Genomic DNA, 55932 nt, shown 5'->3' on the forward strand with positions numbered 1-55932 from the left:
ACGGGCAATTGGGACATCGCCACGATCCCCGGCGGCTCGGGCAACTGGGGCGGCAGCTTCCTCGCCATCCCCAAGGGCGCCAAGAACCCGAAGGCCGCCTGGGACTACATCGCCGCCACACAGTCGCCGCAGGGCCAGCTCGACCACTTCTCGAAGGCCAGGTCGCTGCCCGCGACCCCGTCGGTCTACAAGGACCCGAAGCTCACCTCCGCCAAGGACGAGTTCTTCTCCGGCGCGCCGATCGGCACGATCTACACCGACTCTCTGCTTGGCCTGAAGCCGTTCCTCATCGGGCCCGACAGCACCACGATCGGTATTGAGTTCACGAACGCCATCACCAACGTCGAGCAGGGCAAGGGTGATCCCGCGAAGGCGTGGGACGCGGCGGTGACCAACATCAAGAACGCGATCGGCGGCTAGGACCCTTCACGAGCGCCGCCGGCGCGGGCCGTCCTCACGGCACGGCGCCGGCGGCGGGGAAGCGAGCAGACCGTGACGACGAGCATCACCCCCACCAAGGCGGGACTGCCCCCCGCCCCGCCGGTGGAGGCGGCGCGGCGCGGTTTCACCGAGATCATCGCCCCCTACGCCTACATCGCCCCGTTCTTCGTGCTCTTCGCGGTGTTCGGCCTCATCCCGCTGCTGTTCACCTTCTACGTGGCGCTGTTCGACTGGAACCCGATCGGCGAGCACGTGTTCGTCGGCATGGACAACTTCAGCCGGCTGGTCGGGGACGTGCGGTTCTGGAACGCGGCGCGCAACACCGTGAGCATCTGGCTGCTTTCCACCGTGCCGCAGTTGCTGATCGCGCTGGTGCTCGCGCACATGCTCAACCACGTACGGCTGCGCCTCGCTGTGTTCTTCCGCATGACGATGCTCGTGCCGTACATCACCTCGGTGGCCGCCACGGCCATCGTGTTCGCCCAGATGTTCGACCGTGACTACGGGTTGCTGAACTGGCTGCTCAGCCTGGTGGGCTTCGAGCACATCGACTTCATCCAGTCGGTGACGGGGAGCCATGTGCTGATCGCCGTCATGGTGACCTGGCGGTGGTTCGGTTACACGGCGCTGCTCTACCTGGCCTCCCTGCAGGCCGTCCCCCGGGCGATCTACGAGGCGGCCGCCGTCGACGGAGCGGGAGGTGTGCGGCAGTTCCTGCACATCTCCCTCCCCGCGTTACGCCCGGTCATCGTGTTCACGATCGTGACCTCGACGATCGGCGGGCTGCAGATCTTCACCGAGCCTCTGCTCATCAACCGCGGCGCGGCCAGCACCTGCGGGCCGATCCGCCAGTGCCAGACGCTCACGCTCTTCCTGTTCGAGCAGGGGTTCACCCAGTTCAAGTTCGGCTACGCCGCGGCGATCGGCGTGGCGCTGTTCGTGATGGTCGTCGCGCTCGCCGGCCTCAACTACTTCCTGTCCACCCGGATCCGCCCGGTCAAGGGCTGAGGGGGCGATCATGCGCACGACGAGGCCACGCTCCGGTGATCGGGTCCGATGGTGGGTCTACGCGCTGCTGGCGCTCGCCGCCTTCGCCTGCCTGTTCCCCCTGTACTGGATGTTCATCGTCGCCACCACCGACACCGCGACGGCGATCAAGCTGCCGCCCGAGATCGTGCCGGGCGGCAACTTCTTCCACCTCGCCGGCCTGGTGTTCTCGACCGTGCCGTTCGTCCGGTCGATCGTCAACAGCCTGATCGTGGCCGGGTCGATCGGCGTGGGCCAGGCGGTGCTGTGCGCGCTGGCAGGCTTCGCGTTCGCCAAGATGCGCTTCCGCGGCCGCAACGCGCTGTTCCTGTTCGTCGTCCTGACGATGACCGTGCCGACCCAGCTCGCCATCGTCCCCCAATACATGATCATCTCGTCGCTGGGCTGGGTGGACACGCTCCAGGCGCTGATCGTCCCCGGCCTGGCCAACGCCTTCGGCATCTTCTGGATGCGCCAGCACATCGCGTCCGCGATCAGCGACGAGATCCTCCAGGCGGCCCGCATCGACGGGGCGTCGACCTGGCAGATCTTCTGGCGCGTCGCGTTCCCGCTGGTACGTCCCGCCGCCTTCGTGCTCGGTCTGCTGGGCTTCGTCACCGCGTGGAACGACTTCCTGTGGCCGTTCGTGGTGCTGAAGTCGCCGGAGATGTACACCGTCCAGATCGCGATCAAGGCGTTGCAGAACAGCTTCAACATCGACCTCGGGCTCGCCATGTCCGGCTCCTTCCTCGCCACCCTCCCGTTGCTCGTCCTGTTCGTCTTCGTCGGGCGGCGCATGGTGGCCGGGATCATGAACGGCGCCTTCAAGGGCTGAGGCCGCCGTCAGGCCGGCCTTCGCGCTCTCCGGTGGCGGTTGCGTGCCGGAGTCCAGCGCCGGCTCCGGGCCCGGGCGGGTCACCTCGCCCACGACGTGGCTGCGGTGCGGGAACCGTCATCGTGGCCCTGCTGCCTGGCCGCATTCGCCCTGGGGATCGGAGCGCTCGGCTTCCCGGACCTGACGGATCAGGCCGATCGGCCCGTCCTGTGGCCGGCCGCCTCGCCGAGCGAGGCGGCCGGTCCGGTCAGAGTCAGGCCTGGATCTGCTTCTCGTGCCAGGTGTAGTAGAGGTAGGTGCTGCCGGGCCCGGTCATCGTGCCGTAGACCTGCCAGAAGCTGTTGGGGCCGAGCGAGTAGCGGAAGACCTTGTCTCCGGGCCGGTCGTCCACGAACTCGGACCAGGTCCCGTTGTTCCAGATCCGTACCTCGATGGTGAACGTCTCGGTGTCCGGGATGTCGAGGCAGATCTCATACGTGTACTCCAACGGACCGCCGATGTTGTAGGTACGACCGTCCACGGCCGGTCGCTCGACATTGGTGGGGACGTAACTGGTCAAAACCCGTGTGTACCCGCCCGTGGAGCAGTCGACCGCAGGTGTGGCTGCGGATGCGGGACCGATGCCGGTGATCGTGGCGGCGAGGACGCCGGTGGCGACGGCGAGAACGGAGATGGTGCGCTTCATGCCTCTCCTCATCCGTGCAGTGACCCTTCACCAAATAGTTGAAGGCTGAACTGATTCTGGCGTGATTGCCGTATCCGGACAAGTCCGGACAAGAATCCTGCACATTCGAGTCAAGCGGGTCGCGTCCAGTTACTGGGCCAGGCGCACTGGAACTATCGGTTCATATAGGAGCCTGCGACGTGACGAATCCACGGCACCATTCCGGCTCGGGCGTTCCTCATTGCGTCATCGACGCCTGAACCGCGTCGCAATTCCACATCCGGCCAATGTGGCGAGCAGGATCGATTATGCGTTTTTGTGCGGTCCTTTTCCCATCGCTCCATCGTCGCGACCTGAAGGAGAAGAAAGATGTCCGAGCCCCTCCTGTTCGTCATCGACCCCAACCGGTGCCGACCGGAACGCCGAATACCAGGCCCGGCGACCCCGTGGGCGTCCTCTGCTCTCCGTGCGCCTGTGCGCCGTCGGGCAGCACGGCCGGCCAGGCTCATCCGTTCACGTGGACGCCCAGGCCAGGGACCGGTTTGTCGGCCTGGGCCTCGATTGATGAGAGGCGCTAACGTCGCTCCATGGCCGGACATCTCGGGCGGTTGTCCGCAGCCCAACCTATTCGCACCGCGGGAGCGATGTATGTCCTCTTATGTTGCGCACCGTAATGGCCGGGCGGCGAGCGCCGAGGAGTTGGCGCCGCTCGCCTTCGGGGCCTATGCCCACTTCACCGCCATGCAGGTGCGTGGAGGCCAGGTCCGGGGCCTCGACCTCCATCTGGAACGGCTGCGATCCGCCTCCCTGGAACTGTTCGGCCGGGCATTGCCCGACGATCGCGTGCGGGCCTGCCTGCGGGCGGCGGTAGAGGCCGGTCCGGCCGACCTTTCGCTCACGGCCACCGTCTACCCCCCGGCGGCCGAGTTCACGGTGACGGGGACTCATGGGGGGCCCGAGTTGCTGGTGCGTACCGGACCGGCCGCGTCCGGCCCGCAGGGACCGCTCGCGCTGGCTGTGGTCGAGTACGAACGGGTCCTCCCGGCCGTGAAGCACGTCGGAGAGATAGCCAAGACGTACTTTCCGCGGCAGGCCGTTCGACAGGGCTTCGATGACGTCGCCTTCGTCGACCGGCGGGGCCGGCTCAGCGAGGGGTCGATCTGGAACCTGGCCTTCTGGGACGGCACCGCGGTGGTGTGGCCCGAGGCCGAGATGCTGAACGGCACCACGATGGGAATCGTCCGCAGGCAACTGGATCGCCTCGGTGTGCCCCAGCGCGTACAGGAGGTCACGCTCGCGGACCTGCCGGCTCTGGCGGGGGCTGTGGTGATGAACTCGTGGACCCCGGGAGTGCCGGTGCACCGGATCGGCTCTGTGCCCTTGCCTGAGGCGCTGTCATTCGTGCAGGTGCTGCATCGGGCCTACCAGGCCGAACGGCTCACCTCGCTGTAGGAGAGGCGGCCCGGTCGCGTCCCAGACCGCCTCCACGGAAGGGCCGGGCCGCCCCCACCTCTCCATCCGCCCCGTGCGTCCCTGATCCGGGCGTACGGCTCAGCCGTGGGCGCGCATGGCGGCGAGCAGCCAGGAGAGAGCGGGCATGGCCGGCGGGGCGGGCTCACGCCCGTTGAGCACGGCGATCAGCTCCCAGTAGCGCTCCACCCGGGCGTCGGCGACGGTCTCAAGCCAGCGACGCAGCTCGTCGCGTTCAACGCCCGGCAGGCCGGGCTCGACGATCTGGTCGAGAATCGACCGGCCTTCCGCCGAGTCAGGTGCGATCGACTCGGCCCTCGCCCGGTCGGCGTGCCGCAGAGCCAGCGACCGGAGCTCAAGGCCGTAGCGCGACGCCACGGATGAGGCGCCGGCCAGGGCGATCCGCCGGAGCCGTTGCCGGAAGTCCTCGTCGGTGACCAGGTCGGTCAACTCGATCCAGGCGTCCACCTGGCCTGGTGCCGGGTCGTCCGGCAGCTCGCCGGGCAGCTCCCGCATCCACTCGGCGACCACCTCGGCGTCGTCATCCAGCGCGATCCCCGAGAACGTGTTCTCGACGAACTCGTCGATGACCTGCTGCCGCTGGGCGGCGGACAGATGGGCGAGCCTGTGCGTCATCGTCGTCTCCTCGGTTGTGCCGCCGCGCCTGGCGATCGTACGGAGCACGGCGCGGCGAAGCTTCAGAGCCTTGATCTCCGCGTCCAGCGCCTGGGCGTGCACCTCGGCCACCTCGGCCACCGTGGCTTGCCGCGCCAGGATCCTCCGGACGGCCTCCAGCCCGATGCCGAGTTCGCGCAGGGCCCGGACCAGGTCGAACCGGGCCACGGCGGCGGCGTCGTAGAGGCGGTACCCACCGGCCGAGCGGTCGGTGGGCGTGATGAGGCCGCTGTCGGACCAGAAGCGGATGGTGTGCACCGAAAGACCGGTACGCCGAGCGATCTGGCCCACGGTGTACAGCTCTGTTCCGTCAGTCACACGACGAGCCTGCACCTTCGAGCTACTCGAGACTCAAGCCCGCCTGCCTGCCTTGGGCAACCTCCGGCGTCCTTGGCAGGCGGTCAGGGGCGAACGAACTCGATGATCGCGCGGGTGAACTCCTGAGGCTGCTCGAGATGGCCCATGTGCCCGCTGTTCTCGAGCACGGTCAGGCGGGAGCCCGTGATGCCCTCATGGGCCACGCGTGCCCAGCGCGTGCCGCCGAAGAAGTCGTGCACGCCGGAGATGATCAGTGTGGGCACATCGAGGGAACGAAGCTGGTCCCGCACGTCGAACGGTGCGGGCTCCTCGCCGTGCATCGGGTCGATCCACGCGTTCAGGGCGGCGCGCAACGGCGCCAGGTCCTGCTCGTGCGCCCAGTAGTCGGCGAAGTACGCCGGCAGGATCTCCCGCAGGGACGTGGTGTACGCCTCGTCGTCCTGGGCCGCCAGCGCTCGCTGGAACGCGTCCGGGATCTCGCGGGCCGCGGGCCGGTGCGGGAGGCGCTGCGGAAACCTGCCGATGTTCGCCATCGCGTCGGCCCAGAACTCCTCTCCTGTGACCGGCGAGGTGGAGTAGAGGATCGCTCCGGCGACGCGATCGGGGTGATCGAGCGCGTAGCGCTGGACGACGAATCCGCCGTGCGAATGGCCGAGCAGGAAGACGGTGGGTGCGCCCAGATGCTCGACCACGCCATGGACGAACCGGGCGTAGGTGTCGATCCGGTAGTCGCTGCGGTCGTCGAGGCGGCCGGAGGACCCGGTGCCGATCGGCTCCAGATAGACCATGGTCAGGTGCTCTTCCAGGGCCGGCATCCGCAGGTACTCCCAGGCGATGCCGGGACCTCCCGAATGCACCAGGCACACCGGACCGGTGCCCGCGATGTGGAAGACCTGCCGCGTGCCCTCGATGCTGACTTCATGCCTTCCCCGCGCGAGGGAACGGGAGGTGGTGGAACTCATGCGTCATCCCTTTGTGTGTCGGCCGACGACCGATCGGTGGATTCGGACGGGGGCGTTTCGCCGACTCGGGGGTCGTCAGGCGAGATCGGGACTCCTCGGAGGGGCTCCCCGTCGTGGGGCGTGCAGCCGCCTTTAGATTACACTCATGATCTTAGAAGGGTGTGCGTGTGACGGGGTTTCGTGATGCACCTCACGTTGGTCTGGGTGATTCCCTGGCCGGGCTGGCGAGTCTGCGGTCGCGCTCCCCGGATCTCCGGACCTGGACGGTGCGCATAGATTACGCTTGTAATCTGGTTGTCGCGTGGGTGCGCCGCCCCGGCCGCCTGGCATCAAGCTTCCGGCACGTTCTCGTGATCGATCGAAGCGACGAGGGATCGAAGATGAGCCGAGTATCACAGGCTGAGGCACGGGCCAATCGACAGCGTGTGGTGGAATCCGCCTCGCGGCTCTTTCGCGAGAATGGGGTGCGCCATGTGAGCGTCGCCGACGTCATGCAGTCGGTCGGCATGACGCAGGGCGGCTTCTACAAGCAGTTCGCCTCCAAGGCGGCGCTCGTCGACGAGGCGACGGCCGAGGCCTTTTCCGGCATGCTGCGGCATCTGGCGGCCTTGGACGGCGACCACGCGGGTCACGATGCCGCGTGGCCGGCGCTGATCGACTCCTACCTGTCACCCGAGGCGCGTGACGACCCCGGCAACGGATGCCCGGCAGCCGGGTTCGCCGGCGATTTCGCCCGCGATCCCGAGTGGCGCGACACCTACGCCGCCGGAATTCGCGACATGGCCGGCTGGATAGCGCCCGGGGACACCGGGCTGGCCGCCCTGTCCACCCTCGTGGGCGCTCTCCTGCTCGCGCGAGCGACGGCGGGCTCCCCTGTCTCCGAAGAGATCCTGCGAGCGGCGCGGAAGGCGGCGGCTCGGCTGACCGAGTGAACGCCCGCGGAGTGCGCGGCCCTCGTCGTGAGCTCGCCGCCCGCCCGCGGCAGGTCGGCTAGATCAGGTCCAGCACTCCGACTCTCTGGCCACCGCTTTCCTCGCCCGTGAGCTGGAACCCGAGCTTCAGGTAGAAGCCTTCGGGCCCGTCTTCCGCGGGCTCCCACGTGACGTACATCCGCGTGGCGCCGCGACGCTTGATTTCGGCGGCCACGGCCCTGACGGCGAATCGGCCGACCCCCTGTCCCTGGGCCTCGGCTGTCACATTGAGACGCCACAGGCCTGACCGGAAGTCGACCCCCTTGCCGTCCCAGTCGATGTCGATGAAGGCCATGAGGAATCCGACGGGACGATCGCCGTCGAGGATGAGGCGAGGCCAGGCCACCTGCCGCTGCACGTAGGCCTCGGCCAGGGACTTCGCCACCGGCGATACGAAGCGCTCCTGGCCGGGGCGGACTTTGACGGCGATGGCCGTCTCGACGTTGGCAGGAGTGATCGGCACCAGCCGTAGCGATTCATTCACGAAAAGACCATACGGGCGGTAACTGCCATGTCGGGGACATTTTCCGGCCGGCCCTCGCAGAGCCCGGCCGGCCTCGGATCGCGATTCAGCCCATGCTTCTGGCGCCGTCCAGGGACTCGCGGATGATGTCGGCGTGGCCGGCGTGCTGGGCGGTCTCGGAGACGATCTGCATCAGCACCCGGCGGGCCGACCACCGCGCGCCGGCCTCGAACCACGGGGCCTTCGGCAGCGGCTGGGTCGCGTCCAGGTCGGGCAGGGTGGCCACCAGCTCATCCGTACGGCGCGCCACCTCGGCGTAGGCGGCCAGCAGACCGGCGAGTGTCTCACCGGGCAGCATCCGGAACTGGTCGGCCCACCAGGCACGTTCGGCCTCGGTCATGGTCGTGGCGTCGCCCATCGCCGACGGACCGTTCAGGATGAAGTCCACCCAGTTGCGCTCGACCAGGGTGACGTGCTTGATCAGGCCGCCGAGGCAGAGCTCGCTGACCGTGGTGCGCTGCGCGGCCTGCTCGTCGGTCAGGTCGCGAGTGGTGAAGCGCAGGAAGTGCCGGTTCTTGGCCAGCGCCGCCAGCAGGTCGGCGCGCTCGCCGGTGACGGCCGGCGTGTCGGTGAGGCCGGGAGTGCCCAGCTCGTTGACGGTCACAGTTGTCTGCCTTCCGTTGGTCCGCCTTCGGTCGAGGACCACGCTAGGAGCCATAGCGGCCACTTTCTGACCTGAATCGGCGCGAGAATCGGGGACATGGCGAACACCAGCTCGCGGACGCTGCGGTTGCTCTCCCTGCTCCAGAACCACCGGTACTGGCAGGGCGGTGAACTGGCCGAACGGCTGGGAGTCTCCGTACGCACCCTGCGCAGGGACATCGACCGGCTGCGTGAGCTGGGCTATCCGGTCGAGGCGCAGCGCGGCGTCGACGGCGGTTACCAGCTCGCCGCGGGCGCCGCACTGCCGCCGCTGGTCATCGACGACGAGGAGGCCGTCGCGCTGGCCGTGGGACTGCAGACCGCCGTCCAGGGGGCGGTGGAGGGCATCGCCGAGTCGTCGGTGCGGGTGCTGGCCAAGGTGGTGCAGGTGATGCCCGCCCGGTTGCGGCGCCGGGTCGAGGCGCTGCGCACGATGACCGTGCCCGCCGGATGGGACGGCCAGGCCGGGACGAGCGTCGACCCGGGTGTGCTCACCGCGGTCGCGCTGGCCTGCCGCGACCGCGAACAGCTCCGCATGACCTACACCTCCGCGGACGGCAGGCGAACCGAGCGGCACGTCGAACCGCACCGGCTGGTCCGTCTCGGCCGCCGCTGGTATCTGGTCGCGTACGACCTCACCCGGCACGACTGGCGGAGTTTCCGGGTCGACCGGCTGGCCGAGCCCGAGAGCGCCGGCACCCGGTTCCGTCCCCGGGACCTGCCCGCCGCCGACGCCGCCGAGTTCGTCCGGGCCGCCATGGACAACCTGCCCCGTCCCTACCGGGTGGAGGCGCTCGTCGAGGCTCCGGCGGTCACCGTGCACCGACGGATCGGCCACTGGTGCACGGTCGAGGAGGTCGACGCCGGACGCTGCCGGATCCGGATGGTCACCCACTCCTTGCACTGGCCGGCCATGGCGCTGGGTATGGCCGGCGCGGAGTTCCGCGTCCTCGCGCCGCCCGAACTGCTCGACGAGGTCCACGAGTGGGGAGCCCGGTTCCAACGGGCCTGACACCCGGCCGGACGGCGTTCTACCAGTCGCGTACGGCGTCCACGCCGGCCGCGAGCATGTCCGCCACCGATTCGAGTCGTACGCCGAGAGCCGCTTCCGCGTCGCTCACCATGACGTCGAGGGCGGCGAAGAGTTCCTCGCGTTCCACGGTCTCGATGAACTCCGTCCGGCGATCGAGCAGGTTGAAACCCTCACCGTACTCGCGGCCGATTTCGTACAGCCGGGCCGGCCGGTCCTCCTGAGAGCCGTCGGAAAGCGCCGCGATCAGTGCCAGCCGCGTCTTCTTGTACTGCGCCACGGCCTTTCTGAAGCAGGTCCTGCTGATCTGCTCGCGACCGTCCCAGTGGCGCAACGGGTTACCGCGGTTCTCCGCGATCCATTCGGGTCTGCGGGCGGCGGTGATGTCGGCGTAGGTGCCGTACGCGACCTGAGGGCGCCATCTCGATCGCATCGCCACGGCGTACTCGTGCGGGATGCTGCGCAGATACAACAACTCCAGCGTGGGAACGCGTTCGGGGAGCAGGGCATCGGCTGCGCTCATGCCGAAGAGATCGGTGATCCACAACTGTCGAAGCGACGCCAGCCGGTTGAGAGCGGACGCGTGGACGAGCAGGCCGAGGTCGCCGGAGAGGGAGAGCGTCCTCAGCTCGGGAAAGCGCTCGGCGAGCCGCTCGCAGTCGAGCGACTCGACCTCCGTGACGCGCAGGTGGCGGATGTCCAGGCGGGGCTCGGCCGGTTCGCTCGTCATCCGGTCGACGTCCGCGCCTGTGATGCTCAGCTGCCGCGGATCCGACCAGGGGATGCGCTCACCCCGGTCCCAGCGCCTCTGCAGGGCGAGCTGCTCGCCGAGCCGCCACCCGATCGAGTAACTCTGTGCGGGCTCGGTGCACAACAGCGGCAACGAGCCGATGACCCGGTAGCTGCGTGGCAGAACCCAGTCGTAGTTGCAATGAGACAGGCCGCCGAACCAGTTCGCGTGCGTCAGCATCAGAGGCGACACCTCGCCGAGGTCCGCCACGGAGGCGGGCTCCGGCCCCGACCAGTCCAGCTCGAGCACTCCCGCCGTCTGCCAGTCCGGATTGAGGCCGGTGATCTGGGCGGCCGTCCACGCGTCGAGAGACTCGGAGAACGCAGCCACGACGTCCCCGGGTGCGATCGGTCGTGGCGGTGAACTCGGCTTCCGGCCGGCCATGCCCGAAGGGTAGTAGGTGAGCGGATCACCCGCGCAGGCGGGTGATCCGCTCGCGCGGGGGTCAGCCGTCGGCCGGTTGGATGGGGAAGTTCGCGCGGAACACGTTGTCCGGGTCGTAGGCGCGCTTGACCTGCCGCAGCCGGGCGAGATTGGCCTCGCCGAACGCGTCGAGCAGCCGTTCGGGCCGGGTGTCGGTGTCGAAGGACAGGTAGAGGCCGTCGGTGTACGGCGCCACCTCGGCGTCCCACGCGGCGTTCAGGGCCGACTGGGTCATGCCCATGGCGGTGAGCGCGAAGTTCTGGTGGCGGTGCGGATACGCGGTCGCGTCGGGAGCCAGGTCGTGCGCGGCCCCGCCGGTGGCGCGTATCTGCAGGAAGTAGGCCAGCCCGGAGTGCGCCATCCGCTCGAAGGCGCGGCTCGCGTCGCCGTCGAGATGGGTGACCAGGCCGGAGCGCACGGCCGGGTTCCCGCCGCCGGTGTGGTGCCTTTCGGCCGGCTGCACCACGCCCGAATAGGGCAGCACGTATCCCTGGTGCCCCAGCAGCGGGCCGGCCTCGGCGAGCCGTTCGAGCTCGCTCACCGCGGCCTCGGTGTCCGTGCCCGCGTACACGGTCATGAGCTGGGCGACCGGGTCCTGGCCGCGGCGCGGTGGGGCGAGGATGAGGAAGCTCGTGAGCTCACGCGGGGCCTTCTCCACCGCGGCGCCCCAGCGCTCCAGAAGCCCCGCCGTGTCACGGGCGTCCAGGGTCATCTGGGAGAAGACGACGTCGCCGAGCTCCATCGCCTCGATCTCGACCCAGGTGACCACGCCGAGGTTGCCCCCGGCGCCGCGCAGACCCCAGAACAGGTCGGGGTTCTCCTCGTGCGAGGCGTGCAGCACCCGCCCGTCGGCGGTCACGACCTCCGCGGCGACGACGTGGTCGATCGTCAGGCCGAACTTTCGCCCGAGCAGGCCGATGCCGCCCGTCGTCGCGAGGCCGCCCACGCCCACGCCGCCGAAGTCGCCCGAGCTGATCGCCCATCCGTGCGGCACCAGCGCCTCGGCGACCTGGCCCCAGGTCGCGCCCGCGCCCAGCCGCACCCGGCGGGTGGCCGGATCCACGACCTCGACGGCGTCGAGCGCGCCGACGTCGAGCACGATGCCGCCGTCGTTCGTGGAACGGCCGCTGATCCCGTGCCCGCCGGAGCGTACGCCCAGCGGGACGTCCTGGGACCGGGCGTACGCGAGCCCCTCGACGACCTGGCCCACCGTCCGGGGACGCAGCACCAGGCCGGGGGATCCGGCGCGCAGGTAGTTGTGCCGCACGGACTCGTAGGCGCGGTCGCCGGGCTCGACGGCCTCGGCCGCGAGGCTCACCGGGACCTTGTCGTAGTCGATCCCGTCGCGGCGCAGCGCGATCGCGGCGGCGCCGCGTCGGGCGGTCGCGGGGACGGTGCCGGTGGCCGCCCGCTCGCGCGCCACCGCGTCCCGCACGGCGGGGGCGATCTCCTCGCCGTACATCTGGATGAGCCGCGGGTCGTCCGAGCCCAGGATGAACGTGCCGACGCCGTCCTCCAGCGCCAGAGCGGTCAGCTCCTCCACCCACTGCTCGACCGGTCCCTGGAGGAAGCCCTGGTGGGTTTCGGCGACCGCGCCGCTGATGTTCAGCAGGCGGCGCACCTGCGCCGGGTCGCGCCCGGCCTCCTCGGCGGCCTCGTCGATGATCGTGTTGCCGCGCCGCAGGTCGCCGTCCTTGAGGTAGGCGAGCGAGGGCAGCCAGCCGTCGGCCTCGCGTGCCACCAGGCGCAGCATCCGCGGCTTGTAGGCGCCGAGCCAGATGGGGATGTCGTGCGCGGGAGCCGGTCCGCGCTTGGCGCCCGCGACGCGGTGGTGCTCGCCGTCGACGCGGAGGATGCGGCGCTCGCGTACGTTCCAGATGCCGCGGATGATCTCGATGGCCTCCTCCAGCGCGGTCACGGACTCGGCCGGCGTCAGGCGGGTGCCGCCCATCGACTCGATGGCGTCCCAGAAGCCGCCCGCGCCGATGCCGAGGGCGAACCGGCCGCCGGAGAGCAGGTCGAGCGACGCCGCGGCGCGGGCCAGCACGGCCGGCGGGCGCAGCGGCAGGTTGAGCACGTTGCCCGAGACCGTTATCCGCTCGGTCCGCGCGGCCACCCAGGACAGCAACGTCCAGGTGTCCAGGAACCCCGGCTGGTACGGGTGGTCCTGGAATGTGACGAGATCCAGCCCGGCGGCCTCGGAGACCTGGGCGAGCCGGACCGGCCCCTGCGGGTCCTGGTTCTGGGGGGTGAGGAACGTGCCGAAGGCCAGTTCGTGGCCGTAGTCCGTCATGCCGGGCCTCTCAGAAAACTAATCTGTCGAACAGACTATATGTGGCACAACTTATCGAGTGGTCATCGTATTCCGGGCTAGAGTGGAGGGCGTGACCGCACGCGCACCCCACTCCACGACGACCTCATCGCAGGCTTCAACGCAGGGCTCGTCGCAGGGTTCGTCGCACGGTTCTGTGCTCGGGTGGTCCCTCACCGTGCTGCTGCGCGAGTGGAGCGCACGCGTCGAGGACGCGTCACGCGACCTGCCGCACGGCGTGCGCGGCTACCAGGTGCTCTCGGCGGTCGTGCACGAGACCCCGCCCACGCAGGCCGCGCTCGCCGCCCGGCTCGGCATCGACCGAACGGTCATGACCTACCTGCTCGACAAGTTCGAGGGATGCGGGCTGCTGGAGCGCAGGCAGGACCCGGCCGACCGGCGGGCGCGGCGCATCGTGCCGACCGACCACGGCCGGCGGGTCCTCGCCGAGGTGGACGCGCGGGTGGCGCAGGCCGAGGACGAGCTGCTCTCCACCCTTCCGTCCGAGGACCGGCGGGTCCTCCTGGCGCTGCTGGAGCACGCCGCCAGCGGGGCGGCTCCCGGCGAGGACCGCTGCGCGGCCGTCGCGAGATCGGCCGCGCTGACGCAGGAGGCGTGACCCCCGCCGGCGCCTGGAAGTCCGGGGGCCTCGGCTACGCGCTCGACGGCACGGGGGCATGCGGCCCGCGGTAGGGGAGCGTCTCGCTGTAGACGATGTTGGTGGTGGTGCTGCCGAATTGGGCGAGCTCGTCCATCACCTTCTCCAGGTGGGCCATGGAGGTCGCGGCGACCTTCAGCGTGTAGCAGTCGTCGCCGGTGGTGCGCAGGCACTCCAGGATCTCCGTACGCTCGCCGAGCAGCCGGTGCAGCGGCTCGTGCCGGCTGCCCGGATACTTCAGCCGCACCACGGCGAGCACGGCGTAACCGACCTTTCCCAGGTCGACGACCGCTCGATAGCCGCTGATGACGCCGGTCGCCTCCAGCCGCCGTACCCGTTCGGTCGTCGCGGAGGGGCTGAGGCTGACCCGCCGGGCCAGCTCGGTGAGCGGCACGCGGCCGTCGCGCTGCAGCTCGGCCAGGATGGACCAGTCGGTCACGTCAAGACTCTCGGCCATCGGCCGAATATACCGGGGAATCCACGGCGGAACCGCCGATAACCAGGGAGTTCGTTCTTCCGGACGAAGTGATCGCCTTAATACGCTGGTGCGGTGAAACTAGGCGTCAACGTCCCGAACTTCGGGCCGGGCACTCGCCCGGACGTGCTGCGCGGCTGGGCCGAGACGGTGGAGGGGCTCGGGTTCGACCTGCTCATGGTCTCCGATCACGTCGTGGTGACCCCCGACGTGGCCGAGCAGTATCCCGCGCCGTTCTACGAGCCCTTCACCACGCTGTCGTGGCTCGCCGGGATCACCACCAGGATCAGGCTGGGCACCACCGTGCTGATCCTGCCCTACCGGCACCCGCTGCTGACCGCCCGGATGGCGGCCAACCTCCACGATCTGAGCGGGGGACGGCTGGTCCTCGGCGTGGGCGTGGGCTGGGCCAGGCAGGAGTTCGAGGCGCTGGGCGTGCCGTACGAGCGGCGCGGCGCGCTGACCGACGAGCACCTGCGGACGATGCGCCTGGCGTGGCAGAACGAAAAGGACTACAGAACCGGGCAGGTTCCGATCTGGGTCGGCGGCGGCAGCGACGCCGCTCTGCGCAGGGCGGTGCTCCTCGGCGACGCGTGGCATCCGCTGCGCTTCACCCTTCCGTGGCTGGACGAGCGGATGGACCGGCTGGGCGCCGTCGCGGAGAGCCTGGGGCGTCCCGCACCCGTGCTCGCCCCGCGCATCCTGCTGCGGCTCACCGGCGCTCCGGTGACGGGCGAGGGACGCCGGGCCGGCGAGGGCACCATCGACCAGGTGATGGCCGACCTGGAACGGCTGCGCCTCCTGGGCGCCGAGACCGTCCTGCTCGACCCCTTCCAGGGGGACCCCGGCGAGACGAACCATCCGGAGACGGCGTGGCACATGCTCGAGACAGTGGCCGCCGCGTACACGAAGGAGCACCCATGACACCCGGCGACGAGAAGTTCCTCCGCAGGGCGATCGAGCTGGCCGCCGAGGCGCGAGCGGGCGGCAACCCGCCGTTCGGTTCGCTGCTGGTGGGCCCGGACGGCGACGTGCTCGCCGAGGAGCGCAACACCTCGCTCACGGAGGCCGACATCACCGCGCATCCCGAGCTGAAGCTCGCGCGCTGGGCCGCCCGCGAGCTCGACCCGGCCGACGCGGCCGGCACCACCATGTACACGAGCTGCCAGCCGTGCGGCATGTGCGCGGGCGCCATCGAGCGCTCCGGGCTCGGCCGTGTCGTCTTCGCGCTGTCCACCGATCAGCTCGGCGGGCTCAAGCCGCCGGCCGGCCCGTCGTCCTTCCGGCAGGAGGGGCCGGCGCTCTTCGACGAGGCGCGCGTGCCGGTCGAGGGGTACTACCTCTGACGCGCGCCGTCAGCCGGCGTCCGGGACATAGCTCAGGTTGAGCACGCCGGTCTTGAACGTCTCGGACTTCACCAGCTTCAGCTTGTGGGTCGGGGTGTCCTCGAACAGCCGCTGCCCCCGGCCGACGACGATCGGGTGGACGAGCAGGTTCAGCTCGTCGAGCAGCCCGTGGGCGAGGAGCCACCGCACGGTCGTCGCGCTGCCGGACATCTGGAGGTCGCCGCCCTCGATCCGCTCCTTGAGCTCGCGCACCCGGGCCGCGACGTCGCCGTTGACGACGGTGGTGTTGTTCCAGTCCGCCTTCTCCAGGCTGTTCGACAGCACATACTTCGGGGCGTTGTTGAAGGCCTCGGCGATCTCCGGGTCCTGGTCCGTCGTCGTCCAGTAGGCGGACCACTCCTCGTACAGCGTGCGGCCCATCAGCATCCCGGCCGAGTTCTGCATGCCCGCCTGGATCACGGCGCCCATCTCGTCGTTCCAGTAGGGGAAGTGCCACTGGTCGGGGGACTCGACGACGCCGTCCAGCGAGATGAAGAAGTTGGCGACGATCCTGGCCATGTGTTCCGCTCCTTTAGCCGTATGCCGTTGGCTGCAGAGGGAGACTATGCGGGAACGCCGGCGCGGGTCTTGTACAAAACCGACAGGGCCGTACGGCCGGTAAGACGGACCACCGGGGTCACGCCCGGCGGAGCCGCCAGAGCAGGTAGGCGGCGACGGACGACGAGTCGCTGACGGCGCCGTCGAGGATCATCTGCTCGAACTCGGTGTGGTGCACCCACCGCTGGCGCATGTCCTGCTCGGTGTGCTCGCGCTGGGGTTCGCCCTTGGTGAGGCCGGTGGCCACGTAGACATGCAGCCCCTGGTCGGTCATCCCGTGGGCGCTGTCCATGTGCCCCAGGTAGCGCAGCCGCTCGGCCCGGAGCCCGGTCTCCTCCACCAGTTCGCGCCGGGCCTCGTCCTCATGGTTGTCCGCCTCGGCGCCGCCCTGCGGGAAACTCCAGGAACGGCGGCCGATCGGGTATCGGTACTCCTCCACGATGTGGAAGCCGTCGTCCTCCTCCGGCACGATCAGCACGAAGTCGGGCCTGACCACGTATCCGTACAGGCCGGGAGAGCCGTCGGGGCGCTCGATCGCGTCCTCGCGGACCGTCATCCACGGGTTGCTGTAGACGATTCGGGAGGACACCTGCCGGATCACGGGCTGCGCTTCGGTCACATGGCCGGATACTACCCATGCTCCGGCCGCACGTCCGGGTACGCGAGAGGCGCGCGGGACACACGACCGGGCGGCGCGTGTCCGGCCGCGGCGGTCACTCCCCCGTGTTCTGGTCGGCGGTGCTCTGGTCGGCGGTGCTCTGGTCGGCGGTGCTCTGGTCGGCGGTGCTCTGGTCGGCGGCGGGCCGGTAGGCGAGGGACAGCACGCCCGTCGGGAAGGTCTCCGAGGACGCGAGCGTCATCGGGATCTCCAGGCCCTCCTCGAACAGCCGCTGACCCTTCCCCACGACGATCGGGTGGACGAGCAGCCGGAGCTCGTCGAGCAGGTTGTGCCGCATCAGCGAGCGCACGAGCTCGGTGCTGCCGCTGATGCCGATCGTCTTGCCCGGCCGCCGCTTGAGCTTGGTGATCTCCTCGGCGAAGTCGCCGGTGACGAGGGTGGAGTTCTGCCATTCGACCGTGTCGAGGGTCGAGGAGACGACGTACTTGGGGATGTTGTTGATGAAGTCGGCGAAAGGGTCGTCCGTGCCGGCCTTGCCGGGCCAGTAGGCGGCCCAGCTCTCGTACATGACCCGGCCCATCAGCATCGCGTCCGACTCGGACATCAGCGCGCCGACGGCGGCACCCATCTCCTCGCTGAAGTAGGGGAAGTGCCACTGGTCGGGCGCCTCGACGACGCCGTCGAGGGACATGAAGAAGCTGGCGACGATCTTGCGCATCTGGATCTCCTCGGTCTCGCGCTTGCGTGACCCAAGGATCGCAGCCGACTGGTTTCTCTGTCAAGACAACTATTTTTGTCGGAAGCCCCCCGGCGGTCGAGTGGTGGGCGGACGGGCAGGTCGCGCGGACGAGTGCCAGGAGGGTTATGCCCCTGCCGATATCCCCCCTGGCGAATCGTCCGGTTGCCGTGACCGGCGTCGAGCCGGATCGGGTCGGATGGAGCATCGGACGGCCCGGTATACGAGGCGTATAGCCGCTGGTGGGGACGTGTCCGCCGTCCGGTGAAAGGGCTCGACCGGCCGCGGATCGCCGCCCTGACTGGATCATTGACAATTCGGGCGGTGATCCTGGATTCTTCACTCCGGTGTCCGGACAGAGGCGGATCTGAGTGGAATTTCACGTCCTAGGGCCGCTCAGCGCTTCCCGCGATGGTCACCCGATCCCTGTCGGCGGCGCGCCGAAACTCCGGCTCACCCTGGCCGCGCTGCTGTCGAAGGCGGGCCAGCCGGTGTCGGTCGACTGGCTGATCGCCGCGGTCTGGGGCGACCGGCCGCCCGCGTCCGCGCGGCGCAACATCCACCTTTACGTCCACCAGTTGCGGCGGGCGTACGGCGCCCACGTCCTGCCCGGACGGCCTGGCGGCTACGCGATCATCCCCGACGCGCTCGACGCGGCGCGGTTCCGCGGCCTCGCCGCGCAAGGGAGCGCGGCCCTGGACCGGGGAGATCTCGAATCCGCCCGTGACCGGCTGCGCGCGGCGCTGAACCTCTGGCGGGGGCCGGCGTTCGCGGAGTTCGCCGACTGCGTGCTCGTCGCCGACGAGGCCAGGCGACTCGAGGAGGCGCGGCTCGTGGCGCACGAACGGCTGGCGGAGGCCGAGCTCGCCCTGGGCCGGCACGTCGAGGTGGCGGCGGAACTCACCGGCCTGGTCAGGGAGCATCCCTACCGGGAGAGCCTGCACGAGCAACTCATGCTGGCGCTGTATCGGTCCGGGCGCCAGACCGAGGCGCTGGAGGTCTTCCGCGGGACCCGCGACGTCCTGAACGCCCAGCTCGGCATCGAGCCCGGCCCCGTGCTCCAGCGGCTGCACGAGGCCATGCTCCGGGGCGACGAGCACCTCCTTCCCGCCCTGGCCCCGCCCCGGGAGGCGGATCGGCGGAAGACGGACGACTGCCCCTACCGGGGTCTGACGGCGTTCCAGCCGGAGGACGCGGACTGGTTCTTCGGCCGGTCCCTCCTGGTCGACCGGCTGCGCGAACTGGCCGGGCGGCTTCCCGTGGTCGGCGTGTTCGGCGCGTCGGGAAGCGGCAAGTCGTCCCTGCTGCGCGCCGGTCTGCTGGGGTCCGTCTCGGGCGAGGACCGTACGGCCGCGCCGTGGCGGGGCCTGCTCATGACGCCGGGGGAACACCCGCTGGACGCGCTGGCCGACGTGGTGGCGAAGGCCTCGGGCGGCGACCCGGTGGCGCTGCGCGACGACATGGCCCGCGACCCGGACGCACCTGCCGTCGCACTGGCGGCCGCGCTGGCCGTCGCGCTCGGCGGTGCAGTCGGAGGTGCGGTCGGCGGCGGGCCGGAGAACCGCCTGCTGCTGGTGGTGGACCAGTTCGAGGAGATCTTCACGCTGTGCGCCGACGACGGGGAACGCCGCCGGTTCGTCGACGCGCTCCTCGGCGTCGCACTCGGCGGCGCGTCCGGCACCGGCCGCCGCGTCATCCTCGTGCTGGGCGTCCGCGCCGACTTCCTCGCCCACCTGACCCAGCATCCCGCCCTGGTCGAGGCGCTCGGCGGCGAGGCCCAGATGCTCGTCGGGCCGATGTCGTCGCCGGACCTTCAGGAGATCGTCGTACGGCCCGCGGCCCGGGCGGGGCTCACCGTGGACCCCGACCTGCTGGCCACGGTGCTGGCCGACGCCGCCGAGGAGCCGGGCAGCCTGCCGCTGGTCTCGCACGCGCTGCTGGAGACCTGGCGGAACGCGACCGGCGCGAGGCTCACGCTGCCGGCCTACCAGGCGGCCGGCGGCGTACGCGGCGCGATCGCGCAGAGCGCGGAACGGGTCTTCGGCGAGTTCGCCGCGGCGGAGCGGCAGGCCGCCCGCAGGATCTTCCTGCGGCTGACCGCGCTGGGAGACGGCACGGAGGACACCAGGCGGCCCATCTCCCGTACGGAGCTCGCCGGCGTGGCCGACCCCGGCGTGACCGCCCGCGTGCTCGACCGGCTCGCCGCCGCACGGCTCGTCGTCCTCGCGGAGGAGACGGTCGACGTGGCGCACGAGGCCCTGATCAGGGCGTGGCCGCGGCTCCACCGCTGGCTCACCGACGACCGCGAGAACCTGCTCGTCCACCGGCGGCTCACCGGCGCCGCCCAGACGTGGCGGGAGCTGGACCGCGACCCGGGCGCCCTGTATCGAGGCGCCCAGCTTCTCGTGGCCGGGACCTGGGCGGAGGACCACCCGCAGGAGCTCAACGACGTCGAAAGCGCCTTCCTGCGGGCCAGCCGCGCGCTGGAGGACGGCGAGCGCACCGCGGCGCGGCGCCGCACCCGGCTGCTGCAACGCCTGCTGGCCGGGATGGCCGCGCTCTTCCTGCTCGCCCTGTTCGGCGGCGGCGTCGCCGTACGGCAGGGCAGGGAGGCGGGCCACCAGCAGCTGGTCGCCCTGTCACGGCAGCAGTCCCTGCAGGCCCGATCGCTGCTCGCCACCGATCCCGACCTCGCCGGCCTGCTGGCGATCGCGGCGTACCGGCTCGACCCGGAACCCGAGACGCGGGGCGCCCTGCTGAGCGTGTCGGCCGCGGCGCGCCGCCGCATCGAGCTCAACGTGGAAGGACCCGCGGTCTTCGGGCTGGCGTTCAGCCCCGACGGGTCGCGGCTGGCCGCGGCCGGCACCGACGGAGCCGTCGCCCTCTGGGACCTGCGCACCCGCACCCGCGTCGCCGCCTTCCCCGGGCCCCTGGCCAGGACGGGACCGGGGGAGATCCACGCCAGGGCGGCGGCGTTCAGCCGCGACGGCAGGCTGCTCTCCTCCGTGGTGAGGGACGCCGCGCTCGAATCGAGCAGGGGCGTGGTCGTCGTGTGGGACGTGGCCTCCCGCCGGCCCGTGTTCCAGCGGCAGCGGGAGCGGCTCACCGACGCGATGGCGCTCAGCCCGGACGGGACGAGGATCGCCGTCGGGGTGGGCAAGGGCGCGGTCGAGCTGTGGGACCTGCGCGACGGGAGCATGCGCACGCTGAAGGGACACCGGGAGGAGGTCGTGGCGCTCGCCTTCAGCCCCGACCAGGCGTTCCTGGTGTCGACCACGGGCGGGACCGAGAAACCCCTCGTGTGGGACGCCGCCTCCGGCGCGAAGGTCGCGGCGCTCGACGCCGTGAACGTCCACAGGCTGGGCTTCGATCCCGCCGGCGGAATCCTCGCCACGGGATCGTCGCACTACGGCGTGCGGTTCTGGCGGATCGCCCACGACCACGTGACGCGGCTGCCGGGGCTGCCCAAGCGGTCGCCGTACACCTGGGACATGTCGGCCCCGGCCGCCGGCCGGATCGCGGTCGCCGACGAGGACGGCCTCATCACCGTCTGGGACGTGGCGCGACGGCAGCCGGTCGAGACCTACCAGGACAGGAGCCGCACGGAGACGCTGTCCCTCGCCCTGAGCGCCGACGGCTCGACGCTCGCCTCGGCCGGGCTGGGCCGGACCGTCGTGGTCCGGGAGCACGCCGTTCCTCCGTTCAGCGGACACAGTCAGGCCGTGAACGACATCGAGATCAGCCCGGACGGCCGGCTCGTGGCCTCGGCGAGCAGCGACAGGACCGCCCGGCTGTGGGACGTGACCGGGAATCCGGTCGCCACGTTCGGCGACCACCCCGATCACGTCAGGGCCGTCGCCTTCAGCCCGGACGGCCGCCGCCTCGCGACCGTCACCCGCAGCCACACGCTCACCCTCTGGGACGTCGGCAGCGGACGCAGGCTCGGCACGGCGGCGTACCGGGGGCTCGGCGCGTCCACCGACGTCGGCTTCGATCCGCGCGGGCGCTTCCTCGTCGCCACCGCGCTCGGCCGGTTCCGCTGGGACGTGAGCGATCCGGGCAGGCCGGTCGAGGTGCCGTTCGCGGGTGGATATCTCGTCTCGGCGCTGGCGTTCAGCCCCCGCGATCCGCTGCTCGCCACCACCGGTCCCGCCGGTGACCTGGTCGTCTGGGACCTCGCCCGCGACAGGGAGGTGCGCGCCCTCAGGACCGGGCAGGGCTCGGTGCTCGACGTCGCCTTCAGCCCGGACGGCGGGTCGATCGCCACGGCCGGCGCCGACCGCACCGTGAAGCTCTGGGACACGCTGACCTGGACGTCGTACGCCACGCTCACCGGCCACACCGCCCCGGTCCAGGCCCTCGCCTTCAGCCGGGACGGGCGGTCGCTCGCGTCCGCGGGGGACGACCGCACGATCATGGTCTGGGACCTCCGAACCGGAACGCCGGCGGCCACGCTGACCGGGCACACCGCGCCGATCCGGGGCCTGGCCTTCACCGCCGGCGGAGACCTGATCTCGGGCGGGGAGGACGGCCGGATCATCCGGTGGGAGCTGCGGCCCGGCCCGCTCGCAGGGAAGCTCTGCGAGGCGATCGGCCGCGACCTCACCCGCGCGGAGTGGGCCGCCCACTTCCCCACCGTGGACTACCGGTCCACCTGCTGAAGGCCGCCCGCCGCGGCCCTGGACCGGCTCCGCTCGCGTTTGTGAGACTGCCGGGCATGACAAGCCGGCCTTCCACCGCCGATCTCCGCCGCAGGCTCGCGCATGTCCGCTGGATAGCCGGCGGCGCCGGAGCCGGCAAGAGCACCGTCACCCGGGCACTGGCCGAACGGCACGACGTGCTCGTCTACGACGGCGACCGAGCCGAGCTCGGCTACGTCCACAGGTGCGACCCGCAGCGACAGCCCTATCTGTGGGCGTTGCTGCGAACACCCCGGGAGGACAGATGGGCGAGCCGCACCGCCGAGGAGATCTTCCACGCCATGCCCAGCCTGCACGGCGAGACTTTCGGCTTCGTCCTCGACGACCTGCTCGCCCTGCCCGCCGACCGTCCCGTCCTCGTCGACGACTTCCGTACGCTGCCGAGGGAGGTCGCGCCGCTGCTCACCCGACCGGAACACGCCGTCTTCCTCCTGCCTGCGCCCGACTTTCGGGCCCGTGCGCTCGGCGCCCGGTTCGCCGATCCCGCCCGGGCGCGCGCCAACTGGGGAGGCGGTGACCACGGCGTCGCGCTGGCCAGGCGCCTGGCCCGCGACCGGCTCTGGGACGAGGAGGTGCGACGCCAGGCCGGCGGACTCGGGCTGCCGGTGGTGCCTGTCGACGGCTCCCGAAGCGTCGCGGACCTGGCCGCGGACCTGGCCGCGATGTTCCGGCTCGATCAGATCACGTAGGTCCGGGTGACGGCGACGAGTTCGCCGTCCTCGCGGGTCGAGGCGACCAGTTCCGGAGGCCTCGGCACGAAGCCCGGCACGGCCGCGAAACCGTCCGTCTCCGCGATCGCGGTGAGTCGCGCCGTCCGCGTGCCCGGGATTTTGAGAGTGATCCGGGCGCCCCGGGACGGGATGCCGCGGAAGCGGATCTCACCCGGCCAGGTGCGGGCGCGGGTGCCGGTCACGGCGGCCGTGACCGCTCGCATCCCGTCGACGGCGGCCGTTACCGAGGTGATCGGGTGGTCGAGCCGCAGCGTCAGCGAGCGGGCGCCACGACCCGCGGCCACCCGCAGCGTGACGGTGTCCGCGGCGCGTGAGAGCACGCTCACCCGAGGACCGTCGGCGTCGATCGCCTGGGCCGGACCCGTCCACAGCTCCCCCCGGGCGTAGCCGGGCGGCAGCGCTGTCACGTCGCGGCCCGTCACGTAGCGCCGGGTCCAGGCAGGCGGATCGACGTCCCCGCTGACCCAGTTGGCGGTGCGCGTGTCCGCGTCCAGTACGTACGCCAGATGGGTCCGCTGGGGGGCCGCGGCGCCGGGCCTGTTCACGTTGAGGCCGAGACCGGTCAGGGCGAGCACGAGCACCGCGCCGATCGACGGCACGGAGACGGCGACGTGGCGGCCCGGCCGGCTCCCCGGCCGTGGCAGCGCCGGTTCGGCGATCGGCAGCAGGGTGAGGCAGAAGAGGGCGAACACCAGTGCCGCGGCCCCGCCGAGCGCGAGGCCCATCCCGTCGAAGACGTTGCCGGCCAGGGCGGGCAGCAGCGCCGCGCCTGCGACCGCCCCGAGGGTCACCGCGACGACCCGCCCCAGCCGCGCTCCCGGTGGACCGGGAAGCAGCACGGCCACGATCCCGCCGATCGCGCAGGACAACGCCGGCAGCGTGAACAGGAAGGACGCCCCTGGCGCGACCTGGGCGCAGAGCACTCCCAGCCCGGCCGGCCAGGCCAGCGCGCCGACGGCCGCCCCCACGGGCCCGATCGCGCGGCGCGCCCACAGATACCAGATCAGGACCGCGAGCATCGCCATGACCACGACGGCGGCCCGGTAGGGCAGCGGACGATGCAGAAGACCTCCCATGGCGTCGTAGGCGGGCCGCCACGCCGCCAGCACGGTCCACAGCCCCTGCGCGAGGGCCGCCGCCGCGACGAGCGGCACGATCGCGGACGCGGCGCCGGCGACGACCCGGGGGACGCTGGTGATCCCCCGGCGCCGCGCGAGCAGCGTCAGCACGGCGAGCGCCACGACGGCGGCCGCCGCGAGCGGCCAGACCAGCGACGCGGGGTAGGTGACCAGGACTCCGAAGATCCGGAAGTACGTCGCGTCGTGATCCGAGGGGAGCGTGGCCAGGTCGGCCCCGCCGAAGGCGCGGGCCAGCGCGAGCATCGTGGAGCCGTGGTGCTGCAGGCTCCCGTGGTCGAGGTTCGCGATCGAGTCCCCCGCGGTGTGGTATTTCGCGGAGTCCTCGATGTACGCGAAGTTCACACCGGCGAAGCCCGCCCTGGTCAGGGGAGTGAAGTCGGTGTTGTTCTGCAGGAGCCGATACAGCTCCGCCATCGAGGAGTCGCCACGGGGACGCGGCGCCGCGTCCGCGTACGCGGCGACCAGGCCCGCGTTGTTCCTCGACGTCTCGAACATCAGTGAGGGGCCGCTGACGCCGCGGGCCTCGAAGTTGAGCAGCACCCCGCCCGCACGCGCCAGGGGGTGCTCCCGGACGAACGCCTCGGCGCCGAGCACGCCGTCCTCCTCGCCGTCGCTGATCAGCAGGACCAGGTCGTTGCGGAGGGCGGCGCCGGTCCGCAGCGCGCGTACGGTCTCCAGCATGGCGGCGACGGCCGCGCCGTCGTCCGACGCGCCGGGCCCCATGGCCGCGGAGTCGTAGTGGGCGGCCAGCAGGACGGTGCCCGTCGGGTTCGTGCCGGGCAGCGTGGCCACGATGTCGTCCACCATGCCGAACGTCGCCAGCCCGGTGGACGACCACGTTCCGAAGGCCCGGTGGACCTGGACCTTCAGGCCGTCCGCCCGCAGCCTGGCGGTCAGGTAGTCACGTGCGCGGTCACCGGCCGGGCTGCCGATGGGACGTGGTTCGGCCGCGAACTTCCGCAGGTGGGACAGCGCCCGCTCGGCACTGAACTCCCCGGCGGGGGCCGACGCGGGGAGCGGCTGCATGGTGCTTCCCGACATCGCGGTCAGCATGATCACCGCTGCCAGGACGCCCAGGGCCGCGACCGCAGAGATCACCCGGCGCGGCACGTCGATCAACGCTTCTGTCATGGAGGGGAACGTTAGGTTCGGTCGCCCGGCGTCCGGAATGATGCGCGTTTCCGTTCTCTCCTGCGGTTTTCCGCAGGTGGCCGTGGTGCCGGTGGCGTCCGACTCCGCAAGAAATTGACCTATTGCACGAAGAAGTCGGACGCGGTAACCATTACGGCAAGCGGCCCACCGGACGGAAACGGCCCGGGCCGCCCCGTGCCTCCTGGCGTCCCCGGTGCTACCGGAAGGACGGCGCGGCCAGCGAACGCTGCCCAGCATGAGGAGTGCACGTGCCGTTCTCTCGCCGTACGTTCATCACGTCCGTGGTCTCCGGATCCGCCCTCGCCGCGGTGTCATCCAGTCAGCTGGTGTCCGCGCTGACCGCCGCCGCGAGCGCGGCGAGCGGCCCCGGCGACGTGGTGGGCAAGATCACCGTGGGCTACCAGGGCTGGTTCGCCTGCCCCGGCGACGGAGCCCCCATCAACGGCTGGTGGCACTGGAGCCAGAACTGGTCCCAGGCGCCCTCTCCCGGTAACACCGCCATCGTGGCCTGGCCCGACATGCGGGAGTTCACCCACGCCTACCCGACCGCGTACGGCAACCTCGGCAACGGGCAGCCCGCGACGCTGTTCTCCTCCTACGACCAGCAGACCGTGGACACCCACTTCCGCTGGATGCGGGACAACGAGATCGACACGGCCGCCCTGCAGCGCTTCAACCCGAACGGCGGCGAGGGCGCCACACGCGACGCGATGGCCGTCAAGGTGCGCAGCGCCGCCGAGGCGAACGGCCGCAAGTTCTACGTCATGTACGACGTGTCCGGCTGGACGAACTTCCACCCGGAGATCAAGAGCGACTGGACGACCAAGATGTCGGCCCTGACGGCCTCCTCGGCGTACGCGCGCCAGAACGGCAAGCCGGTCGTGGGCATCTGGGGCTTCGGGTTCAACGAGGACAAGCACCCGTCCGACCCGGCGGCCTGCCTCGACGTGGTCAACTGGTTCAAGGCCCAGGGCTGTTACGTGATGGGCGGCGTGCCCACCTACTGGCGTACGGGCGTGGAGGACTGCCGGCCGGGGTTCATCGACGTCTTCAACGCCCTGAACATGCTCTCGCCGTGGATGGTCGGCCGGATCGGCAACGCGGCCGACTCCGACCGGTTCTACGCCAACCTCAACGTCCCCGACCAGGTGTACTGCGACGCCCACGGCATCGACTACCAGCCGTGCGTGCTGCCGGGGGACGTGAAGTCGCGGCAGCGCGCGCACGGCGACTTCATGTGGCGGCAGTTCTACAACATGGTCCGCGCCGGGGCCCAGGGCGTCTACATCTCGATGTTCGACGAGTTCAACGAGGGCAACCAGATCGCCAAGACCGCGGAGAACGCCTCGATGATCCCGGTCAGCTCCGGCCTCCTCGGGCTGGACGAGGACGGCACGGTCTGCTCGTCGGACTACTACCTGCGGCTCACCCGCGACGGCGGCCGGATGCTCAAGGGCCAGATCGCGCTCACCCCCGTACGCCCCACGCCGCCCGTCGTGAACGGCGGAGGCGACGCCGACCTGGCGCGGGGGAAGGCGACGTCGGAGAGCGGGCACACGCAGAGCTACGGCAGCGGCAACGCGGTGGACGGGGACGCGAGCACCTATTGGGAGAGTCCGAACAACGCGTTCCCGCAGTGGGTGCAGGTGGACCTGGGTGCGGCGGCGACGGTCGGGCGGGTGGTGCTGAAGCTGCCGCCGTCCGCGGCCTGGGAGAGGCGTACGCAGACGTTGTCGGTGCAGGCGAGCACGAACGGGTCGTCGTTCAGCACGGTGGCCGGGCCTGGCGGTTACACGTTCGACCCGGCGTCGGGCAACGCGGTGACGGTCAACCTGTCGCCGGTCTCGGCCCGCTACGTGCGGATCACCGTGACCGGCAACACCGGCTGGCCCGCCGCCCAGATCGGCGAGCTGGAGGTCTACTCCGGGTAGCGGGTGAGGACGGCGGCGCGGGCCGGTGAGGCGCTCAACCCCCGCGCCGCACGTCCACAACGCCCGTCGGCCGGGGCCGGGCCGGCGAGGCCCTACCGCGCGGAGGTCACCAGCGGCTCCGGCGACGTCAGCGCAGCGTCTCCCCCTCCGGCAGGGCCAGCGCGGGCAGCTCCGCCCGGGTGGGCAGCCCCTCCCAGTCCCCGGCGCAGGCCACGCTGGCGGCCCCCAGCAGGGTCGCCCGTTCGAGCCGGCCGTACGCGTCGAGCCCGTCGAGCCGCCCGGACAGATACCCGGCGGTGAACGCGTCGCCCGCGCCGACGACGTCCACCACGGGCACCCGTCGAGCCGGGACGTCGAACGAGGTCCGCGCGTCGTGATAGCTCGCGCCCGCCGCGCCGCGCTTGACGACGACCTCCTCGACACCGGCGTCGAGCAGGGCCGCCACGCGGTCGCGCTCGCCGTCGCCGTCCGCCACGAGGGCGAGCTCGTCGTCGGACGCGACCAGCACCGTGACGTACGGCAGCAGCGGGCGCAGCGCCCGGACGGCCTCCTCCCCGGACCACAGCAGGGAACGGTGGTTGACGTCGAGGCTCACCCAGGCGCCGGACCGGTGCGCCTGCCGGGCGGCGGCGGCGACCGCCTCCAGCGGCGCGGGTCCCAGCGCCGGCGTGATGCCGGTGAGGTGCAGGCCCGCCTGACCTGCGTCGACGGCGGGCCGCACCTCGTCCCACGACAGCGTCGAGGCGGCCGAGTCCCTGCGGTAGTAGTGCACCCGGGCCCGGCCCCCGGCGGCCACGTCCCGGAGCAGCAGGCCGGTCGGGGCGTCCGTGCGCCGCACGACGTGGTCGGTCAGGACGCCCTCGGCCCGCAGCGTGCGCAGCACCAGCTCGCCGGGCTCGTCGTTCCCGAGGGCGCCGGTCCAGCGGGCCGTGTGCCCGAGGCGGGACAGGGCGATCGCGACGTTGGCCTCCGCGCCGGCGGTGGACACCCGCGAGTCGCCGCCGAGGCGCAGCGGTCCGGCGCAGCGGACCGTGACCATCGCCTCGCCGATCGTCAGAACGTCCGCCCTCATGGAGCGCCCACCAGGTCGAGTGCGGTCCTGATCCGGCGGCGCAGGCCGTCCAGGTCGCCGCCGCGCGGGGCGTCGCCGAGCAGCGGCGAGCCGAGGCCGACCGCGACGGCGCCGGCCTCCAGATAGTCGCGCACGGTGTCGAGTCCGACCCCGCCGACCGGCACGAACGGCACGGCCGGGAACGGGTCGCGCAGCGCGCGCAGATAGGAGACCCCGCCCGCGGAGGCGGGGAAGAGCTTGACGGCGGCGGCGCCCCGCGCGGTCGCGGCGATGACCTCGGTGGGGGTCATCGCCCCGGCGAGCACGGGCAGTCCGAGGCGCAGCGCCTCGTCCACTCCCTCGCCGAGACCGGGGGTGACGGCGAACGTCGCGCCCGCGTCCCGGGCCGCGACGGCGTCCCGCGCCGTCAGCACGGTCCCCGCGCCCAGGTGCACGCCCGCGCCCAGGGCGGAGGCCGCCTTCCGGATGACCGACAGCGCGTCGGCGCCGCTGAGCGAGACCTCCATCAGGGTCACGCCCTCCTCGGCGAGGACCTCGACGCTGCGCAGCGCCGCCGCCGGGTCGTCGCCGCGGACGATGGCCAGGAGCCGCCTGGCTCTGAGGAGATCGAGCAGATCGTGTGGTTGCACGCCGGTCACCATTCTGCGAAGGAGCGGTCGGGATAGCGCCAGATCGGAGAGCGCCAGGTGTGGCCCTGCTTGTCGGCCTCACGCACCGCGGCCTCGTCGACCATGATGCCCAGGCCCGGCCCGGTCGGCCGGGAGAGCCGGCCGTCGCTGAACGCGAAGACGGACGGGTCGACAAGGTAGTCCAGCAATTCGTTGCCGTCGTTGTAGTGGATGCCGATGCTCTGTTCCTGGATCAGGAAGTTGGGCGTCGCGAACGCCACCTGGAGGCTGGAGGCCAGGGAGATCGGCCCCAGCGGGCAGTGCGGAGCGAGCAGGGCGCCGAACACCTCGGCCTGGGCGGCGATGCGGCGGACCTCCGAGATGCCGCCGGCGTGGGACAGGTCCGGCTGCGCCACGGCGACGCCCGCCTGGAAGGCGGGCAGGAAGTCCCAGCGGGAGTAGAGCCGCTCGCCCAGGGCGATGGGGATGTTCGACGCCTCCACGAGGCTGCGCATCTGGGGCATCGACTCCGGCACGACCGGTTCCTCGACGAACAGCGGCGTGAGCGGTTCGAGCAGCGGCAGCAGCCGCCGGGCGTTCGGATAGGACACCCGGCCGTGGAAGTCGACCGCGACGTCCCGGCCCGGGCCGAGCGCCTCGCGGACCGCCGCGACGCGCTCGATGACCTCGTCGATCTCGCCCGGGCCCGCGATGGGGGACATGCGGCCGCTGGCGTTCATCTTCACCGCGGTGAAGCCCGCCTCCGCCTGGCGCCGGGCCTCCTCCTCGATTTCGCCGGGCTCGTCGCCGCCGATCCAGGCGTACGCCCGGACGTGGTCGCGTACGGGACCGCCGAGCAGTTCGTGGACGGGGACGCCGCGTGCCTTGCCGGCGATGTCCCACAGGGCCTGGTCGAGGCCGGCGACGGCGCTGGCGAGCACGGGCCCGCCGCGGTAGAAACCGCCCTTGGTCATGACCTGCCAGTGGTCCTCGATGCGCAGCGGGTCGGCGCCGACGAGCATCTCGGCGATCTCGCCGACCGCCGCCCTGACCGAGTGGGCCCGCCCCTCGACGACCGGCTCGCCCCAGCCCACGTGTCCCTCGTCGGTCTCGACCCGGCAGAACAGCCACCGGGGCGGGACCAGGAACGTTTCGATGCGCGTGATCTTCACCGGTCTCCCTGGAGGCGGGCCGCGCGGTCGACGTCGGCCATGGACTTGTCGAGCAGCGCGAGCGCGCGGGTTCTGGCGGCCTCGCCGTCCCCCGCCCGGATGGCGTCGAGCAGGGCCAGGTGGCTCGGCACCGGGTCGTCGGCGGTGACGACGTCGTGGACGATGCGGTCCCGTTCCGCAAGCACGGACTCGATGACGACCTCCATGCGGACCAGGAGCTCGTTGCCCGTCGCGGCCAGGACGGCGCGGTGGAAACGCAGGTCGGCGGAGGCCGCCTCGGCCGGGGTCCTGGCCGCGGTCATGTCCTCCAGGGCCGCCTCGAGTTCGGCGAGGTCGGCGTCGGTGCGCCGGCCGGCGGCGAGCGCGGCGGCGGCCGGTTCGAACATCTGCCGCACCTCGGCGAGCTGCCCGAGCATCTCGCTGCCCCGGCTCTCGAACTCCCAGCTGATGACGTCGGGATCGAGCAGGTTCCACTCGCTGCGGGGGCGCACCACCGTGCCCCGCTTCTGCCGCGAGTCGACCAGGCCCTTGCCCGCCAGTACCTTCAGCGCTTCGCGCACCACGGTGCGGGACACCTGCAGCTCGGCCTCCAGCTCGACCAGGTCGATGCGCCCGTTCTCGGCGAACTGCCCGGTGACGAGGCGGCGGCCGATGGTCTCGACGACCTGGCCGTGGATGCCACGCCCTTTGTAGGTGCTCATGCTCTGCGGTCATCCCTCTCAGGAGGAGTTCTTCGTCGCGCTCCAGCCGCCGTCGACGACGAGGGTGGTGCCGGTGATGTAGGACGCCTCGTCCGACAGCAGGAAGGCGATCGCCGCGGCGACCTCCGCGGGCTCGCCGAACCGCTTGGCGATCGTGGCCTCCACGCTCAGCCTCCGGTCCTCCTCCGCCACACGGTCCCACGCGGGGGACATGATCGGCCCGGGCAGCACGGTGTTGACGCGCACCCCGGGACCGTAATCCACCGCGAGCTGGCGGCCGAGCCCCACCAGCGCCGCCTTCGTCGCCGCGTACGCCGGATGGCCGGGCAGACCGACGAGGGCGTGCACCGACGAGACGAGGACGACCGCCCCCGACGTCGCATCCAGATCCTCGTGTAGCGTGCGAAAGGCCAGGTAGGAGGCGGTGAGGTTCACGTCCAGCTGGCGCTTCCACGATGCCGCGCCCAGGTCGTGCACGGGTCTCACGTCCACGACGTAGGCGTTGCTGACGAGGTGCCGCACCGGGCCGTACTCCCGGTGGGCGACGCGACGGAGTTCCCCCCACGCGCTCTCGTCGCTGACGTCCATGCGCACGAATCTTGCCGTGCCGCCCGCCTCGACGACAGCTGCGGCGACGTCCTCCCCGGCCGGGGAGATGTCGCACAGCAGGACGGGCGTGCCGGTCGCGCCGAGACGCCTGGCGGTTGCCGCGCCGATGCCGGACGCGGCGCCGGTCACGACCGCGCAGCATCCGGCCTCCGTGGAAGGTCCGGGGAGGTTCACGCCGCCACTCTACGATAAGTGTTTTTTTATGACAATTTATTGACAGGCACGTTACGACCGCCTCATCATCTGGAGCGTGGCGCAGCGCGCCCTACCCGGTGGCGTCGCCAACCGAAGACAGACTCATGGGAGGCCATTCGTGGCATCAGTTCGACTCACGGCGGTGCGTTGCATCGCCCTGCTGGCCGTCGGCGCCGTGCTCGCCGCCTGCGGTCAGTCCGCCGGGTCCGGCGGCGCCTCGGGCGGGAAGGAGCAGCTGCGCGTCGGGGTGATCTACCTGGACTCGCAGGGCTTCTACGCCGGCGTGAAGAAGGGAATCGAGACCGCCGCCGCCCAGGACTCGCAGCTCAAGCTGCTGGGCAACAACGCGCAGGGCGACGCGGCCAAGGAGTCCTCGTTCATGTCGACCCTGGTCGCCTCCAACGTGGACGCGATCATCACCTCGGCCGTCTCCGCCACGGCGTCCACCCCGGCGATCGCGGCGGCGAGCAAGGCCGGCATCCCGGTCGTCTGCTACAACACCTGCATCAACGACGCGGACGCCAAGAAGTACGTGTGGGGCTACGTCCTGTCCGACCCGTACGTCTTCGGCAAGAAGCTGGGTGAGCAGGCCGGGAAGTACTTCACCTCGCAGAAGCTCGACAAGCCGAAGATCGCCATCCTGAACTGCGACTTCGTCGAGGTCTGCAAGGAGCGCAAGCGCGGCTTCAAGGACGGCCTGGCCGAGTCCGTGCCGGGCGCCCAGTACGTCGCCGACCAGGAGGGCGCGGTCGTCGACAAGGCCACCCCGGTCGCCGAGAACATCATCACCGCCAACCCCGAGCTCGACGCGTTCTACGCCGTGGCGGGCGGTGGCACCCTGGCCGGCGTCAAGGCCGTCACCACGCGCTCCCGCGTCGGCAAGACCGTCGTCTTCGGCAGCGACATGACCGTCGACATCGCCAAGGCCCTGGTCGACGGCAGCATCCTCAAGGCCGAGATCGACGTCCCCGCGCAGACCGTGGGCAAGCTCGCGTACGAGGCCGCCCGCAAGGCGTCGGGCGGCGCCAAGAACGACTCGTTCGTCATCCCGGTGGACCCGATCCTCTACACCGCCGACGACAAGGCCACGAACGAGAAGTGGCTGACCGAGCACGCCGACGGGATCCCGTAAACCGTCCCCCGTATGGAAGGCGCAGTCACTCGTCCCACCGAAGGCTCCCCAGGAAGGCTCCCATGTCGAACACCGACGTCGTCGCGGAGGTGCGTGCGGGCACCAAGCGCTACCCCGGCGTCACCGCTCTCAGCGACGTCGACTTCGCGGTGCGGCGCGGCGAGGTCCGCGCGCTGCTGGGCAAGAACGGCGCCGGCAAGTCCACCCTGATCAAGGTCCTGTCCGGCGCCGAGCACCTCGACTCGGGCGAGGCGCTCGTACGCGGCAAACCGCTGGCGGGCCTCGGCACGCGGGACGTCGCCGCCCTGGGGGTCGCGACCGTCTACCAGGAGCTGAGCCTGGTGCCGGAGATGACGGTCGCGGAGAACCTGTTCCTGGGGGCCTGGCCGCGCTCGCGCGGCGCGCTCGACCTGCGCAGGATGCGCGCCGAGGCGAAGGAGGCGATGGCGCGCATCGGCGTGGACATCGACGTCGACAGCCCGGTCGGCTCGCTCGGCTCCGCCGGTCAGCAGCTCGTGGAGATCGCCCGCGCCGTCGCGCAGCGGCCCACCCTGCTCATCCTCGACGAGCCGACCAGTTCCCTGGCCGCCGCCGAGGTCCGGCAGGTGATCGACGTCGTGAGGACCGTCGCGGAGCAGGGCGTGGCGGTCATCTACGTCAGCCATCGCATGGACGAGATCCGGCAGGTGGCCGACACCGCCACGGTCGTCCGCGACGGCAGGATCGTGGAGACGCTGCCGGTGCGCACGGCCTCGACGCACGAGATCGTCGCGATGATGCTCGGCACGGCGCCCGAGGCCGTGGCGGCCCGGACCCGCCGCCCCAGCGCCGAGCCGCCGGTGCTGTCGGCGCGCGGCCTGGTCAGCGACCGGCTGAACGGCCTCGACATCGACGTGCGGCCCGGCGAGATCCTGGGCATCGCCGGGGTGCTCGGCTCGGGCCGCACCGAGACGCTGCGCGCCCTGGTGGGGCTCGACCGCCCGGCCTCCGGCGAGATCCGCCTGCGCGGCGAGGCCGTACGGCCCGGCGCGTTCGCCGCGATGCTCGCCAGAGGGCTCGGCATGACGCCGGAGAACCGGCGGCGCGAGGGGATCGTGCCGCTGATGGGCGTCGACGAGAACATCGTCATCAGCGACCTGCGCAGGGTGAGCAGGTCGGGCGTGCTGGACCGCCGCGCGATACGGCAGGCCGCCCGGGCGCTCATCGACCGCCTGGCGATCAAGACGGCCCGTCCGGGGACGCCGATCGGCACGCTCAGCGGCGGAAACCAGCAGAAGGCCGTGCTCGCCCGATGGCTGCACGCGGGAAGCGACGTGCTGCTGCTCGACGAGCCCACCCGCGGCGTGGACGTGGAGGCCAAGCGCCAGATCTACGACCAGATGCGCCTGCTGGCCGACGACGGGCGCGCCGTGGTCTTCGTGTCCAGCGAGGTGGAGGAGCTGGCCGACGTCTGCGACCGGATCGTCGTCCTGCGCGGCGGGCGCGCCGTGGCCGAGCTGAGCGGCGACGAGATCGAGCTCAACAGGGTCATGGCCCTGGCGATTGCCGAGGAGTGAGGGAGAACATGAGCACGACCACGCCCACTGGCCCGCCCGTGGCCAAGGCGGACGCCCGGGGCGGGCGGCTGGGACGCAACACGCAACGGCTGAACGAGATCGGGCTCATCGGGGCCATCGTGGTGCTGTTCGTGGTGCTCTCCGCCACGGCGCCGGGCTTCCTGTCCGTGACGAACCAGCTGGCCATCCTGCGCGACGCGGCGACGATCGGCGTCGTGGCGTGGGCGATGACCCTCGTCATCGTGGCCGGCGAGATCGACATCAGCATCGGCCCGGCCGTGGCGTTCTCCTCGGTCCTGCTGGCCAAGGCCAGCGGGGAGTGGCACATCCCGTTCGCCCTCGCCGTGCTGGTCTGTCTCGCGGTGGGCCTGCTGCTCGGGGCCGGGGCCGGCTTCCTGCGCGCCCGCTGGGGCATCCCGTCGTTCGTGGCCACGCTCGGCCTGTGGAGCGCCCTGCGCGGGCTGGCGCAGTACATGACCGACGGCCTGCCGGTCCCGCTGGAGGCCAACGGGTTCCTCGACGTGCTGGCCGGGAGCGTCCTGGGCATCCCGACCCCGGCCATCATCATGGCGATCCTGTTCGTCGTGTTCCTCTTCGTGGCCAACCGCACGGCGTACGGCCGCTCGGTCTTCGCGGTCGGCGGCAACGCCGAGGCCGCCCGCCTCGCGGGGATCAACGTCTCCCGGATCCGGGTGATCCTGTTCGCCACGACCGGCCTGCTCGCCGCGGTCAGCGGCCTGCTGCTGGCGGCGCGCCTCGGGTCCGGCAACGGCGGCGCGTCGGTGGGCCTGGAGTTCGACGTGATCGCCGCGGTCGTGATCGGCGGCACCTCCCTCGCGGGCGGCAAGGGCTCCCTGCTCGGCACCCTGCTGGGCGTCGCCTTCATCACCGTCATCGGCAACGGCCTCGTGCTGCTCGGGGTCAACGCCTTCTTCCAGGACGTGGTCCGCGGCGTCATCATCGTCGGCGCCGTGCTGATCAACGTGTTGCTCTCCAAGCGGAACGGAGCCCGCAGCTCATGACCACCATGAAAGGCGTCTTCCTGCCCGGCGACTTCACCGCCGTGCTCCGCGACGTCGAGGTGCCCACGCCCGGTCCCGGCCAGTTGCTCGTACGCGTGGGCGCGTCCGGCATCTGCGGCAGCGACCTGTCCTACATCTACCGGGGGCACAAGACCCACGTCGGCCAGGAGGGCCCGGCGTACAAGGGGGTCGTGGCCGGGCACGAGCCCAGCGGGCAGGTCGTGGAGACCGGCCCGGGCTGCCGGCGGTTCGGCGTCGGCGACCGCGTGATCGTCTACCACATCTCCGGCTGCGGGCGCTGCTCCAACTGCCGTCGCGGGCACATGATCAGCTGCTCCGACCCCGAGCGCAGGTCGGCGTACGGCTGGCAGCGCGACGGCGGGCACGCCGAGTACATCCTGGTCGAGGAGAGCACGGCCGTGCCGCTGCCGGACGAGCTGTCCTACGTGGACGGCGCCCTGATCGCCTGCGGGTTCGGCACGGCGTACGAGGGCCTGCTGCGCACCGGGGTCGGCGGGCGCGACGACCTGCTCGTGGTCGGCCTCGGACCGGTCGGACTGGCCGCCGCCATGATCGCCCGCGGTCTCGGCGCGACCCGGGTGCTCGGCGTGGAGCGGTCGGCGGAGCGCGCCGCGCACGCCCGGTCTCTCGGCCTGTTCGACGAGGTCCTGACCGCCGCCGACGGGGTCGCCGAGGCCCTGGACGAGGCGACCGGGGGACGCGGCTGCTCGGTGACGATGGACTGCTCGGGCTCGGCCGCGGGCCGGAGCGTCGCGATCCGGGGCGCGGCCGAGTGGGGCCGCGTCTCCCTGGTGGGCGAGGGCGGCCGGCTGGAGACGGAGGTCTCCGACCTGCTGCTGCACCGCCAGCTCACCCTGTACGCCTCCTGGGTCACCTCGCTGCAGGCGATGGAGGAGCTGGCCTTCCGCCTGGTGCGGTGGGGCGCCAGCCCGCAGCGGCTGGTGACCGACGTGCTGCCGCTGGAGCAGGCCGACGAGGCATACCGGCTGGCCGACTCGGGGCGCACCGGCAAGGTCTGCCTGGTCCCCTCTCTCGACCGATGACGAGCTCGGAACCCGTGGTCCGGCTCGCCGCGCCCTGGGGGGAGGCGGCGGTCCTGCCGGGACGCGGCGGGCGGATCATCTCGCTGCGCGCAGCGGGCCGGGAGTGGCTGTGGCGCAACCCCGAGCTGCTCGACGCGTCGCTCGCGATCACCCCCGCCGCGCGGCGGCTGCCCGCCCCGACCGGATTCGCGAGCTGGGCGAACTGGGGCGGGGACAAGACCTGGCCTGCCCCGCAGGGGTGGTCGTCGGCGCAGGAGTGGGCGGGGCCGCCCGACCCGGTGCTCGACGCCGGCGCCTACACCGTGCTGGAGCGGGACGACCTGCGCTTGCGGATGCGCAGCGGCGACGACCCGCGCACCGGGCTGGCCGTCACCCGTACGGTCACGATGTCGGCCGCCGAGGCCGTCCTAGTGGTCGACAGCGAGCTGGAGAACGTCACCGATCATCCCGTGCGGTGGGCCGCCTGGACGGTGAGCCAGTTCGAGACCGAGTCGTTCCGCGGGCACGACGATCCCCGATGCGGGGTGTGGGTCGGGCTGACCGACCGGCACCTGGCGCCGGTGACGCTGTTCGCGCCCGACGGCGCACCGGTCCTGGAGCGGGTCTCCCTCTCGGCGGGCCGGGTGCCGGTGCGCGACGTCGTCGGCAAGATCGGCATCGGCGGCACGGCCGGATGGCTCGCCGTGACGGCCCCCGGCGGGGCGACGCTGACGCAGCGGTTCGACGTGCGGCCGGGCGCGCCCTACCCGGACGAGGGCTCCGAGATCGCGATCTGGATGCAGTACCCCAAGGAGGAGGAGCTCGCGGGGCTGGAGGGCCTGCGTCCCACCGCCCGGCTGGTCGAGGCCGAGACCATGTCGCCCCTGACCTCGCTCGCCCCCGGCGAGGTGCTGCGCCACCGCGTCACGTGGTCCGTGACGGACGTGCCGCCGCCCGTCGCCGGGGAGTGAGCGGGGGAGTGATCCGGACCGGATAACGTCGGGGCCATGCGGCTTCATGTGGGATGCGCGATGTGGACGCACGCGCCGTGGCAGGGGCGCCTCCTGCCGCACCCGCTTCCTCCGGGGGAGCGGCTGCGCGCCTACGCGACCTGGTGCGACGCCGTCGAGGGCAACACGACGTTCTACGCGACGCCCTCGCGGAGCACGGTGGAGTCCTGGGCGCGGCAGACCGATCCCGGCTTCCGCTTCGTGGTCAAGCTGCCCAGGCCGATCACCCATGAGCGCCGCCTGACCGGGGCCGACGACGACCTGCGGGCCTTCCTCGACGCGATCGAGCCGCTCGGCCCGCGCGCCCACGCGCTGTGGATCCAGCTTCCCGGCTCGTTCGGCCCGGCGGACGTGGGCGCGCTCGCGGCCTTCCTGGGCCGCCTTCCCCGCGACCACCGCTACGCCGTCGAGGTCCGTCACCGCGCGTTCTTCGAGGACCCCCGGGCCACGGGGCTCCTGGAGCGGGTGCTGACCGGGGCCGGTGCCGAGTGGGTGCCGTTCGACACGACCGTGCTGTTCCGCAGCCCGCCGACCAGCGACGCCGAACGGGACGCCTGGTCGAAGAAGCCGCGTGTGCCGCTGCGGACCGCCGCGCTCACCGACCGCCCGATCGTCCGCTACATCGGCCGCGACGATCCCGAGCGTACGGCCGAGGGCTGGCGGCACTGGGTGGACGCGGTCGCCGGATGGCTGCGCGAGGGCCGCTCGCCGACGGTGTTCGTCCACACCCCGGACAACGCCGACGCGCTGACGCTCGCCCGGCGGTTCCACGACGACGTACGCGCCGAGGTGCCCGGCGTCGAACCGCTGCCCGAGCCCATGTCCGTGGAGGCGCCGGACGAGCCGCTCACCCTGTTCTGATCACCGTTTGACGGCGCGCAGCACGACGAACTTGGGGTCGCTCGCGACGACCTCGCAGTTGCCGAAGAGCCGGCGCAGCTTCACGTGGTAGCCGAGGTGGCGGTTGCCCACCACCCACAGCTCGCCGCCCCGCCGCAGCGCGGCACGCGAGCCGTTGAACATGCGCCAGGCGGTCGCGTCGGTCCTGCCCCGATGGGTGTGGAACGGCGGGTTGTTCAGCACCAGGTCCGCGGTGCCCGGCGGGAAGCCCGAAAGGCCGTCGGCCGCCACGAACCTGGCGACGGTCTCCGCTCCGGTGCCGGCCGCGGTGTTCGCCCGGAAGGTGGCCTCCGCCGAGGCCAGCGCCTGGTAGGACTCGTCGATGAACGTCACCTCGGCCTCGCCGTTGGACAGCGCCGCGGCGAGCCCGACCACCCCGTTGCCGCAGCCGAGGTCGACCACATGCTCGGGCCCCGTACGCGCGGGCAGGCTGCCCAGCAGGAGACGGGTGCCGGCGTCGAGACGCTCGGCGGAGAAGACGCCGGCGTGGTCGACGACGGTCAGCCCGGAGACCACCCCGGCGTCGGCGGGCAACGTGTGGCTCCGCGGCCACGGATCGGCCCCTCGCGGCAGCGCGGGGTCGGGCGAGCAGAAGATGAGCCGCGCCTTCCTGACCGCCAGCGAGGTCCGCGTCGGCCCGAGGACCCGCTCGAACAGCTTCAGCGTCGAGGTGTGGATCTCGGTGACCATCCCCGCGCCGACGACCACCGTGCCCTCGTGCACGTGGGGGGCGAGGCGGTGCAACTGGTCCTCCAGGAGGGCCAGGCTCTTGGGCACCCGCACCAGCAGCACGTCGATCCGGTCCGGCGGCGCGTCCCTGGTCGTGCGCAGCTGTACGGCGTCCGCGTCGAGGCCGTTGCGCTCCAGGTTGGCGCGGGTGGCCTGCTGCCCGAGGAAGGAGTCGCTGATCTGCACGGGACGGTGGACGGGGCGCTGCGCGGCCAGTGCTGTGGCCCGTGCGGTGGCCAGTGCTGTGGACAATGCGCCCCACCGGTCGCCCAGCACGACCAGGCTGCCCGACAGGTCCACCGGCCCGCCCTCGCGCTCGTCGAGGTGCCGCAGCAGGTATTCGTCGGCCGCGTCCCACGCGCGGAGCGGGTCGCGGGGGTCCTCGGGGAAGCGGGCGAGGTCGAGGTCACCCCGCGCCGTCGTCATACGGTCCATCGCCGCTCAGGCTAGTGGGCCCTCCGCCCGGGTCCGTGCAATGAGTCCCCCATCAGCCGCGAGTGACGTCCGAGGACAGGCGTGACAACGGTGGGGTGTGTCCCGAAGCCGGCTGACGCGCCGGCGGTGATCGCAGGCTGTCCGCCCGCGATCGCTCAGGTGGTGCTGTCCGAAGTCGTTCCGGCTTTCGTGTGGAGGATCTCGCGGGCCTGGTCCGCGGCGCGGACGATGCTCTCGGAGACGAAGGCGACGAAGCGGGAGATGTTCTCCAGACGGGCGGCGGCCGCGGTTCCGGGGCCGAGGACGCCGACGCCCTGTCGTGCGACCTCGCCGAGGTGGGCGGTGGCACGGGCGCTGGCCATCATCGACTGGTACAAGACGTCGTCGTCGACGACGTAGCGCTCGCGGCGGCGTTCGTCGCGTTCCCGGCGGATCAGGCCCTGGCTCTCCAGGAACGTGGTCGCCTTGGAGACGGACGCCGGGCTGACCTGCAGGCGTCCGGCGAGTTGGGAGGCGCTGAGGCTGCCGGCGTCGGTGGTGTAGAGGCCGGCCAGCACCCGTGCCGTCATCTTGGGCAGGCCCGATTGCATGAAGACCGTGGCCAACACCTCCTCGTACTCGCGCACCGCCTCGGCATCGCGTCCGTGGGCCTGGGAGGGGGCGCCGGGGTTCCGGGGCGCGGTCTTCCTGCGGCGGTGGGTGCGGTGTTCAGTGGCGCGGTGGGCCAGGTCGGCGCGGTAGGCGGTGGGGCCGCCGTTGCGCATCACCTCACGCGTGATCGTCGAAGTGGGGCGGTCGAGGCCTCTGGCGATCTCCGCGTAGGCGAGGCCGTCGGCCAGTCCCAGCGCGATCTGCTGGCGGTCCTGCTGGGTGAGCCTGCCTCCCGGCATCGCGATCTCCTTCGTGGTCCTGTGGCCTGTGCAGCATAGCGTTCACTTTCTATCGGTTGCAACGAGCAGCTGAAGCGATGTTGCGTTGAATGTAGAACCAGTGCAACGATTGTATCGGTATGACCTGCAGTTATAGTGTTGAAACGCAAGAGAAAAGTTGTGCAATCTAGAAATGCAACGTAGCGTTTCCAGTGTTCGAAACAACGAGTCACCGGAGAGCACGATGCAGAAGTTCAACACCCCCGCCCCGATCTCCGTCGTCCTCGACGTCGCCGCCGGGCGCGTCCAGTTCATCGCGGCCGAGCGGGCCGACACCGTGGTCGAGGTCCTGCCCGCCGACGGCTCGAAGGGCCGCGACGTGAAGGCGGCGGAGCGGGCCACGGTCGAATACGCCGGCGGTGTCCTGCGGATCGAGGCCCGGGAGACGAAGAGCCAGATCCTCGGCCCCTCCGGATCCGTCGAGGTGACGGTGCGGCTGCCCGCCGGCTCTCAGGTCGAGGCGAAGGCGGCCGCCGCCGGATTCCGGGCGGTCGGACGGCTCGGCGACGTCGCCTTGGAGGGCGCGTACGGCTCGATCAAGCTCGACGAGGCCGCGACCGTTCGCCTCACCACCGCCGCCGGTGACATTTCCATCGGCCGGCTCAACGGTCCCGCGGAGATCAGCACCGGCAAGGGCGACATCCGCATCGCCGAGGCCGTGCGCGGCACGGTTGTGCTGCGTACCGAGTCCGGCGAGGTGTCGGTCGGCGCAGCCGCCGGAGTCTCGGCCTCCCTGGACGCCGGCACCTCCTACGGCCGGATCCGCAACGCGCTCAACAACACCGAAGGCGCCGCCGCCCAGCTCGACATCCACGCGACCACCGCCCACGGCGACATCGTCGCCCGCAGCCTCTGACCCGCGGCCTCCGTCTCCATCCGTTCACGCGACCTCATCACCGACCTGAAGGAGCCCCACCATGTCCGTCACTCTCACCGGCCACGCCCGCCCGGAGCTGCAGAAGATCATCGAGGAGATGGTCGATTCCGGTTTCGTCGGGGTGACGCTGCGGGTGCACGACGAGCACGGCGAGTGGACCGGCAGCGCCGGGCTGCGCGAGCTGGGCCGCATCGAAGAGCCGCCGATCGACGGGCACATCCGGATCGGCAGCAACACCAAGACCTTCACCGCCACCGTGGTGCTGCAACTGGTGGCTGAGGGCAAGATCGGGCTGGACACCGCTGTGGACGACTACCTGCCCGAGTTCGGGCTGGACCGGCGGATCACGGTGCGGATGCTGCTGCAGCACACCAGCGGAGTGTTCAACTTCACCGGCGAGTACTTCGAGGACGGCACGTTCGTCCCGGGGATCACCGCCACCACCGCGGGTAAGGAATGGGTGGACAACCGGTTCCACACCTATCAGCCGGAGGAACTGGTCCGGCTGTCGTTGTCGAAGCCGGCGCGCTTCGAGCCGGGCACCGACTGGAGCTACGCCAACACCAACTACGTGCTGGCCAGGCTGCTGATCGAGAAGGTCACCGGCCGCTCGGTCGCCGAGGAGATGCAGCGGCTGATCCTGGGGCCGCTCAACCTGACCGGCACCATCCAGCCGACCAGCGAGACCGGCATCCCCGAGCCGCACGCCCACGCCTACTACCGATATGAGGAGGACGGCCAGACCCGGACGGTCGACGTCACCCGGCAGAACCCCTCCTGGATCTCCTCCGGCGGCGACATGATCTCCACCACCCGCGACCTGCACACGTTCATCTCCGCACTGGTAGGCGGCACGCTGCTGCCGGCCGAGCTGCTGGCCGAGATGTGCACGCCCGAGGCGAAGGCCGGCTACGGCCTGGGGGTGTTCGTGCAGGAGGTGCCTGGCGGCGGCACCGTCATCATGCACAACGGCGGCATGGCGGGTCACGCGGCGCTGATGTACAGCACGCCCGACGGCAGCACGACCCTGACCGCCGCGCTGAACTACGTCGACGACGCCGCGATGTCCATGGGAGTGGCGTTCCAGCAGGCGACGCAGCGCCTCGTCGCCGAGGTGTTCGGCGGTGAGCAGGCCGGGTCGGCCCGGCAGACGGGCTGAGCATCCGGGGTGGAGGGCCGGGCGGCGGGCTCAGGAACGCCGCCGGGCCGTCCAGAGCCACATCACCGCCAGGACGGCGATCGCGACGCAGCCTCCGACGGCCATGCCGGCGAGGAAGCCCGGACCTTCGCCGTCCGACCGCCCCCACAGAACCTCGGGCGCGATCACGGCGAGCAGGGTCACGGCCAGCACGACGTAGAACCGGCGGCTGAAGAAGACGCTGCGACCGGGGGCCGCGGGCGGGGAGTCGAGCTGCGCGGCCGGTCCCACGCTGGCGGCCCTGGGCCGCTTGAAGTATCGCCAGTACATCCAGGTGCCGCACGGCTCCCAGCCCTCGGGCGCCAGCCGCGCGGCCGGCGCGGAACCGGCGATCGACGGTTCCCTGCGATACTCCCACCGCTGCGGCCGTTCCGGGTCGCGGTGGCTCACGAACCTGCCGAGATGGTCGACCCGGTCGATCTCCCAGCCCTGGTCGCCCAGCCGGGCCAGCATCTGGCGGTCGGTGAAGATGTCGGCGGTCCACCGCCACTCGGTGGCGTCCGTCGCGTCGGTTTCGGGCGCCCGCGCCGCCAGCAACTGCCCGGCGAACTCGCCGACGGGCCCGAACTCCTCCTCCGGGTCGCCGCCGGTCTCGGCGACGTACGACGCCAGATCGGCGACGGTGGCCTCGGCCTGCACCACGGGCACGCCGCCCGCGCGCAGCAGGGCGGCCAGCTCGTCGAGGTAGGCGCTCACTACAGCCCTCCCGAGGACAGCACCGTGCGGACGGACTCGTCGAACGCCAGCCACAGGCGGCCCTGCTCGGCCAGCGTCTGCCGGCCCTGCTCGGTCAGCCGGTAGTAGCGCCGGCCGGGCCCGCGCTCGGTCACCCGGAACTCGGCGGACACCAGGCCCGCCTCCTCCAGGCGGTTGAGCACGGGATAGAGCGTGCCGCCGCGGATCTGCCCGAGCCCAGAGCCGGCGAGCATCTTGGCGATCTCGTAGCCGTAGTTCTCGCCCTCCGTCAGGCTGGCAAGCACCAGCAGGTCGAGGACGCCCTTGAGCCAGCTCGCGCGGCGGTCGGTCGCCATGTGCTTCATCCTCGCACGGTAGGACCACTACCTAGACCGCGTGACCGACCGTCTTCGGGGCGGGCTGCGGCGTGCACACGAGGCCGCGGATGTCCATCAGGGCGTGCATCAGGATCGGCAGCAGGAGGCTGCCGGTGGCGAGGTAGAGGGCGGTGAGCGCGCAACCGGCGAGAGCCACCGCGAGCATGCTCTTCCATCCCTGGTAGAGGTGGCCCGCGGTGAAGACCGCCAGGGCCAGGGCGGCGGCCGCGGTGGTGCTCAGGCCCAGGGCTCCGACGCCGAGCGCGATGAGCAGGCCACGGTAGACGATCTCCTCGCAGAAGCCGGCGGTCACCGACATCGCGAGGGCGTGCCACCGCTCGGCGGTCGTGCGCGGCAGCAGCTCCCGCACAGCCGCCTGACCGGGCACCGTCCTGCCGGACCTCGCCAGTTGGCGCGCCATCACGATGCTGATCACGAGCGCCCCCGACATGCCGGCGACCGCCGGGGCGACCTCGCCGAAGTGGCTCGGCATGGTGAAGCCCAGGTCCGCGAGGCGGACCCCGGGAGACAGCACGAGGATCACCGCCGTGACGGCGACCCAGACCCACTCCTCGGCGATCCACAGCCGGTACGCCCGCACCAGCGCCCTGGGCTCGTGGTCCCGGCGTCGTGCCAGCCGGTCGTACTGACGCCTGCCCAGCCAGGGGGAGACGAAGGCCAGATAGGCCGTCAACGCGACCGCCAGGAGCAGGCCCGGGGTCGAGAAGCTCGCGGAGCTGGTCATAAATCGCCGTCCTTTCTAGCCGTGTTGGCGATTTAGACCATAAAGCGAGCTAGTTAGGAATGCAATCTAGTCTGGAGGAGGGGTGCGAATCGCGATGATCCGAGCCCGCCTTGTCAGATCCGCCGGATCGCGGCGACATCGAGCTCCAGCACCACCTTCTTGCCGACCAGGCCCGCGGCGGCGATCGAGGCGACGCCCCAGTCCTTGCGGTTGATCGTGGCGCCGCCCGTGAAACGAAGCCGGACACCGCCCTGCGGGTCGTGCTCGGCGCCGATCCGATCGAGGGTCACGGTGATCGGCCTGGTCACGCCGCGGATGGTCAGGTCACCGGTGAGTTCGAAGGTGGTCGCGCCGATCTGCCGTGCCGCGGTCGAGACGAAGGTGATGGCCGGGTGGCCGGCCAGGTTCAGGAACCTGCCGCGCAGCATCTCGTCGCGTTGCGGGTTGTGGGTCTGGATGCTGCCGGCCTGGATCGTGAGCTCGACGTTCGACTTGGACGGGTCGTCGCCGTCCAGGTGAGCGCGGCCCTCGAACTCCTCGAACCGCCCGCGCACCTTGGGGCCGATCGTGTGCCGGGCGACGAAGCCGATCCGGGTGCGGGCGATGTCGAGGGTGTAGTCGCCGGTCAGAGCCGCGGTTGTCACGCTGGTCGCTCCTGGGAAAAGGGGAAGGCGGTGACCGTTCGCCTGCCGCCTCTCCGGTGATGACGTGTGTCCAGCATCGAGGCAGGTCAGCGGCGGAACAATGTACGATTCGCGGGGCGATCCATAACAGCGGGGTTATCAGTGGAGCTGCGCGACATCGAGATCTTCCTCACGCTGGCGGAGGAGTTGCACTTCGGCCGCACGGCGGAACGGCTTCGCGTGTCCCAGGCCCGCGTCAGCCAGGCCATCAGCAAGCAAGAACGCCGCCTCGGCGTGGCCCTGTTCGATCGCACCAGCCGGCGGGTGGCCCTGACCCCTGTGGGCCGGCGCCTCCGGGAAGACCTCCAGCAGGCCCTCGACCTGATCAAGGCGGGACTCGCCCGCGCCGAGGCGGCCGGTCTGCGCGCCGGTCAGACCTTGCGCCTGGGCGTGTTCGGTCATGCCGGACACGAACTACGCCCCCTCGTCGACGCGTTCCGCACCCGCTACCCGGGCGGCGACGTCCAGTTCGGCGAGATCTACGGCAGCGACCCGTTCACCGCCCTGCGCACCGGAGAGCACGACATGAACGTGCTGTGGTTGCCCATCGCAGAACCGGACCTCACGGTCGGCCCGACCGTGCTCACCGGGGGCCGCGTGCTGGCCGTGTCGGCGGACCATCCGCTCGCCGAGCGCGGCACCGCGTCCCTGGAGGACCTCGCCGACAACCACGTCGTCGACCTCGGCCCCGGCGCCCCCGAGTATTGGGTCGAGTCCATGGTCCCCACGCGTACACCGCTCGGCCGCCGTATCCCGCGCGGGCCCGCGGCGCGGACCTTCCACGAGATCCTGTCCCTGGTGGCCGCCGGACATTGCGTCCACCCGCTGGGCGAGATCGCCGCCCGCTACAACAGACCGCCCGGAGTCGTGTTCCTGCCCATCCATGACGCCCCCACCCTTCACTGGGCCCTGACGTGGCGCTCCACCGCCGACAGCCCCGCGATCCGCGTGCTGGCGGAGACCGCCGCCGACCTCGGCCCCATCTCGCTGTGAGGGCGCGGGTGAGAAAGGGGTTCGGAGACGATCAACGGCTGTGCTAGCGTTCGCGGCATGATGCGCGCCTGCCTGACGACGACGCCGGAGACCGTCCCGGCGCGCTGACACGTACTTTCATCGAAGCCCCGGGGCGAGCGCCCCGGGGCTTCGTCGTCCGGTCGCTCGCCCCGCTCGAAACCAGACGCGAGGAGACCGCGATGCACGACCACCGCAAGCTGGGCCGCGAGCTCGGCCTGTTCGACACCGACCCGCTGATCGGCTCCGGGCTGCCCTACTGGCTGCCCGACGGAGCCGTGATCCGGCACACCCTGGAGGAGTACATCCGCGACGCCGAGCGGCGGGAGGGCTACCGGCACGTGTACTCCCCCGTGCTCGGCAAACGGGAGCTGTACGAGATCTCCGGGCACTGGTCGCACTACAGCGACGACATGTTCCCGCCCATGGACCTCGGGGGAGAGCAGGTCGTGCTGCGGCCGAGCCTGTGCCCCCACCACGCGCTGATCTACCGTTCGCGCTCGCACAGCTATCGTGAGCTGCCGCTGCGCGTCGCCGAGCTGGGCGGCATGTACCGCTCCGAGCTGTCGGGCGTGCTCGGCGGGCTCACCCGCGTACGGGCGATCCAGCTCAACGACGCGCACATCTTCTGCACCCTCGACCAGGTCGCCGCCGAGGCGGCCGGGGCCCTGGAGATGATCAGGCGCGCGTACGCCGCGCTCGGCATCCGCCCCGTCCGCTACCGGCTCTCCCTGCCCGGGGCCGGCGGCAAGTACGTCGCCGCCCCCGAGATGTGGCGGCGGGCGACCGCCATGCTGACCGACGTCCTCGACCGCTCCGGCCTGGCCTACGAGGCGGTGGAGGGCGAGGCGGCGTTCTACGGCCCGAAGATCGACGTGCAGATCGCCGACGGCGCCGGGCGGGAGGCCACCCTGTCCACCGTGCAGGTCGACTTCCACCAGCCCGAGCAGTTCGATCTGCACTACATCGGCCCGGACGGCGGCAGGCACCGGCCGGTCATGGTCCACCGCAGCATCATCGGCAGCGTCGAGCGGGCCGTGGCGCACCTCATCGAGGTGTACGGCGGCGCCTTCCCCGCGTGGCTCGCCCCCACCCAGGTGGTGGTCCTGCCGGTGACCGAGGCCGAACTGCCGCGGGCCGAGGCGCTCGTACGGCGCTGCGCCGAGCTGGGCCTGCGGGCGGAGGTCTCCAGGCCCGAGCACGGCAGCCTGGGCGCCCGCGTCCGGGCGGCGCGGCTGGCGCCCTACCAGGCGGTGATCGGCGCGAAGGAGGCCGCAGGCGACGAGGTCGCGCTGCGCCTGCGCGACGGCCGCGCCCTGGACGCGATGCCCGCCGCCGAGGCGCTGGATCGCATCGGCGGTCTCGTCGCGGCCCGTGCCGCCGCCCTGTGGGAGCCGGCCGTCCAGCGGGCCTGACCGCGCGCCGACGACGCTGACGGCACCGGCGCCGAGGGGTCACCGCCGGCGGCCTCAGCCGCCGGTGAGCCGGGCGAACAGGCGTGCGGCCTCGGGCTGCTTCCACTCGATCCGGTTCGGATCCTTCTCGTAGGGCCGCCACGGCACGGTCAGGGCCGTGACCCGGGTGCCGGCCCGTTGCACGTCCGCCGCCAGCATGACCAGGGCGTCCAGGTCCAGCGCCGGATCCGTGGTGACCGACGTCGCGGCCACGCGGACGAGGGCGGCCAGGGCGGCGAGGTTGTCGGTACGCGAGACCTTCTTCAGCATCGCCTGCATCAGGGCCACGTTCCGCTTGATGCGGGCGATGTCGGAGCCGTCGCCCACGTAGCGCAGGCGCGCGTACGCCACGGCGGTCTCGCCGTCGATCACCGAGCGGCCGGCCGGCAGCCTGAGCTTCGACTTGGGGTCGTCCACGGCGCGGGGGAGGGTGACCGCGACGCCGCCGAGCGCGTCGACCAGCTTCGCCAGCCCGTCGTAGCGGATGGCCACGGCGTGGTCGACGCGCACGCCCGTGGCGGACTCGACCGTCTTCCGCGCGCAGGCCAGGCCGCCGATCGCGTATGCCTGGTTGATCATGTCCGTATGCGCGGTGACGGTCCGGCCGTCGGCCGACCGGCACTGCGGGATCTGGACCATGGAGTCGCGGGGCAGGCTGACGGCCGTCGCCTGCTTCCGGTCGGCGGACAGCCGCAGGAGGATCATGAGATCGCTCCGCTCACTCGACCCTGGGTCGTCCCAGGATGGGCGCCGGTCGGAGCCGAGGAGCAGCACGGTCAGGGCCTGGCCCTGCTTGGGCAGGCGGTCCCCGATGGGCGGCGTCAGGAGGTGCAAGCCGGTGCTCTCGCGCAGCAGCACGGTCGGCACCACGACCAGCGCGGCGGTGACCACGGCGACCGCCGCCAGCGCGATCCAGCCCGCCGGGCGTCCACCGGTGAACCACGTCAGGCGCCGGCGGCGTCCGCCCGCCACCTCGTCGAGCAGGCGCCTCCGCTGGCGCGCGAGGCCGGCCGGGGGCTCATGTTCGAGGTCGCGGCCGAGGTCGCGGAGCATCGTGAGGTCGTCCATGGCTACTCCTCGTCCCGCAGCGGATTGGTGTGGCCGAGCGACTCGCGCACCTTGCGACGGGCTCGGTTCAGACGCGAGCGCACGGTGCCCACGGGGATGCCGAGGGCCTGCGCCACCTCGTCGTACGACAGGTCGGCCCACGCGATGAGCAGCAGGACGTCGCGGTCGCCCTTCGACAGGCGCGCCAGCGCGGCGGCCAGCAGCGGGCGGACGGTCGACGCGCTCACGCCGTCCTCGACGCGCTCGGCCGGGGACTCCGCGACGTCGTCCAGCGGGCTGCGGGTGAGCGCCCGATAGCGGGCGGCCTCGTCGCGGTGGTGCCGGGAGACGAGCTTGCTGACGATGCCGAACAGCCAGGGACGGGCGTCGGGGCGGGTCAGGTCGTAGAGGTCCCGGCGCCGGAACGCGACCAGGAACGTCTCGCCCACCAGGTCCTCGGCGACCTCAGGACCGAGGCGGCGGGACGCGTAGCGGTAGAGCATCGACGCGTAGCGGTCGAACAGCGCCGCGAACGCCTCGGGCCGCGCCCTGGACTCGGCGATCAGGTCCGAGTCCAGGCGTGGGGTGGCAAGGGGGATCATCAACGACACCATGGCATCGAGCCGGCCTAACCCTTCGATGGGAACTGACAGCCATGTCTCGCCACTCGCCGCGCTTCGGGTTCACGGTGTATGGACCAGACACTACTCGTCGACGTATAGTCGCTTACGAGTATCAGGATGGAGTGAGATCATGGCCGGACGGCGGAAGGTGAGCAACCTTCTGGGCCTGGCCGTGCTCGCGACCGTCATCGAGCGGCCGATGCACCCGTATGAGATGGCCAGGCTGATCCGCGACCGCGGCAAGGACCGCGACATGAGCGTCAAGTGGGGCTCGTTCTACACCGTCGTCCGGAACCTGGAGAAACACGGATTCATCGCCGTGGAGGGGATCGCACGGGAGGGGGCGCACCCCGAGCGCACGATCTACCACATCACGGACGCCGGGCGGGCGGAACTGGCCGACTGGGTGCGCGACCTGGTCGCGACCCCGGAACGCGAGCAGTCAGGCTTCCAGGCGGGTCTTTCCGTGAGCGGGGTGCTTCCGCCGGAGGAGCTGGCCGGACTGCTGCTGCGGCGGCTGGCCCTGCTGGAGGAGGACATCGCCGCGCAGCGGGAGATGCTCGACGTGTCATGCCGGGAGGGAGTGCCTCGGCTGTTCCTCATCGAGGCGGAGTATGACCTTGCCGTCCGTGAGGCCGAGGCGTCCTGGGTGCGCGCCTTCGCGGAGGAGCTGACCACCGGCTCGTTCCCCGGCCTGCCGATGTGGCGGGCCTGGCACGAGTCCGGGCAGATGCCGCCCGAGGTGGCCGAACTCGCGGAAAGGGGCCTCACAACGGACTGAACTCGTCAGGACGGACCCCGGCCGAGGTGCGGGAACACCCGGCCGGAGTCCGTGACCCTCGAACCGAGACCCGCGGGCGGAATCCGGTCGGAAGGTGGCAACCGCAAGGATAGCCGGGCTTCCTCCACGGGCCGGTTCGGACACGCATGATCCGGAACCGGAGGAGACCATGGAGAAGATCTCGCAGAAGCAGGCGCCCGGCATGGAGGGCGCGATGGCCCGGTGGTACGCGCGGCAGCGCGCCTCGGCGCCCCAGATCGCCGCCGTACGGCGGTACGCGGCGCAGGTCACCGCCGGCCTGCCCGCAGGAGCGGCCGTCCTGGAGGTGGCCCCGGGGCCCGGTTATCTGGCCGTCGAGATGGCCCGGCTGGGCTGTGCGATGAGCGCGATCGATCTCAGCCGTACGTTCGTGGAGATCACCGCGGAGAACGCCGCCCGGGCGGGGGTGCGCGTCGACGTGCGGCAGGGCGACGCCGCCGACCTCCCCTATCCCGGCGGCTCGTTCGACCTGATCGTCTGTCAGGCCGCGTTCAAGAACTTCGGACGGCCCGTCCGCGTGCTGGACGAGATGCACCGGGTGCTGCGGCACGGCGGCACGGCGATCATCAACGACATGAGCCGGGAGGCGTCCAGGACCGCCATCGACAAGGAGGTCGCAGGGATGGGGCTCACCCCGCTGAACTCCCTGATGACCAAGGTGCCGCTGCTGGCGCTGCGCCGCCGCGCCTACTCCCGGTACGTGTTCGCCCGCCTCGCCGCCGAGAGCGCGTTCGGAACCTGTGAGATCCGTACGGAGGGGATCAGCATCGAGGTGCGGCTGACCAAGCGGGCCCGGTAGGCGTCCGCGGGTCCGGGGCCGCGGCGTCCAGGCGCCGCGCCTCGGCCGGCGGGTGGCGGTCAGTGCGACCGGCCGTCAGCGCGTCGCGGCCGGCACGCCCGCGGGCTCGTCGTCGGCGACCCGCAGCCCGCGCACGCCGGGGGCGAGCAGCGCGGCCAGCGTGACCAGGATGATGACCGCCCCGCAGGCGACCAGCGCCGGCCGCGGCCCCACCCCGATGGCCACCGGCCCGGCCAGCAGCAGGCCGAGCGGCCCGAACATCAGGGACCCGAGCGCGTCGTAGGAGCTCACGCGTGACAGCGACTCGGCCGGGATCTCGCGCTGCATGGTGGTCTGCCACAGCACGCCGAAGATGTCGAAGCACACCCCCATCACGAACGCCCCGCCCACGACGGTCCACAGCGGTGCGCTCAGGCCGAGCAGCACGTACGGCGCGGCGGTGGGCAGCGTGAGGAGCGTGGCGAACAGGATGGGCCGCCGGGGCCGCAGGCGCAGCGTGACGACCACCCCCACGATCATGCCGACGGCCTCGCCCGCGAGGACGGCCGACCAGGCGGGTGCCCCGCCCAGCGACTGCTTGGCGACCAGCGGCCCGAGCACGCCGTGAGCGGCCTGCAGTGCCATGACCAGGACCGAGAACTGGGCGACGACCACCCACAGCCACTGCCGCGACACGAACTCGCGCCAGCCGTCCCGCAGCTCGGCCAGCACCGAGTGCCCGCCGCCGGCCGCGCGCTCGGCGGGAGTGAGGCGCAGCAGCGCGATCAGCACGGCGGCCACGGCGAACATCGCGCCGCTGGCCGTCAGCGCCCACCCGCCCCCCAGCAGGACCACGGCCGCGCCGCTCAGCACGAGGCCGGTGACGCGGGCGATGTTCTGTCCCAGTCCCAGCAGCGCGTTCGCGGTCTGCAACCGGTCGGCGGGCACCACGTCCGGGATGATTCCGGTGAGGGCGGGGAACAGGACCGCGGAGGCGATGCCGCTCACCGCGCTCGCGGTCACGAGGGCGGGCAGCGGCGTCCAGCCGGTGAGCATCATCGCGGCCAGGCAGAAGTACGCCGCCGCGTTGAGCGACTCCCCCACCATCATGACGCGGTGGCGCGGCAGCCGGTCGGCGATCACCCCGCCGACGAGCATGAACAGCACCATCGGCAGCGCCTCGGCGGTGAGCACGGCGGACAGCGTCGTGGCGGTCGCGCCCGGGAGGCCGAGCACGCCGAAGGCGAGGGCCACCGGCGCGAAGGCGGTGCCGAGTACGGAGATCGTCCGGGCCGCCAGCAGCAGGGCGAACCGCCGATCCCTGAGCAGGCCGAGATCACGGCGGAGGCCAGGCATGAGAACAACTCCGGAGGACGCGGAACAGAGAAGACGCGGAACAGAGAAGAAGGAGGGCGACACATCATCGTCCCCTCCCCGCCCGTGTCCGTCACCTCATTTATGGCGGGTGCGGGGCATCGGCCGGATCCCGGGACCGGCCGGGAGACGGGCGGAGACCGCCGTGTGCGTCCGCGACCAGCGCGTCCGGAGCCGCCGGCTCCGGTCAGGCGCCGGAATAGCGGAGGCATCTGCCGCCGAGCCAGGCGCGGTAGTCCGCGGTGTGGCTGGTCATCACGCTGTTGGGAGCCTGGTCGAGCACGGCCTGCCACTGCGGTTCGTTGAGCTGCCAGGGCGGCGGCGGCTCGTCCCACGTGACGCCGTCGGTCCACTTCGCCGCCGAACCTCGCAGGTGTTCCGGCAGCCGGTCGGCGAGCTCCGCCTTGATCCACTTGTCGCGGGAGTAGACGAGGATCGGCTGCGCGTCCTGCCGCTCGACGATGGGATCGATGATCTCCCGCCAGGCCGCCGCGCCGTACGCGGGATCGGCGAGGACGGGCGCGGCGGCCTTCTTGATCTCCAGCAGCGCGAGCAGCCCCAGGGCGCCGACGTGGTCGAGCCACTCCCGCAGGGTCGGCACGCGCTCACCCGCGTACGGCCCGCGGGCGACGCGGCGGTCGCGCAGGTCGCCGGGCCCGTCGGCCCACCCGATCGCGCGGATCTCCTGCCGGGGCCCGGTCAGCCCGTTGGTCGTCCTGTTGTGCCACATGACGGCCTTGGTGCCCTCCCGGGTGAGCTGGACGTCGGCCTCGACGCCGTCGGCGCCCCACGAAGCCTGGTCGTCGACCGCCCGCAGCACGTTGGGCTGGCGGATCACGTCCTTGGCCTTGGCGCCGGCGCTCTTCGGGTAGCCGCCGTGGCCGATCACCAGCGGACACGGCGGCGGCTCCGCCGCGTGCGCGGATGCGGGCGTGGGTGCGGGCGTGGGTGCGGAAGCGGCGGCCGCCGCGACCACGAGGGCCAGCGCGGCTCTCACCGCTGCCCTGGTCATCGCTCGTCCTCCCTGCTCGCTCCGTGCCCGCCCCCTGCTCGCTCCCTGCCCGCCGTGCGGCCGACCAGCCATTGTGCGCGCCGCCGGGGGAATGGGCGGCGCGCGCCGCGCGGGCGGACCCTTTCTTGACGACTACGGGGAGCGGTGCAGGCGAGCTGGGCGGCCTGGAGTCCCGAGTACGCCCGAGCAGGTAAAAAGTGGGCAAACGATCCCGGGAGCCGAAGGGGAGTGTGGCCAGGGACGGACGGAACCTCGCGGGAGGCCACGGGGCATCCGGTGCCTATCCCAACGCGCGGAAGGTAACCTCATCGGGAAGGCAAGAGCGATCCTCCGGACAGTCCGCTCTTGTGGATACCTCGGGGAAGGTGGCCCATGGGCGGAGGTGATCGCATGACGCGGCTCAGTCCTGTGAGCGGCCACCCTCTCGAAGGGTCCCCCGAAGCCGTGGCCGGGCTGGTGCAAGCCGTGCTCGATGCGATCGCGAACCAGGGCGTCTGGTTGCTGCCCATCCACGATCAGGCCGGTGCGATCCGCGACTTCGAGGTGTGCGCGGCCAGTCCCGAGGCCAGGGACATCCGCGACAGGGCCGGCAAGGAGCTCGTCGGCCTGCGCACGATCGAGGCGTATCCGGGCGTCGCCGGCTCCCCTCTGTGGGACGCCTACCTCCGTGTGATGGAGACCGGGGAACCCGAGGATGTCGACCCCTACGTGCACCGGGAGGACGGGGGCGGCGTGCCCGCTCTGTCCACCTACGGCGTCCGCCTCGCCCCCCTGCAGGGCGGCCTTCTCGTCTCCTGGGTCCGCCACGACAGGGAGGAGCGCCTGTCGGCCCGGCTACTCCACACCGAGCGCCTGGGACACCTCGGCTGGGGACACTGGAACCTGATCACGGGCGAGGCCGAGTGGTCCGACCAGCTTTACGTCATCCACGGACGTGACCCGGCCGAAGGACCGTTCGCGCTGGAGCACTACCGCGAGATCGCCCACCCCGACGACGTCCCGATCGTCGAGCACGCGCTGATGACGCTGGGCGGCAGCGGCGGGCCGCACGAGTTCGACATCCGCATCCGTGTCGGTGACGAGTACCGGCACATCAGGGCGACGGCCGAGGTCACCCGGGACGTGGAGGGAAGACCCGTCGAGATCCACGGCGTCGTGCAGGACGTGACCGACTGGCGCAGGACCGCCGACGAGCTCGCCGAGGTCACCCAGCGACTGGAGGAGGAGTCGCAGCTCACCGCGCGACTGCAGAGCATCATCCTGCCGATGCAGGACTCGGTGCCCGGGCTGCAGCTCGGCGTGCGCTACTTTCCCGCCGAGACGGCGCCGCTGGGCGGTGACTGGTATCAGGCCATCCACCTCGACCACGGGGAGGCGCTGCTGGCCGTGGGCGACGTCGCCGGGCACGGCCTGGCCGCCGCCTCCGCCATGGCCAAGCTGCGGCACGCGATCACGGGGCTGGCCTTCGCCGATCACGATCCGGCGCAGATCCTCGTGGCGCTGAACCGGCTGCTGCGGCGGATGCGGCCCGACGTGCTGGCGACGTCCGTCGTGGCCCACTACCGCATGAAGGACCGTACGCTGAGGTGGACCCACGCGGGTCACCCGCCCATGCTGCTCGTCAGAGGGAGCAGGGTGCACCGGCTGCTGCACCCCGGCGTGCTGCTCGGCGTCTTCGAGGACGTGAGCTACAGCTGCGCCGAGATGCAGCTGGAGCCGGACGACCTGCTCCTCATGTTCACCGACGGCCTCATCGAACGCCCGGGCCGGGACCTGTTCGAAGGCCTCGACATCCTCAGCGCGGCGATCGCCGGGACCGTGCCGAAGGTGCCGCCGCAGGATCGTGTGGCGGCGGTCATGGAGGCCCTGGCCCCGAGCAACACCGGCGACGACACCTGCATCCTGGTCGCGCGCATTCTGCCGAACTCCTTGGAAGTGTTCTGATGTCCGATCTTCCCCACCTCTCGACAGCCGAGGCCACGTTCGCCGCCGAGAGCAGCGGAAGCATCGGAGTGCTGACGGTGCGGGGGACGCTCGACTTCACCACACACGAACAGGCCACCGAATTCTTCGACAAGGCATTCGCCCAGTTCGGTCCGTACCTCGTGGTGAACCTGCTCGAGCTCGACTTCCTCGACTCCAGGGCGACGGGGCTGCTGGTCACCCGCTGGAAGCGGGCGCTCGAAGAGGGAGGCTGGCTGGGCCTCGTCGCGGTCGAGCGGGGCGCCGCCCGCGCGTTGTGGATCACCGGGCTGGCGTCCCACGTCCCGATCTTCCCCACCGTCGCGGACGCCCTCGCCGCCGCGCCGTCCCGCGACGCCGAATAGCCCGCGACGCCGAATAGCCCGCGGGGCCGAACAGCCCGCGGGGCCGTCGTCCCGAACCGCCACCCGGCGTCCAACTCCTTTCCACCCGCCAGCTCTGGGCGGGATAGAGCCCATGAGCGGGGGTAACACCCGAGGAAGTCGGCCGTGGAGGGGGCGAAGCCATGAAACGTCTCGTTGCCGGAGCGGCGGCGCTCGCGGTTGCCGGTCTGGGAATGGCGCGATGGGCGGCCTCGCGTGGCCGGGTGCCGGCCGCGGCGAAGGACCCGCTGGAGTCCAGCCGCTGGCTGGGTATCACGATCAACCGGCCGCCGGACGAGGTAGCCCCGGGCGGTCACCTGCCCGAGCCGCTGAGCCGGGTGGACGCCGAGGTGCGGATGAACCGGGCACCCGGCGACCGGGGGACCGAGATCTACGCCCGGCCGAGGGAACAGCGGGCCGGCGCCGACGGCGTCCTCGCCCGGCTGCGGGGTGAGGATCCCCGGACGGGGGTCCGTACGGCGCTGCGCGAGACGAAGTCGCTGCTGGAGACCGGCGACGTGCTGCGCTCGGACGAGGAGTTCGAGACGACCAGGCCGACCTTGCCGGGCAAGGTCCTCGACATGGCGCTGGGACGCGTGGCGGAAGGGGGGCGGCTGTGAAGGCACTGTGCTGGG

55 protein-coding genes (2 of these 55 cut by a window edge) are annotated in these 55932 nt (G+C 71.6%); 28 read left to right on the top strand and 27 right to left on the bottom strand.

Going from position 1 to position 55932, the window contains the following annotated elements:
* From BXA11_RS21245 to BXA11_RS21255, 3 genes are all read left to right on the top strand, one after another.
* Positions 1–420: the 3' portion of an ABC transporter substrate-binding protein gene (locus BXA11_RS21245; RefSeq protein WP_076437089.1), read on the top strand. The gene continues 858 nt to the left of window position 1, outside the view; only the last 420 of its 1278 coding nucleotides appear in the window; its start codon lies beyond the left edge, outside the window; its stop codon occupies positions 418–420.
* Positions 421–492: 72 nt separating this feature from the next.
* Positions 493–1449: a carbohydrate ABC transporter permease gene (locus BXA11_RS21250; protein WP_076437091.1), complete on the top strand. Its 957-nt coding sequence runs from the start codon at positions 493–495 to the stop codon at positions 1447–1449.
* 10 nt (positions 1450–1459) lie between these two features.
* The gene (locus BXA11_RS21255) at positions 1460–2302 is read left to right on the top strand and encodes a carbohydrate ABC transporter permease (protein WP_076437094.1); all 843 of its coding nucleotides are present in this window, start codon (positions 1460–1462) and stop codon (positions 2300–2302) included.
* A gap of 253 nt (positions 2303–2555) precedes the next feature.
* Here the strand turns inward: BXA11_RS21255 and BXA11_RS21260 are convergent, their stop codons facing one another.
* Positions 2556–2987 (bottom strand): hypothetical protein, encoded by a 432-nt coding sequence (locus BXA11_RS21260; protein WP_076437096.1) that lies wholly within the window; start codon positions 2985–2987, stop codon positions 2556–2558.
* 627 nt (positions 2988–3614) lie between these two features.
* On the opposite strand from BXA11_RS21260, the gene BXA11_RS21265 reads away from it, so the two are divergent.
* Positions 3615–4418, top strand: a complete 804-nt coding sequence (locus BXA11_RS21265; RefSeq protein ID WP_076437099.1) for an aminotransferase class IV family protein — start codon at positions 3615–3617, stop codon at positions 4416–4418.
* A 99-nt stretch (positions 4419–4517) separates the two neighbouring features.
* Here BXA11_RS21265 and BXA11_RS21270 read toward each other — a convergent pair whose 3' ends face one another.
* Both BXA11_RS21270 and BXA11_RS21275 read right to left on the bottom strand, forming a co-directional pair.
* Entirely contained in the window at positions 4518–5429 is a 912-nt protein-coding gene (locus BXA11_RS21270) for a helix-turn-helix domain-containing protein (protein ID WP_076437101.1), read from the bottom strand.
* 83 nt (positions 5430–5512) lie between these two features.
* The gene (locus BXA11_RS21275; protein WP_076437103.1) at positions 5513–6391 is read right to left on the bottom strand and encodes an alpha/beta fold hydrolase; all 879 of its coding nucleotides are present in this window, start codon (positions 6389–6391) and stop codon (positions 5513–5515) included.
* Positions 6392–6771: 380 nt separating this feature from the next.
* Between BXA11_RS21275 and BXA11_RS21280 the strand changes: the two genes are divergently transcribed.
* Entirely contained in the window at positions 6772–7323 is a 552-nt protein-coding gene (locus tag BXA11_RS21280) for a TetR/AcrR family transcriptional regulator (RefSeq protein ID WP_076437105.1), read from the top strand.
* A gap of 58 nt (positions 7324–7381) precedes the next feature.
* Here the strand turns inward: BXA11_RS21280 and BXA11_RS21285 are convergent, their stop codons facing one another.
* The gene (locus BXA11_RS21285; RefSeq protein WP_076437107.1) at positions 7382–7846 is read right to left on the bottom strand and encodes a GNAT family N-acetyltransferase; all 465 of its coding nucleotides are present in this window, start codon (positions 7844–7846) and stop codon (positions 7382–7384) included.
* A gap of 85 nt (positions 7847–7931) precedes the next feature.
* Positions 7932–8489, bottom strand: a complete 558-nt coding sequence (locus BXA11_RS21290; RefSeq protein ID WP_076437109.1) for a DinB family protein — start codon at positions 8487–8489, stop codon at positions 7932–7934.
* 96 nt (positions 8490–8585) lie between these two features.
* On the opposite strand from BXA11_RS21290, the gene BXA11_RS21295 reads away from it, so the two are divergent.
* A complete protein-coding gene (locus BXA11_RS21295) occupies positions 8586–9539 on the top strand; it encodes a helix-turn-helix transcriptional regulator (protein ID WP_076437111.1) in 954 nt (317 codons plus the stop codon).
* Between the two features lie 19 nt (positions 9540–9558).
* Here the strand turns inward: BXA11_RS21295 and BXA11_RS21300 are convergent, their stop codons facing one another.
* Entirely contained in the window at positions 9559–10677 is a 1119-nt protein-coding gene (locus tag BXA11_RS21300) for a hypothetical protein (RefSeq protein ID WP_204053759.1), read from the bottom strand.
* A gap of 115 nt (positions 10678–10792) precedes the next feature.
* Positions 10793–13063 (bottom strand): LLM class flavin-dependent oxidoreductase, encoded by a 2271-nt coding sequence (locus tag BXA11_RS21305; RefSeq protein WP_076437115.1) that lies wholly within the window; start codon positions 13061–13063, stop codon positions 10793–10795.
* 91 nt (positions 13064–13154) lie between these two features.
* On the opposite strand from BXA11_RS21305, the gene BXA11_RS21310 reads away from it, so the two are divergent.
* Positions 13155–13700, top strand: coding sequence for a MarR family winged helix-turn-helix transcriptional regulator (locus tag BXA11_RS21310; protein WP_083744466.1), 546 nt, complete (start codon positions 13155–13157; stop codon positions 13698–13700).
* A 34-nt stretch (positions 13701–13734) separates the two neighbouring features.
* Here BXA11_RS21310 and BXA11_RS21315 read toward each other — a convergent pair whose 3' ends face one another.
* On the bottom strand, positions 13735–14196 hold the full coding sequence (locus tag BXA11_RS21315; RefSeq protein WP_076437118.1) for an Lrp/AsnC family transcriptional regulator: 462 nt from the start codon (positions 14194–14196) through the stop codon (positions 13735–13737).
* Between the two features lie 93 nt (positions 14197–14289).
* On the opposite strand from BXA11_RS21315, the gene BXA11_RS21320 reads away from it, so the two are divergent.
* Positions 14290–15138: an LLM class flavin-dependent oxidoreductase gene (locus BXA11_RS21320; protein ID WP_076437120.1), complete on the top strand. Its 849-nt coding sequence runs from the start codon at positions 14290–14292 to the stop codon at positions 15136–15138.
* On the top strand, positions 15135–15560 hold the full coding sequence (locus BXA11_RS21325; protein ID WP_076437121.1) for a nucleoside deaminase: 426 nt from the start codon (positions 15135–15137) through the stop codon (positions 15558–15560). The genes BXA11_RS21320 and BXA11_RS21325 overlap by 4 nt, the downstream gene beginning before the upstream one ends.
* Before the next feature lie 9 nt (positions 15561–15569).
* On the opposite strand, the gene BXA11_RS21330 is transcribed toward BXA11_RS21325, so the two are convergent.
* The 3 genes from BXA11_RS21330 to BXA11_RS21340 all read right to left on the bottom strand — a co-directional run bounded on the left by BXA11_RS21330 (position 15570) and on the right by BXA11_RS21340 (position 17494).
* Positions 15570–16118 (bottom strand): dihydrofolate reductase family protein, encoded by a 549-nt coding sequence (locus BXA11_RS21330; RefSeq protein WP_030512140.1) that lies wholly within the window; start codon positions 16116–16118, stop codon positions 15570–15572.
* A gap of 118 nt (positions 16119–16236) precedes the next feature.
* On the bottom strand, positions 16237–16776 hold the full coding sequence (locus BXA11_RS21335; RefSeq protein ID WP_030512139.1) for an NUDIX domain-containing protein: 540 nt from the start codon (positions 16774–16776) through the stop codon (positions 16237–16239).
* A gap of 94 nt (positions 16777–16870) precedes the next feature.
* Positions 16871–17494, bottom strand: a complete 624-nt coding sequence (locus BXA11_RS21340; RefSeq protein ID WP_076437123.1) for a dihydrofolate reductase family protein — start codon at positions 17492–17494, stop codon at positions 16871–16873.
* A 389-nt stretch (positions 17495–17883) separates the two neighbouring features.
* Here BXA11_RS21340 and BXA11_RS21345 point away from each other — a divergent pair, with 389 nt between their 5' ends.
* Together BXA11_RS21345 and BXA11_RS21350 are read left to right on the top strand one after the other, a co-directional pair.
* Positions 17884–22173: an nSTAND1 domain-containing NTPase gene (locus BXA11_RS21345; protein WP_076437125.1), complete on the top strand. Its 4290-nt coding sequence runs from the start codon at positions 17884–17886 to the stop codon at positions 22171–22173.
* Between the two features lie 56 nt (positions 22174–22229).
* On the top strand, positions 22230–22901 hold the full coding sequence (locus BXA11_RS21350) for a hypothetical protein (RefSeq protein WP_076437126.1): 672 nt from the start codon (positions 22230–22232) through the stop codon (positions 22899–22901).
* Here the strand turns inward: BXA11_RS21350 and BXA11_RS21355 are convergent.
* Entirely contained in the window at positions 22889–25213 is a 2325-nt protein-coding gene (locus tag BXA11_RS21355; protein WP_076437128.1) for a M28 family peptidase, read from the bottom strand. The genes BXA11_RS21350 and BXA11_RS21355 overlap by 13 nt on opposite strands.
* Positions 25214–25482: 269 nt before the next feature.
* On the opposite strand from BXA11_RS21355, the gene BXA11_RS44695 reads away from it, so the two are divergent.
* Complete coding sequence (locus BXA11_RS44695; RefSeq protein WP_076437346.1) at positions 25483–27165, top strand: glycoside hydrolase family 99 protein; 1683 nt, start codon at positions 25483–25485, stop codon at positions 27163–27165.
* A gap of 127 nt (positions 27166–27292) precedes the next feature.
* On the opposite strand, the gene BXA11_RS21365 is transcribed toward BXA11_RS44695, so the two are convergent.
* The 5 genes from BXA11_RS21365 to BXA11_RS21385 are packed head-to-tail and all read right to left on the bottom strand — an operon-like array spanning position 27293 to position 31501.
* A complete protein-coding gene (locus BXA11_RS21365) occupies positions 27293–28237 on the bottom strand; it encodes a sugar kinase (protein ID WP_076437130.1) in 945 nt (314 codons plus the stop codon).
* On the bottom strand, positions 28234–28866 hold the full coding sequence (locus BXA11_RS21370) for a bifunctional 4-hydroxy-2-oxoglutarate aldolase/2-dehydro-3-deoxy-phosphogluconate aldolase (protein ID WP_204053758.1): 633 nt from the start codon (positions 28864–28866) through the stop codon (positions 28234–28236). The genes BXA11_RS21365 and BXA11_RS21370 overlap by 4 nt, the downstream gene beginning before the upstream one ends.
* Before the next feature lie 5 nt (positions 28867–28871).
* On the bottom strand, positions 28872–30017 hold the full coding sequence (gene dgoD, locus BXA11_RS21375) for a galactonate dehydratase (RefSeq protein ID WP_076437133.1): 1146 nt from the start codon (positions 30015–30017) through the stop codon (positions 28872–28874).
* Entirely contained in the window at positions 30014–30718 is a 705-nt protein-coding gene (locus BXA11_RS21380) for a FadR/GntR family transcriptional regulator (RefSeq protein WP_030512130.1), read from the bottom strand. Before BXA11_RS21380 ends, dgoD begins: the two co-directional genes overlap by 4 nt.
* A gap of 18 nt (positions 30719–30736) precedes the next feature.
* Positions 30737–31501: an SDR family NAD(P)-dependent oxidoreductase gene (locus tag BXA11_RS21385; protein WP_076437134.1), complete on the bottom strand. Its 765-nt coding sequence runs from the start codon at positions 31499–31501 to the stop codon at positions 30737–30739.
* A 139-nt stretch (positions 31502–31640) separates the two neighbouring features.
* Here BXA11_RS21385 and BXA11_RS21390 point away from each other — a divergent pair, with 139 nt between their 5' ends.
* The 6 genes from BXA11_RS21390 (at position 31641) to BXA11_RS21415 (ending at position 38146) form a co-directional block, all read left to right on the top strand.
* A complete protein-coding gene (locus tag BXA11_RS21390; protein ID WP_197042946.1) occupies positions 31641–32654 on the top strand; it encodes a substrate-binding domain-containing protein in 1014 nt (337 codons plus the stop codon).
* 62 nt (positions 32655–32716) lie between these two features.
* Positions 32717–34210 carry a sugar ABC transporter ATP-binding protein gene (locus tag BXA11_RS21395; protein ID WP_076437136.1) on the top strand — a complete coding sequence of 498 codons (1494 nt, stop codon included), beginning with the start codon at positions 32717–32719 and terminating at the stop codon, positions 34208–34210.
* Between the two features lie 8 nt (positions 34211–34218).
* Positions 34219–35232, top strand: coding sequence for an ABC transporter permease (locus tag BXA11_RS21400; RefSeq protein ID WP_076437138.1), 1014 nt, complete (start codon positions 34219–34221; stop codon positions 35230–35232).
* Positions 35229–36296, top strand: a complete 1068-nt coding sequence (locus tag BXA11_RS21405) for a zinc-dependent alcohol dehydrogenase family protein (protein ID WP_076437140.1) — start codon at positions 35229–35231, stop codon at positions 36294–36296. Before BXA11_RS21400 ends, BXA11_RS21405 begins: the two co-directional genes overlap by 4 nt.
* Positions 36293–37246 carry a DUF4380 domain-containing protein gene (locus BXA11_RS21410; RefSeq protein WP_083744449.1) on the top strand — a complete coding sequence of 318 codons (954 nt, stop codon included), beginning with the start codon at positions 36293–36295 and terminating at the stop codon, positions 37244–37246. Before BXA11_RS21405 ends, BXA11_RS21410 begins: the two co-directional genes overlap by 4 nt.
* Positions 37247–37282: 36 nt before the next feature.
* On the top strand, positions 37283–38146 hold the full coding sequence (locus BXA11_RS21415; RefSeq protein ID WP_076437145.1) for a DUF72 domain-containing protein: 864 nt from the start codon (positions 37283–37285) through the stop codon (positions 38144–38146).
* On the opposite strand, the gene BXA11_RS21420 is transcribed toward BXA11_RS21415, so the two are convergent.
* Complete coding sequence (locus tag BXA11_RS21420; protein ID WP_204053757.1) at positions 38147–39349, bottom strand: methyltransferase; 1203 nt, start codon at positions 39347–39349, stop codon at positions 38147–38149.
* Between the two features lie 155 nt (positions 39350–39504).
* Positions 39505–40239, bottom strand: coding sequence for a helix-turn-helix domain-containing protein (locus BXA11_RS21425; protein ID WP_076437150.1), 735 nt, complete (start codon positions 40237–40239; stop codon positions 39505–39507).
* A gap of 223 nt (positions 40240–40462) precedes the next feature.
* Between BXA11_RS21425 and BXA11_RS21430 the strand changes: the two genes are divergently transcribed.
* A complete protein-coding gene (locus BXA11_RS21430; protein ID WP_076437152.1) occupies positions 40463–41134 on the top strand; it encodes a DUF4097 family beta strand repeat-containing protein in 672 nt (223 codons plus the stop codon).
* A 61-nt stretch (positions 41135–41195) separates the two neighbouring features.
* The gene (locus BXA11_RS21435; RefSeq protein WP_076437155.1) at positions 41196–42314 is read left to right on the top strand and encodes a serine hydrolase domain-containing protein; all 1119 of its coding nucleotides are present in this window, start codon (positions 41196–41198) and stop codon (positions 42312–42314) included.
* Positions 42315–42344: 30 nt separating this feature from the next.
* Here BXA11_RS21435 and BXA11_RS21440 read toward each other — a convergent pair whose 3' ends face one another.
* The 4 genes from BXA11_RS21440 to BXA11_RS21455 form a co-directional block, all read right to left on the bottom strand.
* Positions 42345–43049, bottom strand: coding sequence for a hypothetical protein (locus BXA11_RS21440; protein WP_076437158.1), 705 nt, complete (start codon positions 43047–43049; stop codon positions 42345–42347).
* Complete coding sequence (locus tag BXA11_RS21445) at positions 43049–43384, bottom strand: PadR family transcriptional regulator (protein ID WP_030512118.1); 336 nt, start codon at positions 43382–43384, stop codon at positions 43049–43051. The genes BXA11_RS21440 and BXA11_RS21445 overlap by 1 nt, the downstream gene beginning before the upstream one ends.
* A gap of 31 nt (positions 43385–43415) precedes the next feature.
* Positions 43416–44150, bottom strand: a complete 735-nt coding sequence (locus BXA11_RS21450; RefSeq protein ID WP_076437160.1) for a CPBP family intramembrane glutamic endopeptidase — start codon at positions 44148–44150, stop codon at positions 43416–43418.
* Positions 44151–44263: 113 nt separating this feature from the next.
* On the bottom strand, positions 44264–44794 hold the full coding sequence (locus BXA11_RS21455) for a YceI family protein (protein WP_076437163.1): 531 nt from the start codon (positions 44792–44794) through the stop codon (positions 44264–44266).
* Between the two features lie 141 nt (positions 44795–44935).
* Here BXA11_RS21455 and BXA11_RS21460 point away from each other — a divergent pair, with 141 nt between their 5' ends.
* Positions 44936–45826 (top strand): LysR family transcriptional regulator, encoded by an 891-nt coding sequence (locus BXA11_RS21460; RefSeq protein WP_076437165.1) that lies wholly within the window; start codon positions 44936–44938, stop codon positions 45824–45826.
* Positions 45827–45945: 119 nt separating this feature from the next.
* Positions 45946–47259 (top strand): threonine--tRNA ligase, encoded by a 1314-nt coding sequence (gene thrS / locus BXA11_RS21465; RefSeq protein WP_275409720.1) that lies wholly within the window; start codon positions 45946–45948, stop codon positions 47257–47259.
* Positions 47260–47313: 54 nt separating this feature from the next.
* Here thrS and BXA11_RS21470 read toward each other — a convergent pair whose 3' ends face one another.
* Both BXA11_RS21470 and BXA11_RS21475 read right to left on the bottom strand, forming a co-directional pair.
* On the bottom strand, positions 47314–48366 hold the full coding sequence (locus tag BXA11_RS21470) for an LCP family protein (RefSeq protein WP_076437169.1): 1053 nt from the start codon (positions 48364–48366) through the stop codon (positions 47314–47316).
* A gap of 2 nt (positions 48367–48368) precedes the next feature.
* Complete coding sequence (locus BXA11_RS21475; protein ID WP_239105077.1) at positions 48369–48947, bottom strand: RNA polymerase sigma factor; 579 nt, start codon at positions 48945–48947, stop codon at positions 48369–48371.
* Between the two features lie 151 nt (positions 48948–49098).
* Between BXA11_RS21475 and BXA11_RS21480 the strand changes: the two genes are divergently transcribed.
* Both BXA11_RS21480 and BXA11_RS21485 read left to right on the top strand, forming a co-directional pair.
* Positions 49099–49749 (top strand): PadR family transcriptional regulator, encoded by a 651-nt coding sequence (locus tag BXA11_RS21480; protein ID WP_076437173.1) that lies wholly within the window; start codon positions 49099–49101, stop codon positions 49747–49749.
* 169 nt (positions 49750–49918) lie between these two features.
* Entirely contained in the window at positions 49919–50587 is a 669-nt protein-coding gene (locus tag BXA11_RS21485) for a class I SAM-dependent methyltransferase (RefSeq protein ID WP_076437175.1), read from the top strand.
* A 75-nt stretch (positions 50588–50662) separates the two neighbouring features.
* On the opposite strand, the gene BXA11_RS21490 is transcribed toward BXA11_RS21485, so the two are convergent.
* Both BXA11_RS21490 and BXA11_RS21495 read right to left on the bottom strand, forming a co-directional pair.
* A complete protein-coding gene (locus BXA11_RS21490; RefSeq protein ID WP_076437178.1) occupies positions 50663–51922 on the bottom strand; it encodes an MFS transporter in 1260 nt (419 codons plus the stop codon).
* A gap of 205 nt (positions 51923–52127) precedes the next feature.
* On the bottom strand, positions 52128–52952 hold the full coding sequence (locus BXA11_RS21495; protein WP_076437180.1) for a glycerophosphodiester phosphodiesterase: 825 nt from the start codon (positions 52950–52952) through the stop codon (positions 52128–52130).
* A 390-nt stretch (positions 52953–53342) separates the two neighbouring features.
* On the opposite strand from BXA11_RS21495, the gene BXA11_RS21500 reads away from it, so the two are divergent.
* The 4 genes from BXA11_RS21500 to BXA11_RS21515 all read left to right on the top strand — a co-directional run.
* The gene (locus BXA11_RS21500; RefSeq protein ID WP_159454820.1) at positions 53343–54896 is read left to right on the top strand and encodes a PP2C family protein-serine/threonine phosphatase; all 1554 of its coding nucleotides are present in this window, start codon (positions 53343–53345) and stop codon (positions 54894–54896) included.
* Positions 54896–55279 carry an STAS domain-containing protein gene (locus tag BXA11_RS21505; RefSeq protein WP_076437185.1) on the top strand — a complete coding sequence of 128 codons (384 nt, stop codon included), beginning with the start codon at positions 54896–54898 and terminating at the stop codon, positions 55277–55279. The genes BXA11_RS21500 and BXA11_RS21505 overlap by 1 nt, the downstream gene beginning before the upstream one ends.
* Before the next feature lie 161 nt (positions 55280–55440).
* On the top strand, positions 55441–55917 hold the full coding sequence (locus tag BXA11_RS21510) for a hypothetical protein (RefSeq protein WP_076437187.1): 477 nt from the start codon (positions 55441–55443) through the stop codon (positions 55915–55917).
* Positions 55914–55932, top strand: the beginning of a protein-coding gene (locus BXA11_RS21515) for a zinc-dependent alcohol dehydrogenase (protein WP_030512105.1). Its footprint extends 1157 nt past the window's final position; only the first 19 of its 1176 coding nucleotides appear in the window; its start codon is at positions 55914–55916; the stop codon falls past the right edge of the window. The genes BXA11_RS21510 and BXA11_RS21515 overlap by 4 nt, the downstream gene beginning before the upstream one ends.

The sequence above is a fragment of the Microbispora rosea genome, from assembly GCF_900156315.1.
Taxonomy (GTDB): Bacteria; Actinomycetota; Actinomycetes; order Streptosporangiales; family Streptosporangiaceae; genus Microbispora; species Microbispora rosea.

Excerpts from the sequence above, each read along its gene's own strand:
- BXA11_RS21295 (WP_076437111.1), top strand. The coding sequence starts at position 8,586 with ATGGCGAACACCAGCTCGCGGACGCTGCGGTTGCTCTCCCTGCTCCAG.
- BXA11_RS21340 (WP_076437123.1), bottom strand. The coding sequence starts at position 17,494 with ATGCGCAAGATCGTCGCCAGCTTCTTCATGTCCCTCGACGGCGTCGTC.
- BXA11_RS21445 (WP_030512118.1), bottom strand. The coding sequence starts at position 43,384 with ATGGCGACCGACCGCCGCGCGAGCTGGCTCAAGGGCGTCCTCGACCTG.
- BXA11_RS21425 (WP_076437150.1), bottom strand. The coding sequence starts at position 40,239 with ATGCCGGGAGGCAGGCTCACCCAGCAGGACCGCCAGCAGATCGCGCTG.
- BXA11_RS21255 (WP_076437094.1), top strand. The coding sequence starts at position 1,460 with ATGCGCACGACGAGGCCACGCTCCGGTGATCGGGTCCGATGGTGGGTC.
- BXA11_RS21305 (WP_076437115.1), bottom strand. The coding sequence starts at position 13,063 with ATGACGGACTACGGCCACGAACTGGCCTTCGGCACGTTCCTCACCCCC.
- BXA11_RS21350 (WP_076437126.1), top strand. The coding sequence starts at position 22,230 with ATGACAAGCCGGCCTTCCACCGCCGATCTCCGCCGCAGGCTCGCGCAT.
- BXA11_RS21495 (WP_076437180.1), bottom strand. The coding sequence starts at position 52,952 with ATGACCAGGGCAGCGGTGAGAGCCGCGCTGGCCCTCGTGGTCGCGGCG.
- BXA11_RS21315 (WP_076437118.1), bottom strand. The coding sequence starts at position 14,196 with ATGGCCGAGAGTCTTGACGTGACCGACTGGTCCATCCTGGCCGAGCTG.
- BXA11_RS21490 (WP_076437178.1), bottom strand. The coding sequence starts at position 51,922 with ATGCCTGGCCTCCGCCGTGATCTCGGCCTGCTCAGGGATCGGCGGTTC.
- BXA11_RS21435 (WP_076437155.1), top strand. The coding sequence starts at position 41,196 with ATGTCCGTCACTCTCACCGGCCACGCCCGCCCGGAGCTGCAGAAGATC.
- BXA11_RS21355 (WP_076437128.1), bottom strand. The coding sequence starts at position 25,213 with ATGACAGAAGCGTTGATCGACGTGCCGCGCCGGGTGATCTCTGCGGTC.
- BXA11_RS21475 (WP_239105077.1), bottom strand. The coding sequence starts at position 48,947 with ATGATCCCCCTTGCCACCCCACGCCTGGACTCGGACCTGATCGCCGAG.
- BXA11_RS21265 (WP_076437099.1), top strand. The coding sequence starts at position 3,615 with ATGTCCTCTTATGTTGCGCACCGTAATGGCCGGGCGGCGAGCGCCGAG.
- BXA11_RS21275 (WP_076437103.1), bottom strand. The coding sequence starts at position 6,391 with ATGAGTTCCACCACCTCCCGTTCCCTCGCGCGGGGAAGGCATGAAGTC.
- BXA11_RS21510 (WP_076437187.1), top strand. The coding sequence starts at position 55,441 with ATGAAACGTCTCGTTGCCGGAGCGGCGGCGCTCGCGGTTGCCGGTCTG.
- BXA11_RS21280 (WP_076437105.1), top strand. The coding sequence starts at position 6,772 with ATGAGCCGAGTATCACAGGCTGAGGCACGGGCCAATCGACAGCGTGTG.
- BXA11_RS21430 (WP_076437152.1), top strand. The coding sequence starts at position 40,463 with ATGCAGAAGTTCAACACCCCCGCCCCGATCTCCGTCGTCCTCGACGTC.
- BXA11_RS21470 (WP_076437169.1), bottom strand. The coding sequence starts at position 48,366 with ATGGACGACCTCACGATGCTCCGCGACCTCGGCCGCGACCTCGAACAT.
- BXA11_RS21420 (WP_204053757.1), bottom strand. The coding sequence starts at position 39,349 with ATGGACCGTATGACGACGGCGCGGGGTGACCTCGACCTCGCCCGCTTC.
- BXA11_RS21450 (WP_076437160.1), bottom strand. The coding sequence starts at position 44,150 with ATGACCAGCTCCGCGAGCTTCTCGACCCCGGGCCTGCTCCTGGCGGTC.
- BXA11_RS21505 (WP_076437185.1), top strand. The coding sequence starts at position 54,896 with ATGTCCGATCTTCCCCACCTCTCGACAGCCGAGGCCACGTTCGCCGCC.
- BXA11_RS21365 (WP_076437130.1), bottom strand. The coding sequence starts at position 28,237 with ATGAGGGCGGACGTTCTGACGATCGGCGAGGCGATGGTCACGGTCCGC.
- BXA11_RS21485 (WP_076437175.1), top strand. The coding sequence starts at position 49,919 with ATGGAGAAGATCTCGCAGAAGCAGGCGCCCGGCATGGAGGGCGCGATG.
- BXA11_RS21330 (WP_030512140.1), bottom strand. The coding sequence starts at position 16,118 with ATGGCCAGGATCGTCGCCAACTTCTTCATCTCGCTGGACGGCGTCGTC.
- BXA11_RS21325 (WP_076437121.1), top strand. The coding sequence starts at position 15,135 with ATGACACCCGGCGACGAGAAGTTCCTCCGCAGGGCGATCGAGCTGGCC.
- BXA11_RS21380 (WP_030512130.1), bottom strand. The coding sequence starts at position 30,718 with ATGAGCACCTACAAAGGGCGTGGCATCCACGGCCAGGTCGTCGAGACC.
- BXA11_RS21260 (WP_076437096.1), bottom strand. The coding sequence starts at position 2,987 with ATGAAGCGCACCATCTCCGTTCTCGCCGTCGCCACCGGCGTCCTCGCC.
- BXA11_RS21480 (WP_076437173.1), top strand. The coding sequence starts at position 49,099 with ATGGCCGGACGGCGGAAGGTGAGCAACCTTCTGGGCCTGGCCGTGCTC.
- BXA11_RS21410 (WP_083744449.1), top strand. The coding sequence starts at position 36,293 with ATGACGAGCTCGGAACCCGTGGTCCGGCTCGCCGCGCCCTGGGGGGAG.
- BXA11_RS21415 (WP_076437145.1), top strand. The coding sequence starts at position 37,283 with ATGCGGCTTCATGTGGGATGCGCGATGTGGACGCACGCGCCGTGGCAG.
- BXA11_RS21405 (WP_076437140.1), top strand. The coding sequence starts at position 35,229 with ATGACCACCATGAAAGGCGTCTTCCTGCCCGGCGACTTCACCGCCGTG.
- BXA11_RS21500 (WP_159454820.1), top strand. The coding sequence starts at position 53,343 with ATGACGCGGCTCAGTCCTGTGAGCGGCCACCCTCTCGAAGGGTCCCCC.
- BXA11_RS21395 (WP_076437136.1), top strand. The coding sequence starts at position 32,717 with ATGTCGAACACCGACGTCGTCGCGGAGGTGCGTGCGGGCACCAAGCGC.
- BXA11_RS21400 (WP_076437138.1), top strand. The coding sequence starts at position 34,219 with ATGAGCACGACCACGCCCACTGGCCCGCCCGTGGCCAAGGCGGACGCC.